A 57,671-nucleotide genomic window follows, 5' to 3' on the forward strand; every position below is an offset into this window, starting at 1 on the left:
CACGCAGGGGAAGGGGGTAGAGGCGGACCAGCAGTAGCGCGGCGATCACCCCCACCAGGACGGGCGCCGCTGAGATCAGTTGATCGCCGGACCCGCCGGACGTGCCCTGCCGGCGCAGCGTCACCACCGCGCCGGCGCCCACCGCCACCAGCGTCAGCTCCGCGACCGTACGTCGCCGGGACGGTCGTACGGACGTCACGTCCTGGCGGAGCGCGGGGATGCCGACGAGCCGGTGGGCGGCCGCCGCGCGCAGGGGGAGGGCGGCGCAGGCGACGACCGTGACCGCGAGGGCGGCCAGTACGGCGGGCAGGGCCCGGGCGCCGGGGAGGGCCCGCATCGCCACGGCCAGGCCGAGCGCCCCGGCCGGGACGGCGACCACCGCCGTCTCCGCGAGCAGGCGGGCGGCGAGGCCCGGCAGCGAGGCGCCGCGGGCGCGCAGCAGGGCCAGTTCGGTGCGGCGACGGTCGGCGGTGAGGCCGCCCGCCATCGCCAGGACGACGGCGGCGACCGTACCGCTGCCGAACGCTGCGACCGAGATCAGCGGGGAGACGCCGGAGTGCAGGCGGGAGTAGGAGGCGAGCACGTCGTCGAGGTCGGTTTGGGCGTCCGTGAAGGGGTCGATGGCCGTGCGCACCTGCTGGAGGCCGGGGCCCGACTCCAGGGCGGCGAGCGCGGACTTGAGCGCGCCCAGGTCACGGTGGTGCAGAGTGTTCGGGTCGGGGGCCAGCCGCCAGTAGCGGTAGGGCAGCCCCTCGGTGCCCAGGAGCGCGGGAGCGGCCTCGGACGGCAGCAGCAGGGCACCGAGCCAGTACCGGGGAGATTCCGGGTCGGCGGGCGTTACCCGCATCAGCGCGGGCGTGCGCAGCAGGGTGTCCGTCGCCCAGTAGGCTCCGTCCCGGTCGCGCGGGGCGACGATGCCGGTGACCCGGACGGCGAGCGCGTCCCGACCCGCGCCGGGGACGTGCAGGACCGACCCCACCTTGATGCGCAGGCTCTTGGCGGTGTCCGCGCTGACCGCCGCCTCCACCTCGGGCGTCGTCGCGGTGACCGTGCCGGACGCGCGTGGCAGACGGCCCTCGCTCAGCCGGGCGTGGTCGGCCAGGCCCGCCTGCGCGACGAGGGCGACCTGGGCGGGCAGCCCGCTCGGCCGGGGCAGCCAGGGTTCGGGCACCGCCTGGTTGACGGAAGTGGCCACGCCGTACGACGACTGGCCGGGGTCGGGGACGAAGGGGCGCCGGACCGTGCCGAGGATGCTGGCGTACTGGCGCTTCACGGTGGCGGGGAGCAGCGCCTGCTCGCGCTGGTCCTGCGGCAGGTCCGGCAGGGGCACCGGGGCGGACAGACCGACGACGCTCCGGGAGTGGGGCACCTGTTCGACGGAGCGGCGCAGGCCCGCGTCCTCGTACCGCTCCAGCGCGCGCGGGAACGCGGCGGCCAGGCAGGCGGTCACCGCCACCAGCAGTGCGAGGGCCAGAGCGGCACCGGGGGCCGACCGCAGACGGGTGCGGACCCAGGGGGCGGCGGCACGTTCCACACGCCTGAACGGGATTACCATGTCACTCCCCCTCCCGCAGTACCTGCACCGGATCGGCCTGTCGCGCCGCCAGCAGCGCCACGACGACGACCGGGACGGCGGTCACGGCCGCCAGCAGGGCGGCCACCCGAAGCGGTGGCAGTTCCACCAGCAGATCCGGCACCGGGCGGGTGGCCTCGCCGGTCAGGACGATGAGCGGCAGCACCGCTCGGGTCAGGGCGATGCCCAGGCCCGTGCCCACGGCCAGCGCCAGCGCGATCAGGACGCCGTGCTCGGCGGCGACGGCACGGGCCAGCCGGCGGCGTGGGGCGCCCAGGGCACGCAGGATCGCGAACTCGGCGTTCCGTTCCCGCAGTGCCCCGGTCGCGCTCACTGCGAACCCGAGCGCGGCCAGCACCGCCGCCGCCCCGGCCGCCGCGGTGAACGCGGCCTCCGGGCCCGCCCCGAACGGGTCGTCACGCAAGTCGGCGGCGATCTCGTCGCGCACGACGATCTGCCCGGGATCGAGGTCGGGCCGGGCGCGCAGAGCGGTGGCGACAGCCGCGCTGTTCGAGGGCGAGTCCGGCCGCAGCCACCACTCGGTGGGCGCGAGGGCGGCCCCGTAGCGCGCCTGGAGGACCCGGTTCACGGCGTGCAGATCGAGGAGCACGCCGCCGCCGTCGCCGTCTCCCTCCCCGCCCTGGGCCGTCGGCAGCTGCCGTACGGCGCGCACGATCCGCACAGGCACGTTCTGCCCCTGGAAGGCGATGTCCATCGTCTGACCGGGGCGGGCGCCGGCGGAGGCGAGGAAGCGGTCGGTGGCGAGGGCGGCCACCGCGGTGGTCTTGGGCTGTGTCACCTGCATGCGCAGCGTCAGTGACGGGCCGAGCCAGGGCTCGTAGGACGGGACGTAGCCCGTGCCGTACACCACGGTCGGGTGCGCGGCGGGGCGGACGCGCGCGCGGGTCGGCGAGGTTCTGGGGTTGCCCGAGTCCTGTCCGTCGGTGCCGGAGACCGCCGTCCAGGACGCCGGCAGGGGCACTCGCTGTGCCGTGCCGGCGGCGGTTGTCGCGGTCAGGGCGTCGAGGGTCAGGGTGTGCTGTTCGGCGTGGTAGGACGGCATGGGCAGCACGAGCTGTACCCCGGTGAGCTTCAACGGTCCGTGGATGCCCGGCAGTTCGACAGACAGTGTGTGCGGGCGCCCGTCGGCGGGGAGGTCGCCGGACGGCAACGTGTAGGGGACGCCGTGGTCGTCCTCCAGCGTCTGGGTCACGGTCGCCGCGCTCTTTGTGTCCCGCACCGAACTGAGCAGGGTCGCAGTCAGCGTCAGCCGGGTCGCCCCGGCGGGCACGCGCGCGCCCGCCGACTCACCCGACGGGCCCAGCCCCGCCAGCAGCTTCTTCATCGGGGCGGGCGCCAGGTCGGGGCGCAGCAGGACGGTGTCCGCCGCGTGCGTGGTGTCCAGCGCCAGCACCGTCGCCGTGCGTCCGGCGGGCAGCGTCAGGGTCGTCCGCATGGTGGGGACGGCCTCGCGCACGTGGGGCATGGCCGCGTAATCCTGCGTGCGGCCGAGCTCGCCGTCGCCGGCGCCCAGGACCCGCACCGGCGCGCCCGCCGCGAAGTCGGCCTGGTCGTCCTGCGAGCGCCCCCAGGAGGAACCCTGGCCGATCGCCAGTACGCCGAGTGCGACGGCCAGGACGAGCAGCAGTACGGGTCCGGCGCCGCGCCCCGGGCGGCGGCTGAGCTGCCAGCCGGCCAGCGCCCCGGCCAGCCCCCGCCCGCCCGTCGCCCGGCGCTCGGCGAGCCGGGCGGCCAACGGCAGCAGACGCAGCGTCAGGACCGCGCCGGCCAGCAGCGCGAGGGCGGGCGCGGCAACCAGCAGCGGGTCGATGCCCAGGGCGCCGGTCGTGTCCGCGCTCACCCCGCCCGACGTGCGGCGGTGCAGCTGCCAGTAGGCGACCCCGGCCACCGCCACCAGCCCCAGGTCCGCCCCGGCCCGCAGCGGAGCGGGCAGGGCGCGGGCGCGGGACGTGCGGAACCCGGCCGACGCGACCGCCGGCAGGGTCACCGCCAGCGCGCACCCCAGTGCCACGCCGGCCGCCGTCAGCCACACCCCGAGCCCTCCGCCGGCCGGCACCTCCAGCTCCAGTCCGAGCCGGGCCAGCGCCCCCTGACCGGCCAGCAGCCGGACCAGCGGGCCTGCCAGCAGCGGGGCGATCAGCAGCGCGGGCCCGGCCAGCAGCAGCGCCTCCCGGGCGGCAAGGCCGGCGAGGGTGGCGCGGGAGGCGCCGCGGGCGCGCAGCAGCTGGGTCTCGCCGGTGCGTTCGGCGGCGAGCAGCCGGGCCACGAGCAGCAGCGCGCAGGTCGCGAGCAGGGCGAGCTGGAGGGCGACGATCAGGAGGGTGGAGCGGGAGACGAGCAGGGAGCGCTCTACCCGGTCGAGGACCTCGGGGAGGGCGGTGTTCGCGGTCGTTTTGCCGGCCGTACCGCCTTTGCTGTCGTCTCCGGTGGACAGTTTGAGCAGGGCGGCAGGCCCGGTGCGCGCGGAGGTGCGCAGGGCGCCGATGCGGTCGGCGGTGAGGCGGGCGAAGTCGGCGGAGGCGAGCCACGCCGACCCTCCGGCGCTCACCCGGCCGCCGGTGACGACGGAGGGCGCCGTCAGCAGGGGGCCGTAGGTGGTGAAGGTGGACGTCCGTACGCCCCGACCGCCCAGTTCGTCCAGCAGCCAGTAGGGGGAGGCCGGCTCGGCGGGCCGGTACACGCCCGTGACGAGGATCCGCACGGGCGGTCCGTCGAGCCGGTCGGTGACGGTGAGGCGGGCGCCCGGCGCCAGCCGCAGCCGCCGCGCGGCGGTCTCGGGCAACGCCACCTCGACGTCCGGCGCGCCCGCGCGTGGCAGGCGCCCCTCGCTGAGCCGCACCTGCGTGGAGTCGAGCGCCGCGAAGTGTGTGAGGTCGGGCTTGTCGCCGGGCCGGGTGGCTGCGGCCCGGGTGGTCGCGGGCAGGGCGTACGGGCCGGAGCGCACCAGCGTCCGCACGGTCACCGGCAGCCCGTCGAAGGTACGGCGCGCTGCGTCGTGTACGGCGGTGTCGGTGGCCCGGCGACGATCGGGCGCCACCTCGGCCCTGACGACCAGTGCGGCATCAGCGGCATTGCGCGGCTCGGCCAGCGAGTGGCGCAGGGCCGCGTCGCCGATCGCGGTCGAGTAGGCGGCCAGGGCTGCCAGCACGGACGTGGTCAGCAGGACGGCGACGAGCGCAGCGGCGATCAGCGGGCGATGCGCCTGCGCCCTCGCCAGGACGAGCGTGGCACGCCCCGAACGCCCCCTGAAACGCCTCCCGTGCGTCGTCACTCGCTCCCCCCAAGCCTCAGTTGTCACCGTTGCCACACCTCCCGGTGATGTTGTCAGACCGGATGCGGTGGAGTAAGTGATGTTGAAGCGGGCTTGACCGGATCGTGACCGGAATTCGGCGTTCCATGAAGAGTCTTCACTATTTGACCGGTGACTTGTCATCTGACCGGTGACTTGTCAGACCTGATGCACGACGCCGTCTCCGAGGCGCAGGAGGCCACCTGCGTCGCGGCCCGGGACCTGAACAAGTGGGCCGCCGAGGCACGGGCCGGGAAGATGGAGACCAGCGAACTCACCGCCGTCGACAAGCTGATGCTCGCCGACACCGGCGTCGCGGGCGCCGACACCGAGCTGAACGAGATCCTCACCGCCGGCGACCTGGTGCGCGCGTCGACGCGTATGGACCCGCTGAGCCTCGACGACGAGACGGCCATGGAGCGGATGTTGGCGAAGTCGGACACCCCACAGGGGCAGGCCTGCCTGATGAAGGCCCTGGTCGCCGGCCACAGCGTCGCCGAGATCGGTACATTCCTGGACGAGATCCACGGCAAGGGCCCCGACTGGCTTCGCCGGCATCTCACTCCGGTGGCCACCGCCGCGGACAGCATGAACGACGAGGGCCTGGCGCCGGACGGCTCGAACAACAACAAGGACTACGTCACGATCGACGGCCAGCGGCGGATCCAGGGCGGGGACGGCTCCGAGGGCACCTGCGTGGCCTCGTCCACCGTTACGTCCTGCGCCATGGACGACCGCCTGTACGCGCTCGACCTCACTGGCGGGCCCGACGGGCAGCAGGACGACCCCGACGCCTTCAAACAGCGACTGGTGGCCGAACAGCGCCGGCTGCACAACGAAGGTGACGGCGGCGAGAACTGCGGCGGCATGGGGTCCGAGGGGCAGGAACGGATCAACGGCGCTGCCGTCGGCAGTGCCACCGGCAGTGCCACCGGCAGTGACGACGAACGCCAGGACCTGGGCAGCGCCGCCGACAGCAGGGCGGTCCTCACCGAAGTCGAGAAGTCGCTGGCGCAGGAGTGGCCGGTGCCGGTCGGCGTTTCGGGCAAGGAGTGCGCCCACGCGATGACCGTCATCGCCCAGGAGGGTGACATGCTTCAGGTGTACAACCTCTGGGGCTCGACCACCTGGGTCAGCGAGGACGACTTCATCAACGGCCACATGGGCAAGGCTTCCAACAGTGATCTTCCCAACGCGTACAGCGTCTGTCTTCCGCGGTAGCAGGGGCGGTGCCGCGATCGCGGCGGCCGCGCTTCTCGCTCTCGCCACGGGCTGCGGCTCGGGTACCGACGAACCGGCCGGCGGCTCCACGAGCCGCCCGACGAGCCACCCGGTGAAGGACACCAGCATCACCGCCGAGCCGGGCGAGCGCTTCACGCTCACCGTCGACCAGAACGCCTCCACCCGCGAGTACTGGTACCTGGTCGACCCCGAGCCCGACAGTTCGGTGCTCGTCAGCCGCGGCCAGGACTACGCGTCGGACTCCGGCGACGAGCCGGTGGCCGGTGCCGGCGGCCGGCTTACCTTCACCTTCGAGGCCAAGGGCAAGGGGACCACCCGGTTCACGCTGCTGCACTGCACCTTCACCACGTGCCAGGGCAACAACTCCACGCTGCCCCCCGAGACGACCGGACCCTCCGCCACCCCGACCACGGGGGCGGGGTCCCCCTCTCCGGCTCCCGAGCGCATCACCTACACCGTCACTGTCAACTGAGCCCCAGCGGACCAGTCGGACGAGACGAGACACCAGAGGTCCCGCCATGAACGACGACGCCCCGTACCTGCCGGACCGCACGGACGACGAGCCGGCCCCCCGCCGAGAGGCGGCCGTCGTGGTACGGGAGTGGCTGCGAGCCGGCACCGAACTCATGGGCGGGATCGCCGCCGGCGACACCGCGGCCACCTGGCTGCGCGCCGTCGCGACCATTGTCGGACTGAAGCAGCTGACCCGGGCGCGGGGCCGGAGTACGTGATCCGAGCTGAGTCATGAGCCGTCGGGTGGGTGCCGATCAAGGACCATGTCCTCAGGTCCCAGGCGGCGATGGCGTTGTCGCTGCCACCGGTGAGGAGCACCAGCCGACCGTGTAGGCGGGCGACGGCGAGGGCCTCGATGCCTTCCTGTGTGTCCGGCGAACGCCTGCCCATGGCCTGCCCCCGGGCCACGTCCCACACTCGGACCGTCCAGTCGGCACCGGCCGCCAGACTCGACGCCTCCCGGTCGGGCAGCAGGTCGACCGGGAAGCGGGTTTCGATGTTCACGAGGACAGTGCCGTAGTGCCGTCCCTTGCGGGTCGCGTACTCGTCGACACCCACCACCCGAGGTGCGGGCACTTCCCGTTCGGGCAGTGCGTCGACCAGGCGCAAGACCGTGCTTCGGCTGACGGAGACGCCGAACACCTCGGCCAGGCGGGCACCGGCCCGGCCTGCGAGGGCGAGACCGACGGCGGCCAGCGTTGAGCGAAGTCGCTCGGTGCGCTGACCGTGCCGACGGGTCAGCCCGGGCATCTGCTCGACGAACGTGCGCCGCCCGCACGACGCGTTCGGGCAGGCGAACCGCCGGACCTTCAGCCGGAGAACGACGCTTCTTCCGGCACTCGGCACATCGGCAGGAAACCGCAGGTAGGAGCCATGAACCCGGCTCGACCACGTTCCGCACGCCGGGCACGCCGCACCCGCCGCGGCACACCTGACGTCGACGCGCACTATCGCGATGTTCACCTCGACGGACAGCACCGCCACGTCCGTTACCGACGGGAACAACAGATCCTTCAGCTGAACAGAAGCTTCATCCACGGCCCCGAACTGTCAGCCCAACCACCCGACCGAGGACTCATTTTCGGGCAAGTTGCCAAGCCCCGCGCACGGATCCAGTTGTCACCCAGCGTGGCCCCAACAAGAACCTGAGCCAGAACCGGAAGTCGTGAATAAAGCCAACCCGCGGAAGATCACGTACTGTGGGGCTTCACGCCCTGAGATGGACGGAAGGAGGCGAGTGCCGTGCAGTTCACACCTTTCCAGCGCTCCCTCATCCGCTATCCCGGCGTGGTTCGTGAGTTCTGACCGGGAGCGCTCCAAGCAGCCTGTATCCCGGAGGAATCCATGACCGATCCGGTCATCCGCGCGCTCTCCGCGAGCGACGCTCATCTCTTCGACGCACTTCCCGACCCCCTGGGCGCCCGTGAAGGCCATCGGCGTACCCAGTTCCGCCCCGACTGGAAGCGCGTCGCCCTGCGCGACGGCGAGGTCGTCGCACGCGGCGCGTGGTGGGGCGGCCCCGACGACTCGGAGCCCGTCAACATCAACTGGTTCGACGTGGCCGAGGGCGAGGAGGAGGCCGGGGCCGAACTCCTGCGCTCCGCTCCCTGGCAGGTCGAACTCGAGATCAACCTGCCCGGCGGCTGGCGGGAAAAGACCGACCTGCGCACCGGCGCCGAGGCGCGCTTCGTCGCCGCACGAGCCGCAGGGTACGAACTCCTGGTGGAACGCTTCCTGTACCGCTGGACCTCGGAGCGAGGTCTGCCCGAGCGGCCCGGACGCCTGCGCTTCAGCGCCGAATCCGACGACACCGTGTTCTTCGACGCGTTGCGCCGCATCCACTCCGTCACCCTGGACGCGCACGCGCTCAGGGCCATCGAGGAGGGCGGTCTCGACCAGGCCGCCCAGGAGGAACTCGACTTCTTCCACTGGTGCCCCTCCCCGCGGGAGTGGTGGCAGATCGCCCACACGCCGGAGGGCGACCTGGCCGGCATCCACATCCCGGCCCACAATCCCTCCGGCCCGACCATCGGCTTCATCGGAGTCGTCCCGGAACAGCGCGGTCGCGGCTACGCCTACGACCTCCTCGCGGAGTGCACCCACCTCCTCGTCGAGCAGGGCGCGGAGTTCGTCAACGGAGCGACGGACCAGGGCAACTTCCCCATGGCCGCGAACTTTGCCAAGGCCGGCTTCCCCGTCATCAGGGAACGCATCAACTTCCACCCGGCGGGCCAAGTGGAGTAGCACGCGGTGAGTGGTCCGGTCCGAGGGCAGGCCCGGACCGCTTGCCAGTGCCCGGCGGCATGCCGGCCGACGGTGTGATCGACAGCGGGCGAGGGAGGCAGAGTTGGGGTTCGACGGAGAGGTATGGCACGTGCCGGGCGACGGCGAACCGATCGGGGAGATCCTGATCGACGACGCCGACTTCCCGTGGCTGTCGGGCCACTTCACACCAGGTCCGGGATACGACGCGGTCCAGGACCAGTTCAGCCCCTGAACTCGCCCTGCTGGGGCGGGACCACGAGGACGTCTGGGAGGAATGGGAGGCGGCCCACGATGAGATTCGAAGACCCGTGGGCGAGGTTCATAGCGGGCGAACCGGCCCGCGATGCGCCCCATGGCCACCTCAAACGCCTCCCGCTTCAACGTGCGGGATCTACGCTGTGGAGTGGCCACCGTCTCGTCGTCAGTCCACACACCCGCGATAATCAACGGCAGCCGCGCCCGTTCCCGTACCGGCCCCACCAGCAAGATCACGATCTACAGCTGGATTACCAGGGCGCCGGATTCGACGTGTCGGCCTTCCATGAAGCCGTGCTTGGGGGCGGGCTGCCGTTTCCCGCCCTGCGGCGGCGGGCGAATGCGAACTCGGCAGTAATCGGCACGTAGGAAAATCGGTCCAATGGAACGCTCGGTGAGTGTGCGTACGACAATCAATGTTGCTCGGGAAGATCAAGAGCACTCACATGAGTGAACCCGGTCGAAACCATTTGGCCTCGATGTACATGGCTCCACTACGGTGGCGGAAGAGCAGGTACTGGACCCCATCGACGAGGAATTCGACCCAGCAGGGAAAACGAATTCTGGAAATGGGTGCTTCCGTCCGCGCATCTGTGCACTGTTTCGGTGTGCGCAGTGCCCGAGGTCCCTGTCATACGTATGCGTAGCGAGGATGGAGCATCATGCCGCCCGTAGTACCGCCCTTCCTGTTCGGCCTCATCGCCGCTCCACTGGCCAGGCGTCTCCTCAAGCCACTGATGCGCGGCGTCGTCAAGGCGTCCGTCGGTCTCGCCGTTGAGGTGAAGAAGGCGACCCTTGAGGCCGGAGAGAACATCCACGACCTTGCGGCCGAGGTGGCCGCCGAGATGGTGGCGGCGCAGATCGCGGCCGGTGACGTCGAAGCCCGTTCGGGTGACGGTCAGCAGGCCTCCGAGAGCAGCGCCCCGAAGGGCGCGAAGGACGAGGCCGCCGCCAAGGCCGAGGGCGAGGCGAAGGCTCCGAAGATCCGCGCGAGCGTCGGCGCCGGCAAGCCGCGCTGACGGTTTGTCCGGCGGCCCGGCCGCCGCCCGGGCTCGGAGAAATGCGCCCGAGTGGCGGTCCGCCGCGGATCTGTCGGCCGCATCGATTTCCTCAGATATTCCGCTCTTTCGCATTGATCCGTCGTGCTGCTGACGATTATTGCGACCTTCACAAACAGGTGATCGTACACATGTCATCTCTGCTGGGTGCCGCAGCCGGATATCGCTCCGTGGATTTGGACGTGCGACCGCGTTCGGTCATTCCGGGCCGTCAGCGCTGGGACGTCAAGCTGGTTCTCGGACGGCCTCAGGCGGCCGAAGTCCTCGCCGCGACCCTGCGACGCCTTCCCGGCATCACCGAGGCGCAGGCCAGCCCGATCACCGGCGGGGTCCTCGTCCGGCACGACGCGCGGGTGAAAGCCGCGGACGTCGGCCGGCTCGTCCGCAGAGCCGTCACCCTGGTCGTGGAGGGCTCGGCCGGAGCGGGGCGTCCGGCCCCGGCACGGCCCGCCGCCGAGCCCGCCCCGCGCGCGGATCGCGGCGTTGTGCGCCCCGTGCTCGCCGTCGGGGGTGGAGTGGCGGCCGGTATCGCCCTGATCCGCGGGTCGGCGCTCAGCAAGCAGCTGGTGGCACTGGGCGGAGTGGCGGCGGCGACCGCGGCTGTTGTCCGGACGGCCTGGCGCAGAACGGCCGATGTGACCCGGGACCTGCCCGGAACAGGAGCCGAACGACACCCCCTGCTGGAGATCGTCGAGCCGCACCGCCGGCATCTCTACCGCGCCTCCGCGCTGTCGGTCGCCTGTCAGGTCTCGGAGATGGCGCTCGGTACCTTCCTCGGCTGGACCGCGCTGGTCCTCATCAAGGGCGAGGCCGCGCCGCTCGTCCGCTTCGGCCTGACGACCGCGTCCGCGCAACTATGGGGCTTGGCAGGGCTGGTGGCAGCAGCCTGTGCTGCCGTGGCAGTCCTCTCGTACTCCTCGAACCTCCAGTGGCGCCAGCTCGGCCAGGACATCGAGCACGACTGGCGCAACCGGACGTACGCTCACGTGCAGCACCTCGAACTGCGACACCTGGAGGGCGAACGGACCACCCGGATCGCCGGCGCGCTCACCGACGACGTCCGCCAGCTGGGCACCTTCTTCGCCACCTCGGCCAACGACCTGCTGCAACTCGGCACCAGCCTGGCCCTCCTGGTGCCGCTGTTCCTGCTGCTGGCACCGCAGATCGCCTGGATCGCGTTCCTGCCCATCCCGGTCATCGCCTGGCTGTCGGTCCGCTACCAGGACAAAGTCGCGGCCGACTACGCCGTCTCCGGCGAGCACCGCGCCAGGCTGCACAGCCAGCTGGTGAACACGCTGGAGGCCGGCGCCACCGTCAAGAGCTTCTGCACCGAGGACTACGAGGCCGAGCGCATCGACCGGCTGAGCGGGGAGGCTCAGGAGAGCAACCAGCAGACCGACCGGAGCACGATCCGCCACGCCGAGATCGTCCGGGTCTGCACGACCAGCTCGATGGCCGGCACCCTGCTGATCGGAGGCCGGTCGGTGCTCAACGGCAGCCTGTCGTTCGAGGTGTTCAGCCCACTGATCGGGCTGCCCCAGATGGTGCTGCTGCGGATGAACCGGCTCGGCGGCATCGTCGACCAGTACCAGCGCACGATCACCGCCTACGACCGGGTCCAGCGGCTGTGCGCCCTGCCCGCCGAGACCGACGGCACCGACGGCACCGACGGCACCGGCGAACCGCTCGACGTCGAGAAGGTGCACGGGGAGATCGTCCTCGACAACGTGACCTTCGCCTATCCCGGTCGGCCGCCGGCGCTGGAGGACCTCTCTCTGACCATCCCCGCCGGGCAGGTCACCGCCCTTGTCGGCCCCACCGGCTCCGGCAAGACGACGATCGCCAAGCTGCTGATGCGATTCCAGGACGCGGAGTTCGGCAGCGTGCTGCTCGACGGGCGTGACGTGCGCGACTTGCCACGGCACGATCTGCGCCACACGATCGGGTTCGTCGCCCAGGACGCCTTCCTCTTCGACGGCACCATTGCCGACAACATCCGCTACGGCAGCTTCGGCGCCCCGGAGAAGGCTGTGGTCGAGGCGGCCATGATGGCCGAGGCACACACCTTCATCGCGACGCTGCCGGACGGCTACGACACGGTGATCGGCGAACGCGGCGCCGCCCTCTCGGGCGGCCAGCGGCAGCGGATCGCGCTGGCGCGCGCGATCCTCAAGGACCCACCGGTCGTGATCCTCGACGAAGCCACCTCCGCCGTGGACAACGAGACCGAGGCCGCCATCCAGCGCACGCTCCGCGTCTTCGCGGCCGACCGGACCATGGTGATCATCGCCCATCGGCTCTCCACGGTCCGCCACGCCGACCGGATCTACGTCATGGACAAGGCCGGAGTCGTGGCCGAGCAGGGTACCCACGACGAACTCCTCGCCCAGCACGGACCCTACGCATCCCTCTGGCAGCTCCAGGCCGGCGAACTCGCCGCCTGACCACAGCTGCCGTGCCATCCGACCGCCGACCGCGTGACGTCACCGCGGTCGGTGCGTCTCGGCGCGCCCTGCGCACACGCCTGCTCACACTCCTGGAGGTACCCCATGTCCCGTCGCGATGGCGACTCCTATCCCCTGACGGCGGCCCAGCGTGAGATCTGGCTCGCCGAGCAGCGCGCGCGGACAACGCTCGACGCCTACCGCATCGGCGAATACCTGGAGGTCCACGGCCCGGTTGACGCCGAGCTCGTCGAGACCGCGCTGCGTCGGGTCGTCGACGAGATCGATGCGCTGCACGTGACCTTCGTCCACGACGGGCAGGAGCCACGCCAGGTCGTCCGTGCGGCATGGGACTGGGAACCGACCCGGCTCGACCTGAGCTCGGAGCCCGAACCCCGGGCGGCGGCCCTGGCATGGATGGCCCGGGACCGGATGCGTCCGCTGGACCTCACCCGCGATCCGCTCTTCAGCTTCGCACTGATCAGCCTCTCGCCGGTGCACCACCTCCTGTACCAGAACCACCACCACCTGGTGATGGACGGATTCGGCCTCTCCCTCGTCCGGCGGCGGGTCACGCGGATGTACACGGCGCTGGCCTCGGGCGGCCCGGTTCCGCCGTCGCCGCTCCGTTCGCTGGACGACCTGCTCCGCAGTGAGACCGACTACCGCGCCTCGGCGCAGTGCGCCTCCGATCGTTCGTACTGGACGGAGCGGTTCGCCGACCGGCCGGAACCCACTCAGTTCACCGGCCGAGCTTCGCGTGGCGGGAGCGGCCTGCGTGCCTCGGTGGAACCGGGGGTGCTCCGCGTGGACGCGCTGCGAGCGGCGGGAGCGCATACCGAAGTCCACTGGTCCCGCCTGCTGATCGCGGCGGCGGCTCTCTACGCGCACCGGCTCACCGGGGACAGGGACGTTCTGATCGGCCTTCCCGTCACCGGGCGCGAGGGGGCCGAACGCACCTTGCTGTCCACGCCCGGCACGATGGCGAACGTGGTGCCCCTGCGCCTGCCAATGCGACCGGACATGCGGTGGCACGACCTGGTCGCCGAGGCGGCATGGGAGGCCGACGCGGCCCTCGCGCACCAGCGCTACCGCAGCGAGGACCTGTTCCGGGACCTCGGTGTTCCCGGTCCCCCCGGGGCGGCGTTCCCACTCGTCGTCAACATCCTGGTCTTCGACTCCGCGCCGAGCTTCGCCGGGCACCCCGCCACGCTGCGCTACCTGCTCCCGGAACCGACCACCGGGCTGGCCCTCTGGGTCACGGGCCGACGGGGAGACAATGAACTCCGGGTCGAACTCAAGGGTGCGCCCCAGACCTGGAGCGAGGACGAACTCGCCGTCCACCAACGGCGGCTGATCGCGCTGCTGGACACCGTCGCGCACTGCGCCCCGCAAGAGCCGGTCGGCCGGATCGGCCTGCTCGCCGCGGACGAGGAGCGTGAACTGCTGGCGCTGGGCACCGGCCCGGTAGCCAAGGCATCCGCCGAGAACCTGCCGGAGGTCTTCCGGGCGCAGGTGCGGGCGACGCCGGACGCGGTGGCGGTGGTGGGGTCGGACACGTCGCTGACGTATGCGGAGCTGGACGCGCGGGCGAACCGGCTGGCGCATGCCCTGATCGCTTGCGGGGCCGGGCCGGAGCGGCTGGTCGCGGTGGCCCTGCCGCGCTCGGCGGAACTGGTGGTGGCCATCCTTGCGGTGCTCAAGGCCGGAGCCGCCTGTGTTCCGGTCGATCCGGAGTACCCCGCCGCCCGGATCGGGTACATGCTCGACGACGCCCGGCCGGTCCTGGTGGTGACCGACTCCCGCACCCGGGACCGGTTGCCCGAGGCCGGTTCCGCCGAGCGGCTGGTGGTCGACGCCCCGGAGACCGCGGCCATGGTGGCGGGTTGCCCGGCAGCGGATCCTGAGGTGGCCGTGGAACCGGAGCATGCGGCCTACATCATCTACACCTCCGGTTCCACCGGGCGGCCCAAGGGCGTGGTGCCGACGTACGGCGGCCTGCTCAACCTGTTCGCCGACCAGCAGCGGGCACTGTACCCGCCCCTGCTCTCGGAACGGCGCCGGCTCCGCGTCGCCCTCACCACATCGGTTTCGTTCGACGCGTCCTGGAACCAGTTGCTCAGTCTGTTCGCGGGCCACGAGTTGCATGTCCTGGATCAGGCGACCTGGACCGACCCGGACGCCTTCGTCGACTACGCCGGGCGCTGCCGCCTCGACTTCGTCGAGGCCACCCCGTCGTACCTCCAAGTTCTGGTAGCACAGGGGATGTTGGACGATCCGCGGTGTCCCGTGATGGTCGCAGCGGGCGGGGAGGCCGTCCCGGAGCAGCTGTGGGAGCGGCTGCGCGCGGCCGACGAAGTGTCCTGCGTGAACTTCTACGGGCCGTCCGAGTGCACGGTGAACTCGGTCGTCGCGCCGCTGGAATCGAGCCGGCGCCCGGTGATCGGCCGGCCGGTTGGCAACACCCGGCTCCATGTGCTGGACGGCGCGCTGCGGCCGATGCCCACGGGCGAGGCGGGTGAGCTGTACATCGCCGGCGCAGGCCTGGCACGGGGCTACCTGAACCGGCCGGGTCTGACCGCCGAGCGTTTCGTGGCCGACCCGTTCGGGCCGGCCGGCTCGCGGATGTACCGCACCGGCGACCTGGTGCGGTGGGGCCCGGACGGGAACCTGGAGTTCCTCGGCCGTACCGACGACCAGGTCAAGGTCCGGGGATTCCGGATCGAACTCGGCGAGATCGAGGCCGTGCTTGTCGAGCACCCGCAAGTCGCGCAGGCCGCCGTTGTGGTGCGTACCGAAGAGGACACCCGGCTGGTCGCCTACTTCGTTCCGGCACCCGGCGCCACGGTGGCCGTGCCCGCGCTGCGCGAGCACCTGCGCGAGCAGTTGCCGGAGTACATGGTGCCCACCGCGTTCGTGATGCTGGACGCACTGCCGCTGACGCCGAACCGGAAGCTCGACCGACGGGCCCTTCCAGCCCCCGAGCAAGCCTCGGCCGCCCCGGGCCGCGCACCGCGCACCGCGACCGAACACCTACTGGCCGGGCTGTTCGCCGAGGTGCTCGGGGTGGCCGTGGCCGGGCCGGACGACAGCTTCTTCGACCTCGGCGGGCATTCGCTGCTGGCCACCCGGCTGGTCGCCAGGGCACGGTCGGTGCTGGGCGTGGAGCTGAGGCTGAGTGACCTGTTCGACGCACCGACGGTGGCGGAACTGGCAGCGGCGGTGGACGGCGCGGGCCGGGCGCGGCCGGCGCCGGGGCGGCGCGAGCGGCCCGAGGTGATCCCGCTGTCCTTCGCGCAGCGCCGGTTGTGGTTCCTGCACCGCATGGAGGGCCCGAGCGCCACATACAACATCCCGCTGGCGCTGCGGCTGTCCGGCGACCTGGACCAGCGGGCCCTGGAAGCCGCTCTGGCGGACGTGGTCGAGCGGCACGAGAGCCTGCGCACCGCCTTCCCCGTGGTCGACGGGGTGCCGTGCCAGCGGGTGATGGACCTCGAGGCGGCACGGCCGCGACTGCGGGTGACCGAGGTCGGCGAGGGCGACCTGCCGGATCGGCTGGTGGCGGCGGCCCGGCACGGCTTCGAGCTCTCCGAGGGGCCGCCGCTGCACGCCGAACTGTTTCAACTGGGCACCGACGAGCACGTGCTGCTGCTGGTGGTGCATCACATCGCCGGTGACGGCTGGTCGATGGGACCACTCTCGCGGGACCTGGCGACCGCCTACGCGGCCCGGTCCGAGGGGGCGAAGCCGGAGTGGTCTCCGCTGCCGGTCCAGTACGCCGACTACGCCCTCTGGCAGCGGGAGCTGCTCGGGGAAGGCGCTGACCCGGACAGCCTGCTGAGCCGTCAACTGGCCTACTGGCGTGAGCAGTTGGCGGAACTGCCCGAGCAGGTCGAGCTGCCGTTCGACCGGCCCAGGCCGACGGCGATGTCCCACCGGGGCGCCCATCTGCCGGTGCGGATCGACGCCGAACTGCACCAGGGCCTGCGCGCGCTCGCCCGTGACGGCGGGGCCAGCCTCTTCATGGTGCTCCAGGCCGGGCTGGCCGCCCTGTTGGGCAAGCTCGGCGCGGGCACCGACGTCCCGATCGGCACGCCGATCGCAGGACGCACCGACGAGGCCGTGGACGAGCTGGTCGGCTTCTTCGTCAACACCCTGGTGCTGCGTACCGACCTCTCCGGCGACCCGTCGTTCACCGAACTGCTGGGCCGGGTGCGCGCCGACGCGCTGGCCGCGTACGCGCATCAGGACATGCCGTTCGAGCACCTCGTAGAGGCGCTGAACCCGACCCGGTCGCTGGCACACCACCCCCTGTTCCAGACCATGCTCGCGTTGCAGAACGCTCCGCTCGGCACGTTCGACCTGCCGCGGCTGCGGGTGGAAACAGACCTGGTGCACACCGGGACGGCCAAGTGCGACCTGACCTTCATGCTGGCCGAACAGCCCGACGAGGACGGGCTGTCGGGCCTGGTGGAGTACAGCACCGACCTGTTCGACGCGGCCACCGTGGAGGGGATCGTCGATCGGTGGCTGCGGCTGCTCCGCGCCGTGGTGGCCGCCCCCGGTCGGCGGATCGGCCAAGTGGACGTGCTGTCCGCCGACGAGCTCCGCGCGCTGCTGCCGGCCGTCGTCGGCCAGAGCGAAGAGTTGCCGGAGAGCGGCATCACCACGCTCTTCGAGCAGCAGGTACGGGCGAACCCGGCAGCAGTCGCAGTGGTGAGCAGCGAAGTCACGCTGACATATGGCGAGTTGAACGCCCGAGCCAACCAGCTTGCGCACGCCCTGATCGCCCGGGGCGTGGGACCGGAGCAGCTGGTGGCGCTGGCCCTGCCGCGCTCGGCCGAGCTGGTAGTGGCGGTCCTCGCGGTCCTCAAGGCGGGAGCCGCCTACGTTCCGGTGGACCCGCAGTACCCGGCCGCCCGGATCGCCTACCTGCTTCAGGACGCCCGGCCGTCGTTGCTCGTGACGACGGGTGGGATCGGTGAACTGCCGGGCGCAGACCCGGTGGAACGGCTCCTGCTGGACGCCGCCGACCTGGACGGACTGCCGGACACCGACCCGGAGATCCCCCTCGATCCAGGCCACCCTGCCTACGTCATCTACACCTCCGGGTCCACCGGCAACCCCAAGGGTGTCGTGGTCCCGCACCGGAACGTGGTGCGGCTGTTCGGCACCACCCAGGAGCTGTTCGACTTCTCCGCCAAGGACGTCTGGACCCTCTTCCACTCCTACGCCTTCGACTTCTCGGTGTGGGAGCTGTGGGGCCCGCTGCTGTACGGCGGCCGTCTGGTGGTCGTGGACCTCGAGACCAGCCGCTCGCCCCACCGGTTCCTGGAGCTCCTCGCACGTGAGCGGGTGACGGTGCTCAACCAGACGCCGTCCGCCTTCTACCAGCTGATGCAATCAGACGAGGAGGCACCGGAGACCGGCCGTTCGCTCGCCCTGCGCACCGTGGTGTTCGGTGGCGAGGCGCTGGAGCACACCCGGCTGACGAGCTGGTACGAGCGACACCCGGACGACGCGCCGCTGCTGGTCAACATGTACGGCATCACCGAGACCACCGTGCACGTGACCTACGCCGCGCTCGACCGGTCCGGCGCCGCCGGCCAGGTCGGCGCGGCCATCCCGGACCTGCGTACGTACGTGTTGGACGCCCACCTGCGGCCGGTGCCCCCGGGCGTGCCCGGCGAACTGTACGTCGCGGGTGCCGGGCTGGCCCGGGGGTACCTGAACCGGCCCGGTCTGACCGCCGGGCGCTTCGTGGCCGACCCGTTCGGGCCGGCCGGTACGCGCATGTACCGCAGCGGCGACGTCGTGCGCCGGTGTGCGGACGGCAGCCTGCGGTTCGTGGGCCGGGCCGACGACCAGGTGAAGGTCCGCGGCTTCCGGATCGAACTCGGCGAGATCGAGGCGGCGCTCGCCGCGCACCCCGGAGTCACCCAGGTCACCGTCCTGGCGCGGCAGGACCGGGCCGACGACACCCGGCTGGTCGCGTACCTGGTGGCCGCCCCGGGTGCCGCCCCGCGCTCGGCCGAACTGCGCGAGCACCTGCGGGAGCGGCTGCCGGAGTACATGGTGCCGGCCGCGTTCGTCACCCTGGAAAGCCTGCCGCTGACCGCCAACGGCAAGCTGGACCGACGTGCGCTGCCCGCACCCGACCTCGCTCCGACGAACACCGGCCGCGCGCCGCGTACGCCGCAGGAGCAGATCCTGTGCGAGCTGTTCGCCGAGGTCCTCGGGGTGGCCGAGACCGGTGTCGAGGACAGCTTCTTCGACCTGGGCGGGCACTCGCTGCTGGCGACCCGCCTGACCGCCCGGGTCCGCGCGACCCTGGGAGTGGAGCTGGAGCTGCGCACCCTGTTCGAGACCCCGACCCCGGCCGGCGTGGCCTCCGCGCTGGCGGGTGCCCGCCAGGCGCAGCCGGCCCTGGTGCCCCACCCGCGTCCCGAACGGATCCCGCTGTCGTTCGCGCAGCGGCGGCTCTGGTTCCTGCACCAGCTGGAGGGTGCCGACGCGAACTACCACATCTCCCTGGCATGGCGGCTGTCCGGGAACCTGGACCGGCGGGCCCTGGCAGCCGCCCTGGCGGACGTGGCGGCCCGGCACGAGAGCCTGCGCACCGTCTTCCCGGCGGTGGACGGCGTGCCGTACCAGCAGGTTCTGGACGTCGCGGCGGGCCGCCCGCGGCTGGATGTGAGCCGGACCACCGAGGCCGGGCTGCCGGACGTGCTGGCGACCGCGAAGGCCCGACCGTTCGACCTGGCGGTCGATCCGCCGCTGCGCGTCGGACTGTTCGAGCTCGCGCCGGACGAGCACGTGCTCCAGGTGGTGCTCCACCACATCGCGGGCGACGGCTGGTCGCTGGGCCCTTTCGCACAGGACCTGACCGCCGCCTACGCGGCGCGCCGCCGCGGCGAGGAGCCACAGTGGGCGGAGCTGCCGGTCCAGTACGCCGACTACACCCTGTGGCAGCACGAGCTGCTCGGCGACGCAACCGACCGGGAAAGCCTGTTCGCCCGCCAGATGGCCTATTGGACAAGGCAGTTGGCCGATCTGCCGGAGCAGCTCCGGCTGCCCGGCGACCGGCCCCGACCGGCAGTCGCCTCGCACCGGGGCGGCCTCGTGCACGCCGGGCTGGACGCGGAGCTGCACCGCGGTCTGCGCGAGCTCGCCCGTGTGCACGGGACCAGTCTGTTCATGGTGCTTCAAGCCGGGCTGGCGGCGCTGCTGAGCAAGCTCGGCGCGGGCGACGACATCCCGGTCGGCAGCCCGGTCGCCGGCCGGACCGACCAGGCACTCGACGAGCTGGTGGGCTACTTCGTCGACACCCTGGTGTTCCGTACGGACACCTCGGGCGATCCGACGTTCGCCGAGCTACTGGGCCGGGTGCGGGACACCGCGCTGGCCGGGTACGCCAACCAGGACCTGCCGTTCGAGTACCTCGTCGAGGCCCTCAATCCGGTGCGGTCGCTGGCGCATCACCCGCTGTTCCAGGTCATGCTGGTGCTGCAGAACGCGCCCAGGGCCGACTTCGCCCCGCCCGGGCTGCGCGTCGGCGAGGTGGAGCTGACCACGACCACGTCCAAGTTCGACCTGGTCTTCTCGCTGTCCGAGCGGCACGCCGGAGACGGCGCCCCGGACGGGATCGACGCGTTCGTACAGTTCGCGAGCGATCTGTACGATCCGGCCACCGTCGACACGATGGTCGCGCGCTGGATGCGGCTGCTGAGGGCGGCCGTCGCCGACCCGCAGCAGCGGCTCGGCCGCGTCGATCTGCTGTCCGTCGAGGAGCGCTGCGAGCTGCTGCCCGCCGTCGAGGGCGAGGCGGTCGCCGCGAGCCTGCCGGAGATGTTCGCGGCGCAGGTGGCGGCGACGCCCGAGGGCGTTGCTCTGGCCTCCAAAAGCATGGAGTTGACGTACCGTCAGCTGAATACGTGGGCGAACCGGTTCGCGCATGCGCTGATTGCGCGGGGTGTGGGTCCGGAGCAGATCGTGGCGGTGGCACTGCCGCGGTCGGTGGAGTTCGTGGTGGCCGTCCTGGGCATCCTGAAGACGGGAGCCGCCTATCTGCCGGTGGATCCGGCGTATCCGGAGTCGCGGATCGCGTTCATGCTGGAGGACGCGCGGCCGGCCGTGGTGGTCGACGACCCGGCGATGGTGGCCGACGTGTCCGAGCGCCCGGACACCGATCCCGCCGTTGCGGTGGACGCCCGGCACTCGGCGTACGTGATCTACACGTCCGGCTCGACCGGACGGCCCAAGGGCGTCGTGGTGAGCCATGCGGGCCTGCGGGGAATGGTCGCCGAGCAGGTCGAGCGGCTCGGCATCGACGCGGCCGGCCGGGTGCTCCAGTTCTCCTCGCCCAGCTTCGACGTCTCGCTGTGGGACCTGTGCGGCGCCCTGCTCACCGGTGCCGCCCTGGTGCCGGCGCCCGCGGACGAGCCGGTCGCCGCGCTGACCGACCCGAGCCTCGCTCTCACCCATGCGACGGTGCCGCCGTCCGTGCTGGCGGCGCTGTCGCCGGACGCGGTGACCGTGCCGACGCTGGCGGTCGCGGGTGAGGCCTGCCCGCCGGAACTGGTGGCGCGCTGGGCGCCGGGGCGCCGGATGATCAACGCGTACGGTCCGACCGAGACGACGGTGTGCGCGACGATGAGCGAGCCGCTGTCGCCGGGGACGGGCGTGCCGCCGATCGGCCGTGCCATCGCCGGGTTCCGGACGTACGTGCTGGACCAGCGGCTGGACCTGGTGCCGCCCGGTGTGACCGGGGAGCTGTACGTCGCCGGCCCGGGTCTCGCGCGCGGCTACCTGAACCGGCCCGGGCTCTCCGCCGGGCGGTTCGTGGCCTGCCCGTTCGGCACGGCAGGTGAACGCATGTACCGCACCGGCGACCTGGTGCGCCGACGCGCTGACGGCCAGTTGGAGTACCTCGGCCGTGCCGACGACCAGGTGAAGGTGCGCGGCTTCCGGATCGAACTCGGCGAGATCGAGACAGCGCTGGCCGAACACCCGCAGGTCGGCCAGGTCGCGGTGATCGCCCGGAAGGACCAGGCGGAGGACACCCGCCTGGTCGCCTACCTGGTGCCCGCCACCGGCGCCGAGCTTCAGCCGGAGGAACTGCGCACTCACCTCCGCGAGTGGCTGCCGGACTACATGCTGCCCGCCGCGTTCGTCGCCCTCGACGCCCTGCCGTTGACCGCCAACGGCAAGCTCGACCGGCGTGCCCTGCCCGAGCCGGAGTTCACCGGATCGCGGGTCGGCAGGGCGCCGCACACTCCGCAGGAGCAGGTGCTGGCCGAGCTGTTCGCCGAGGTCCTGGGCCTGACGCGGGTCGGCGTCGACGACAACTTCTTCGACCTGGGGGGACACTCCCTGCTGGCCACCCGGCTGGTGGCCCGGGTCCGGACGGCCCTGGGCGTCGAGCTGGCGCTGCACACCCTGTTCCGAACCCCGACGGTGGCCGGGCTGGCCGCCGTTCTGGGTGGCGCCGACCGAGCCAGGCCCGCCCTGGACCGGGCGGAGCGGCCCGAGCGGGTACCGCTGTCGTCCGCGCAGCGGCGGCTCTGGTTCCTGCACCAGTTGGAGGGCGCCGGACCGATCTACAACATGCCGCTGGCGTGGCGGCTCTCCGGACCGCTGGACCGGGTGGCTCTGGAGAAGGCGCTCGCCGACGTCGTCGACCGGCACGAGAGCCTGCGCACGGTCTTCCCGGCGGCGGACGGCGTGCCGTTCCAGCAGGTGCTGGGCCCCGGGGCGGTGCGGCCGAAGCTGCGGGTCACCCCGGCCGGCGAGACGGACCTGCCGGAGCTGCTGGCGGTCGCCGCGGCGCGCGGATTCGACCTCGCCACCGAACCACCGCTGCGCGCCGAGCTGTTCGCGGCGGCGCCGGACGAGCACCTGCTGCTGGTGGTGGTCCACCACATCGCCGGTGACGGCTGGTCGCTGGGCCCTTTGTCGGCCGACCTGGCCACCGCGTACGCGGCGCGCTGCCGGGGCGAGGAACCGCAGTGGGCGCCGCTGCCCGTCCAGTACGCCGACTACACCCTGTGGCAGCACCAGCTGCTCGGCGACGCGGGCGACCAGGACAGCCTGTTCGCCCGCCAGGCGGCCTACTGGACCAGGACATTGGCGGACCTGCCGGAACAGATCCGGCTTCCTGCCGATCGCCACCGCCCGTCCGCTCCCACCTACTCCGGCGGCCACCTCGCGATCGAGCTGGACGCCGAGCTGCACGCCGGGCTGGTCCGCCTGGGCCGGGAGCACGGGGCCAGCGCCTACATGGTGTTGCAGGCCGCGCTGGCGGCGCTGCTGGACAAACTCGGCGCGGGAACGGACATCCCGGTCGGCAGCCTGATCGCGGGCCGGACCGACCAGGCACTGGACGACCTCGTCGGGTTCTTCGTCAATACCCTGGTGCTGCGGACCGACACCTCGGGCGACCCGACCTTCGCCGAGCTGCTGGGCCGGGTCCGGGAGAACGCACTGGCCGCGTACGCGCACCAGGACCTGCCGTTCGAGCACCTCGTCGAGGCCCTCAACCCGGTCCGGTCGCTCGCCCGCCAGCCCCTTTTCCAGGTCATGCTGGCGCTGCAGAACGTGCCCCGCACCGAGTTCGCCCTGCCCGGCCTGAGCGCCGAGACCGTACTGGTGCGGACGCCCACGGCGATGTTCGACCTCTCCATCCACCTGCTGGAGCGCGGCGGCACCGGCGCGTCGGCCGAGGGCATCATCGGGCGGGTCGAGTACAGCACCGACCTGTTCGACCACGCCACGGTCGAGGCGCTGGTCGCCCGGTGGCTGCGCCTGCTGGCGTCGGTGGTCGCCGAGCCGCACCGGCCGCTGAGCCGGATCGACGTCCTTGCCGCCGAGGAACGTCACGAGCTGCTGGTCGTGCGCAACGACACCGCGTGCCCGGCTCCCGTCGCCGGCCTGCCGTCCCTGTTCGAGGCCTGGGTCCGGGCGACCCCGCAGGCCCCGGCGGTGGTGTTCGAGGACACCTCGCTGACCTACCACGAACTGAACAGCAGGGCCAACCGTCTGGCGCACGCGCTGATCGCGCGCGGGGTGGGACCGGAACAGGTCGTCGCCCTGCGACTGCCACGCTCCCCCGAGCTGGTGGTCGCAGTCCTCGCGGTCCTCAAGACGGGCGCGGCGTACCTGCCGATCGACCCGGACTACCCGGCCGCCCGCATCGCGTACATGCTGGAGGACGCGCGACCGGCTGTGGTGCTCGACGACCTCGCGGCCGTCACACCGGCCGAGGAGCAGCCGGAGCACGATCCGACCGTCGCCGTGGACATGCGGCACCCGGCCTACGTCATCTACACCTCGGGCTCCACAGGCCGGCCCAAGGCCGTGGTGATGCCCGCCGCCGGGCTGCTGAACCTGCTTGCGTGGCAGCACGGGGCCATCGGTGGTGAACCTGGCACGCGTACCGCGCAGTTCACCGCGATCAGCTTCGACGTCTCGGTGCAGGAGACGCTCTCCGCGCTGCTGTACGGCAAGACCCTCGTGGTGTCGACCGAGGAGCAGCGCCGCAGCGCCGAGTTGTTCGCCCGCTGGCTGGACCGGCACGGGGTGGAGGAGCTGTTCGCGCCCAATCTGGTGGTCGAGGCGCTGGCCGAAGCCGCCGAGGAGGCCGGGCTGGTACTGCCGAACCTGCGGCTGATCGCGCAGGCCGGCGAGGCGATGCGGCTGGTCGGTGCCGTACGCCGCTTCCAGACCCGGCGGCCGGGCCGGGCGCTGCACAACCACTACGGCCCCGCCGAAACCCACGTGATCACCGCCTACTCGCTGCCGGCCGACCCCGCCGACTGCCCGCTGCCGGTGCCGATCGGCCGACCGATCGCCAACTGCCAGGTGTACGTGCTGGATTCGGCCTTGCGTCCGGTTGCCCCCGGCGTGACGGGCGAGCTGTATCTCGCCGGGGCAGGACTCGCCCGCGGCTACCTGAACCGGCCCGGACTCACCGCCACGCGGTTCGTCGCCAACCCGTACGGTCCGGCCGGCGCGCGGATGTACCGCACCGGTGACCTGGTCCGCTGGCGCGCCGACGGAAAGCTGGAGTTCGCGGGCCGGGTGGACCACCAGGTGAAGGTCCGCGGGTTCCGGGTCGAGCCGGGTGAGATCGAGGCCGAGCTGGCCGCGCACCCGGGTGTCTCCCAGGTTGCGGTGCTCACCCGGGCGGACCGGCCGGGCGAGACCCGGATCGTCGCGTACGTGGTGCCCACGGCCGAGACCGGGGCGACGGCTGCGACGCTGGCGACGTATCTGCGTGACCGTGTGCCGGACTACCTGGTGCCGTCGGCGTTCGTGCTGCTGGGCGTGCTGCCGCTGACGGCGAACGGGAAGCTGGACCGTGCAGCGCTGCCCGCGCCCGAACCGGGGCCCGTCGGGAGCAGCCGCGCGCCGCGCACGCCGCAGGAGCAGATCCTGTGCGAGTTGTTCGCCGAGGTGCTGGGCGCGTCGCGGGTCGGGGTCGACGACGACTTCTTCGACCGGGGCGGGCACTCCCTGCTCGCCACCCGGCTGGTCTCGCGGGTCCGGGCGACCCTCGGCGTCGAGCTGGAACTGCGCAGCCTGTTCCGGACGCCGACGCCCGCCGGGCTCGCGGCCGGGCTGCCCGACGCCGGCACCGCGCGGCTGGCCCTGGTTCCCCAGCCCCGCCGCGAGCCCATGCCGCTGTCGTTCGCGCAGCGCCGGCTCTGGTTCCTCCAGCAGTTCGGGACGCCGAGCGCCACCTACCACATGCCGCTCGCCCTGCGGCTGTCCGGCGGCCTCGACCAGGCCGCGCTGAGTGCCGCGCTCGCCGATGTGGTGGCCCGGCACGAGACCCTGCGCACGGTCTTCCCGCTCACCGCCGACGTTCCGCACCAGCGGGTGCTCGACGCCGTCGAGGCCGCCGTCCCGCTGGCGGTGCGCGCGGTCGGCGAGGCGGAGGTTCCTGCCCTGCTGCGCGAGGCGGCGGTGCGGGCATTCGACCTTACGTCGGAACTGCCGTTGCGGGCGGAGCTGTTCGCGCTCGCACCGCAGGAGCACGTGCTGCTGGTGGTGATGCACCACATCGCCGGTGACGGCTGGTCCATGGGTCCGCTGGCCCGCGACCTCGCCGCGGCCTACGCCGCCCGTCGGGGCGGTGGGACGCCCGAATGGCCTCCGCTGCCAGTGACGTACGGCGACTACACCCTGTGGCAGCACGAGGTGCTCGGCGACGAGCACGACACGGACAGTGTGTTCGCGCGCCAGGTCGCCTACTGGACCGAGGCGCTGGCCGGGCTGCCCGACCAGCTGCATTTGCCGGTCGACCGGCCGCGTCCGGCCGCCATGTCGTACCGCGGCGACTTGCTGGACGTCCGGATCGACGCCGAACTGCATGCGGCTTTGGTGGAGTTGGCGCGGCGCACCGGCACCAGTCTGTTCATGGTGCTTCAGGCGGGCCTTGCCGCGTTGTACACACGGTTGGGTGCGGGGACGGACATTCCGATCGGCAGTCCGATCGCGGGGCGTACGGACGAGGCGCTGGACGATCTGGTCGGGTTCTTCGTGAACACGCTGGTGCTGCGCACGGACACGAGCGGTGATCCGAGTTTCGCCGAGTTGCTGGGGCGGGTGCGGGAGACGGCGCTGTCGGCGTTCGCGCATCAGGATGTGCCGTTCGAGCACCTGGTGGAGGTGCTGAACCCGTCCCGGTCGCTGTCCCACCACCCGCTGTTCCAGACCGGACTGGTCGTACAGAACGCGCCGGGGGGCGACTTCGACCTGCCCGGCTTGAGGGCCACCGGGATGGCCGTGCCCACCGGGACCTCCCGGCTCGACCTGACCTTCGGCCTGGCGGAGCAGCACGGGTCCGACGGCGCGCCGGCCGGCCTGAGCGGTGCGGTCGAGTACAGCGCCGACCTGTTCGACCGCTCGACGGTGGAGACCCTGTTCGCCCGGTGGACCCGGCTGCTGGCCGCGGTCGCGGCCGCTCCGGACCGGCCGATCGGCGGGGTCGACCTGCTGTCCGACGAGGAGCGTCGCGAGCTGCTGCCCGCCGCCGAGAGCGGGACTGCCGCCACGAGCCTGCCGGAGATGCTCGCGGCGCAGGTGGCGGCGATGCCGGATGCGGTCGCGCTCGTCTGTGGCGATGTGGAGCTGACGTACGGTCAGTTGAATGTGCGGGCGAATCGGTTGGCGCATGCGCTGATCGCTCGGGGTGTGGGTCCGGAGCGGATCGTGGCGGTGGCGTTGCCGCGGTCGCCGGAGTCGGTGGTGGCGGTCCTGGGCGTGTTGAAGGCCGGGGCCGCGTACCTTCCGGTGGATCTGTCGTACCCGCGGTCGCGGATCGCGTTCATGCTGGACGACGCTCGCCCGACGGTGGTGATCGACGATCCGGCGATGGTGGCCGAGGAAGGCTGGCCGGACACCGATCCGCAGATCGCGCTCGACGTCCGGCATCCGGCCTACGTGATCTACACGTCGGGCTCGACCGGCCGGCCCAAGGGCGTCGTGGTGAGCCACACCGGCGTGCCGGGCATGGTGGCGGCGCAGGTCGAAAGGCTCGGCGTGACGGCGGGCAGCCGGGTGCTCCAGTTCGCCTCGCCCAGCTTCGACGCATCGTTCTGGGACCTGTGCAGCGCCCTGCTCACCGGTGCCGCCCTAGCCCTGGCCCCGTCCGAGGCTCCGCTGGAGGCCCTGACGGACCGTCGGCTCGACGTCACCCATGTGACGCTGCCGCCCTCGGCCCTGGCGGCGCTGGACGGCGCCGACGTCACGGCCGCCACCCTGGTGGTGGCGGGTGAGGCCTGCCCGCCGGAGCTGGTGGCCCGGTGGGCGCCGGGGCGCCGGATGATCAACGCGTACGGTCCGACGGAGACGACGGTGTGCGCGACGATGAGCGACCCGCTGTCCCCGGGGTCGGATGTGCCACCGATCGGCAGACCGGTCGCGGGTTTCCGGGCATACGTGCTGGACGAGCGGATGCGCATCGTGCCGCCGGGTGTGGTGGCGGAGTTGTACGTCGCGGGGGCGGGCCTGGCGCGCGGGTACCTGAACCGGCCGGGGCTGACGGCCGGGCGGTTCGTCGCCTGCCCGTTCGGCACGGCAGGTGAACGCATGTACCGCACGGGCGACCTGGTGCGCCGGCGCGCCGACGGTGAGCTGGAGTACGTCGGCCGTGCCGACGACCAGGTGAAGGTGCGCGGCTTCCGCATCGAGCTCGGCGAGATCGAGGCAGCCCTGGCCGAGCACCCCGCAGTCGCCCAGGCCGCCGTCCTCGCACACGACGACCGGCTCGTCGGCTACGTGGCGGCGCGTCCCGACGCTGTCGTACGGCCGGCGGAGCTGACGGCGTATCTGCGTGACCGTGTGCCGGACTACCTGGTGCCGTCGGCGTTCGTGCTGCTGGACGTGCTGCCGCTGACGGCGAACGGGAAGCTGGACCGTGCAGCGCTGCCCGCGCCCGAACCGGGGCCCGTCGGGAGCAGCCGCGCGCCGCGCACGCCGCAGGAGCAGATCCTGTGCGAGTTGTTCGCCGAGGTGCTGGGCGCGTCGCGGGTCGGGGTCGACGACGACTTCTTCGACCTGGGCGGGCACTCCCTGCTCGCCACCCGGCTGGTCGCACGGATTCGCTCGGTGCTCGGCGTGGAGCTGGGGTTGCGCGCGCTCTTCCAGGCGCCCACTGCGGCGGGAGTGGCCGAAGCGTTGGCCGAGGCCGGGCGAGCCCGCCCGGCGCTGACGGCGCACGTGCGGCCGGAAGCGGTACCGCTTTCTTTCGCCCAGCGCCGGCTCTGGTTCCTGCACCGTATGGATGGCACCGCCGCGACCTACCACATTCCGCTGGCGCTTCGGCTGACCGGGACGCTGGACACGGCGGCGCTGAACGAGGCGCTCGCCGACGTGGTGGCCCGGCACGAGAGCCTGCGGACGGTGTTCCCGGAGGTCGACGGCGTACCGTGCCAGCGTGTCCTGGATCCAGGTGCGACCCGGCCCCGGGTGTGGTTGACCGAGGTGTCGGAGGCCGAACTGCCGCAGCGGCTCGCCGAGTCCGCCCGGCAGCCTTTCGACCTTTCGGTGGAACTTCCGTTGCGGGCGGAGCTGTTCGCGCTCGCACCGCAGGAGCACGTGCTGCTGGTGGTGATGCACCACATCGTCGGTGACGGCTGGTCCACCGGCCCGCTGGCCCGCGACCTTGCCGCGGCCTACGCCGCCCGGCACGAGGGTCGCACGCCGAGCTGGCCGGCCCTGCCGGTGCAATACGCCGACTACACGCTGTGGCAGCGCGACCTGCTCGGTGACGCCGCCGATCCGGAGAGTCGGTTCGCCGAACAACTCGGTTATTGGAAGCGGCAGTTGTCCGACCTGCCGGAGCTTCTCCAGCTGCCCGCCGACCGGTCGCGGCCGGCCGTCGCCCGCTGGCACGGAGACCAGGTCGGCCTGGAGCTGAGTCCCGAACTGCATGCGGCTCTGGTGGAGTTGGCGCGGCGCACCGGCACCAGTCTGTTCATGGTGCTTCAGGCGGGCCTTGCCGCGTTGTACACACGGTTGGGTGCGGGGACGGACATTCCGATCGGCAGTCCGATCGCGGGGCGTACGGACGAGGCGCTGGACGATCTGGTCGGGTTCTTCGTGAACACGCTGGTGCTGCGCACGGACACGAGCGGTGATCCGAGTTTCGCCGAGTTGCTGGGGCGGGTGCGGGAGACGGCGCTGTCGGCGTTCGCGCATCAGGATGTGCCGTTCGAGCACCTGGTGGAGGTGCTGAACCCGTCCCGGTCGCTGTCCCACCACCCGCTGTTCCAGACCGTCTTGGCCGTGCAGAACGCTCCGATGGGCCGCTTCTCGCTGCCCGGCCTGGACGTCGCCACCTACGCAGTGCCCACCGGAACCGCCAAGTTCGACCTCGGTGTGAACCTCGCCGAACGTTTCGGGCCGGATGGAAGGCCGGCCGGGATCGTCGGCGCTGTGGAGTACGCAACCGACCTGTTCGACCGGGATACGGTCGCCGCCCTCGCCCGGCGCTGGACGTTCCTGCTGGAGGCGGTCACCGCCGACCCGGAACAGCCGATCGGGGAGATCGACCTCCTCGATGCCGGTGAGCGTCGCCGACTCCTGGAGAGTGGCAACGCGACCGCCCGTGAGGTGGGCGCCTTCCCGGTGCCGCAGGCGTTCGCGGCGCAGGTGGCGGCGATGCCGGATGCGGTCGCGCTCGTCTGTGGCGATGTGGAGCTGACGTACGGTCAGTTGAATGTCCGGGCGAATCGGTTGGCGCATGCGCTGATCGCTCGGGGTGTGGGTCCGGAGCGGATCGTGGCGGTGGCGTTGCCGCGGTCGCCGGAGTCGGTGGTGGCGGTCCTGGGCGTGTTGAAGGCCGGGGCCGCGTACCTTCCGGTGGATCTGTCCTACCCGCGGTCGCGGATCGCGTTCATGCTGGACGACGCTCGCCCGACGGTGGTGATCGACGATCCGGCGATGGTGGCCGAGGAAGGCTGGCCGGACGCCGATCCGCAGATCGCGCTCGACGTCCGGCATCCGGCCTACGTGATCTACACATCGGGCTCGACCGGCCGGCCCAAGGGCGTCGTGGTGAGCCACACCGGCGTGGCGAGTCTGGTCACCGCCCAGATCGAGCGGTTCGCGATCGAACCCGACAGCCGGGTGCTCCAGTTCGCCTCGCCCAGCTTCGACGCTTCGGTGTCGGAAGTCTTCACCGCCCTGCTGTGCGGCGCGGCCCTGGTGCTTCCTCCTGCGGCCGATCCGGTCGCCGCGCTGACGGACCCGGGCATCGCGGTCACCCATGTGACCGTGCCCCCGTCCGTCCTGGCCGCCCTGTCGGAGGACACGGTGACCGTGTCGACGCTGGTGGTGGCGGGTGAGGCCTGCCCGCCGGAGCTGGTGGCCCGGTGGGCGCCGGGGCGCCGGATGATCAACGCGTACGGTCCGACGGAGACGACGGTGTGCGCGACGATGAGCGACCCGCTGTCCCCGGGGTCGGGCGTGCCGCCGATCGGCCGTCCGATCGCCAACGCTCGGGTGTACGTGCTGGACGAGCGGATGCGCATCGTGCCGCCGGGTGTGGTGGGGGAGTTGTATGTGGCGGGCGCCGGGCTGGCGCGCGGGTACCTGAACAGGCCGGGGCTGACGGCCGGGCGGTTCGTCGCCTGCCCGTTCGGCACGGCAGGTGAACGCATGTACCGCACGGGCGACCTGGTGCGCCGGTGCACCGACGGTGAGCTGGAGTACGTCGGCCGTGCCGACGACCAGGTGAAGGTGCGCGGCTTCCGTATCGAGCTCGGCGAGATCGAGGCAGCCCTGGCCGAGCACCCCGCAGTCGCCCAGGCCGCCGTCCTCGCACAGGACGACCGGCTCGTCGGCTACGTCGTCCCGCGCCAGGCGGCGGTGCGGGACGGCGGCCTCGAAGCGGAACACGTGGGCGAGTGGCGGGACATCTACGATGCCCTGCCCATCGTTCCCGAGGAAGCCGCCTTCGGTCAGAACTTCGTCGGCTGGAACAGCAGTTACGACGCGAGCCCGATTCCGATCGAGCAGATGCGGGAGTGGCGGGACGCCACCGTGGCGCGCGTCCTGGCCCTGCGCCCCCGCCGGGTGCTGGAGGTCGGCGTCGGCACCGGCCTTCTCCTCTCGCAGATCGCACCGCACTGCGAGGCCTATTGGGCGACCGACTTCTCCGCCACCGCGATCGACGCGCTGGCCGCCCAAGTGGCGCGGGAGAAGGGGCTGGCCGAGCGTGTGGTCCTGCAGACCCGCCCGGCGCACGACATCGACGGGCTGCCGGTCGGGCGGTTCGACACCATCGTGCTGAACTCGGTGGTGCAGTACTTCCCGTCCGCCGACTACCTCGCCGACGTGATCGACCGGCTGATGCGGCTGCTCACCCCCGGCGGCGTGCTCTTCGTCGGCGACATCCGCAACCTGCGGCTGCTGCGCCCGTTGGCCACGGCCGTCCAGCTCCACCGGGCCGCCGACGGCGCCGACCTGCCTTCAGTGCGCCGTGCCGTGGAGCAAGCCCTGCTGGTGGAGAAGGAACTCCTGGTCGATCCGGACTTCTTCACCGTCCTGCGCGACCGGGGCACCGTCGGTGCCGTGGCTGTGGAGGTCAAGCGCGGTCGGCACCACAACGAGCTCACTCGCTACCGCTACGACGTCACGCTGCACAAGCAGCCGGCCGTCCCGACGGCACCGGCCGCGCCGCAGGAGCTGGCGTGGGGCCGAGAGATCGCCGACCTCAAGGAGATGCGCGAACTGCTCGCCCTGCGCGGCGCGGACCCGGTGCGCATCACCGGGGTGCCGAACCGGCGCGTCGCCTGCGAGGCAGCGCTGGCCCGGGCAGTGCAGAACGGGGACGGCACGCTCGTCGAACTGCTCGACCGGCTACACGGCCCGGACAGCGGCGACTTGCCCGACCCGGAGGATTTCCGTGAGCTCGGCGACGAACTCGGCCGCCGGGTGGACGTCACCTGGTCGGTCGGCGCGCCCGACGCCCTGGACGTCGTCATCTCCGACGTACCGGGAGACGCCCCCGTCGAGGCCTACCGGCCGCTGCGGCCGTCCGGCACCGCGTTGTCCTCGCTCGCCAACCGCCCGACCGGAAGCCGCGCTACGGGCGCCCTCGTCGGCGAACTCCGCGACCGGCTGCGCGACCGCCTGCCCGACTACCTCGTGCCGTCGGTCTTCGTCGTCCTGGACGCACTGCCGCTGACCGCCAGCGGCAAGGTCGACCGCCGCGCACTGCCCGCCCCCGATCTGGGGACGGCCGCGACCGGGCGGGCGCCGCGCACCCCGCAGGAGCAACTGCTCGCCGATCTCTTCGCCGACGTGCTCGGGCTGCCCAGGGTTGGCGTCGAGGACAGCTTCTTCGACCTCGGCGGGCATTCCCTGCTGGCGACCCGCCTGGCCTCCCGGGTCCGGGCGACCTTCGGCGCGGAGCTGGAGGTTCGCACGCTTTTCGAGCACCCGACCGTGGCCGCCTTGGCGGCCCGCCTCGACGGCTCGGTCACGGAGCGGCCCGCGCTGACCGCCCGTCCGCGCCCCGAGCGGATCCCACTGTCCTTCGCCCAGCAACGCCTCTGGTTCCTGCACCGCATGGACGGGCCGAGTGCCACCTACAACATGCCACTCGCGCTGCGACTGGACGGCGAACTGGACCGGGCGGCGCTGCAGGCTGCGCTCGCCGACGTGATCGCCCGGCACGAGAGCCTGCGGACGGTCCTGCGCGAGGCGGACGGCGTGCCGTACCAGCTCGTGCTGAGCGCGGACGAGGCCCGCCCCGAGCTGCCGGTCATCGAGCTCGATGACGTACGGCTGCCCGGCCGGCTGGCGGAGGGGGCCCAACGCGGCTTCGACCTGGCCGCCGAACCGCCGATCCGCGCGGAGCTCTGCGCGCTCGCCTCCGACCGGCATGTGCTGCTGCTCGTGGTGCACCACATCGCGGCCGACGGCTGGTCGATGGGCCCGCTCTCCCGCGACCTGGCGACGGCCTACGCGTCCCGCTGCCGGGGCGAGGAACCGCAGTGGTCCCCGCTGCCGGTGCAGTACGCCGACTACACCCGGTGGCAACGCGATCTGCTTGGCGACGCCGCCGACCCGGACAGCCTGTTCGCCCGACAACTCGCCTATTGGAGCGAGGAGCTGACCGGGCTGCCGCAGCGGCTGCAACTGCCCGCAGACCGGCCCCGGCCGGCTGTGGCCTCCCAGCTGGGCGGCCGGCTCGCCGTCCGGCTGGACGCCGAACTGCACCAGGCATTGCGGGACCTGGCCACCTCGCGCGGCGCCAGCATGTTCATGGTGCTCCAGGCCGGCCTTGCCGCGCTGCTCACCCGGCTCGGCGCCGGCACCGACATCCCGATCGGCAGTCCCATCGCCGGGCGCACCGACCAAGCCCTGGACGACCTCGTCGGGTTCATGGTCAACACCCTGGTGTTGCGCACCGACACGAGCGGCGACCCCGGATTCGCCGAACTGCTCGGCCAGGTAAGGCAGAAGGCGCTGTCCGCGTACGCCCGCCAGGACGTGCCGTTCGAGTACCTGGTCGAGGTGGTCAACCCGGCCCGATCCCTGTCGCACCACCCGCTGTTCCAGATCATGCTGGCTCTGCAGAACGCGCCATGGAGCGAGTTCACGCTGCCGGGGCTGTCGACCGGCTACCTGGAGGCACCGACCGGCACCGCGCGGGTCGATCTGACGTTCAGTCTGGCCGAGCAGTACCGACCGGACGGCAGCCTCGACGGCATGGTCGGTGCGGTGGAGTACGCCACCGATCTGTTCGATCCAGCCACCGTGGAGCTGCTGTTCGCCCGCTGGGCGCGGTTGCTGCGCGCGGTGGTTGCCGACCCCGACCGGCCGATCAGCCGGATCGACATCATGTCCGGCGAGGAACGCCACCGGCTGCTGTCCGAGTTCAACGACACCGCCGCCGAGCTGCCCGAGGCCGGGCTGCCGGAGCTGTTTGCCCGTCAGGTGCGAGCCACCCCGGATGCGGTGGCCGTCGTGGCGAGCGGCACCGAGCTGACCTATCGGGAACTCGACCTGCGGGCCAATCGTCTCGCGCGGGCGCTGATCCGCCAGGGCGTGGCGCCGGAGGCGCCGGTCGCGGTACTGCTGGAGCGCTCGGCGGACCTGGTCGTGGCGATCTTGGCGATCATCAAGGCGGGCGGCTCCTACGTGCCCCTCGACTCGCGATTCCCGCCGTCCCGCATCGACCTGATCCTCCGGGAGGCCGGGACCACGCTGGTCCTCACCGAGGACGTGCTGACCGCACTGATCCAGGCCGAGTCCGACTCGTCCGACCCTGAAGTCTTCTGTGACCCGAAGCAGTTGGCGTACGTGATGTACACCTCCGGCTCGACCGGGCGACCGAAGGGCGTCGCCGTCACCCACCGCGACGTGGTGGCCCTCGCGATGGCCCCCGACTGGCACGGCGGCGGACACGAGCGGGTGCTGCTGCACTCCCCGACCGCGTTCGACCTGTCGACGTACGAGCAGTGGGTGCCACTGCTCGGCGGCGGCCGGGTCGTCGTCGCACCGCCCGGCCGGCTCGACCTCGACCGGCTGCACCAGGCGGTCAGCGAGCACCAGGTAACCGGACTGTGGCTGACGGCCGGCCTGTTCCGCCTGGTCGCAGAGGAGCGGCCGGGCCTGCTCGCGGGGGTCCGCGAGGTGTGGACCGGCGGTGACGTGGTCTCCCCGGCCGCCGTCGCCCGGGTGCTGGCAGCCTGCCCCGGTCTTGAGGTGGTCAACGGCTACGGGCCGACCGAGGCCACGACCTTGGCCACCTGCCATCCGGTCCGAACCCTCCCCGAGCACGCCGCGACCGTGCCGATCGGCCGGCCGATGGCGAACATGCGTGCCTACGTGCTCGACGCGGGGCTGCGGCCGGTGCCGCCGGGCGTGGTCGGTGAGCTGTACCTCGCGGGGGTGGGCGTGGCCCGGGGCTACGTCGGCCGGCCCGGCCTGACGGCACAGCGGTTCACCGCCGACCCGTACGGGCCGGCCGGGGGCCGGATGTACCGCACGGGCGACCTGGCGGCGTGGCTGGCCGACGGCACACTGGAGTTCGCCGGACGGGCCGACCACCAGGTCAAGCTGCGCGGCTTCAGGATCGAGCCCGGCGAGATCGAGGCGGTGCTCGCGAGTTGCCCGGGCGTCGCCCAGGTGGCCGTCGTCGCCCGGGAGGACCAGCCGGGCGACAAGCGGCTCGTCGCCTACCTGGTGCCCGCTCCCGAGGGTGCGCCCGAGGCGGGTGAGCTGTCCGACCGGCTGCGTCGCGAACTACCCGAGTACATGGTGCCGTCGGCGTTCGTCACCCTGGACATGCTGCCGTTGACCGCCAACGGCAAACTGGACCGGGCCGCCCTGCCGGCCCCCGACTACGGGGCGCCGGGCACCGGGCGCGGCCCGCGGACGCCGCAGGAGGAGCTGCTGTGCGACCTGTTCGCCGAGGTCCTCGGCCGGGAGCAGGTGCGCATCGACGAAAGCTTCTTCGACCTGGGCGGGCACTCGCTGCTGGCCGCCCGCCTGGTCTCCCGCGTCCGCGAGACCCTCGGCGTCGAGGTCGGACTGCGCATGCTGTTCGAAGCGCCGACCGTGGCCGGGCTTACGGAACGCCTGGTCATGAACGATCCCGGCGAAGCGTTGGACGTGCTGCTGCCGCTGCGTACGACCGGGAGCCGGACACCGTTGTTCTGCATCCACCCCGGCGGCGGCATCAGCTGGTCGTACAGCGGGCTTCTGAACCACATCGGTCCGGAGTACCCGGTCTACGCGATCCAGGCGCGCGGCCTCGGCCACCCCGAGCCCCGACCGACGTCCTTCGAGGAGATGGCGGCCGACTACGCCGACCAGATCCAGAAGATCCAGCCCGAGGGCCCGTACCTGCTGCTCGGCTGGTCTGCCGGTGGGCTGATCGCCCAGGCGATCGCCTGCGAGCTTCAGGCCCGTGGTGAGCGGACCGCGCTGCTGGCGATCCTCGACGCGTACCCGGTGAAGGACGTGCAGTTCGAGGAGTTGCCCGTGCCCACCGAGCGGGACGTGCTCGTCGGGGTGCTCGACTGCGACCTGGACGAGCTGGGTGACCGGCCGCTGACCTACGGCGAGGTCGCCGAGATCCTGAGCCGGCGGGGCAGCGCACTGGCCGGCCTGACGGAGCAGCAGATCGAGGTCATCGTCCACATCATGATCAACAACGCCAAGCTGGCGGTCGACTTCGTCCCCGGCAGGTTCGACGGAGACCTGCTGCTCTTCAACTCCACGATCGACCGGGGCGCCGACAACGCCGGGCCCGGGACCTGGCGCCCGTACATCGCCGGCCGGATCGAATCGCACGAGATCACCACCCGGCACGACCGGATGACCCAAGCCGGCTCGCTGGCCCAGATCGGCCCGATCCTGGCCGCCAAGCTCGCCGAGGCCACCGGTGACACCCCAACCCGCAACCAGGAGGACTGATTCCCATGACCAACCCCTTCGAGAACCAGGACGGCACCTTCCTTGTGCTCGTCAACCAGGAGAACCAGCACTCGCTGTGGCCGCAGTTCGCGGACGTCCCCGCCGGCTGGACCGTCGCCCACGGCCCCGACACCCACGCCGCCTGCCTGGAGTACGTCGAGCAGACCTGGACCGACATGCGGCCCAAGAGCCTCGTCGACGCCATGGACGACCAGCGGTAGCGCGCCGACATGACCTCCACCGATACCCTGGACGAGGCCCGCGGTACCGCGGGCCTCGTCCGGCCCGGCGACTTCGCCGCAGCGCTGCAAACGCCCGAGGCCCGCCGGGACCCATACCCGTTCTACGCCCGCATGCGGCGCGAGAGCCCGGTCCACCGCAGCACCCAGGGCATCTGGTACCTCACCCGGTACGCCGACGTCGAGGCGGCCCTGGGAAACCTTCGGCTGTCCAACGACCGGGACCGGATGACCCGCGCCTACGGCGCGCTCGGCGGCGACCTGAAGGCATTCAGCAGGCTCACCGACCGGCTCGGCCGGGTGATGAGCAACACCGACCCGCCGGACCACGCCCGGCTGCGCAAGCTGGCCAACCGTGCCTTCACCGCCCGGCGCGTCGAAGCCCTGCGCGACGGCGTCCAGCGGATCGTCGACCGGCTCGTCGACGAGGCGGTCGCGGCGGGATCGACCATGGACCTGATCGAGGCGGTCGCCTCCCCGCTGCCGCTGTCCGTCGTCAGCGAGCTGTTCGGCATCCCACCCGAGGACCGTCCGCAGGTCAACACATGGTTCCGCCGCCTCGGCCGACTGAGCGAGGACATCGACAAGTCCGAGGCGGCGATCGAGCAGTACGAGGAGTACCTCGCCCGACTCGTCCGCCGACGCCGGGCAGACCCGGGCGACGACCTGATCAGCGCCTTGGTCGCGACGCAGGCGCAGGACGACCGGCTCACCGACTCCGAACTGCTGTCCACCTGCTTCGTCCTGATCACCGCGGGCGACGAGACCACCACCCACCTGGTCGGCAACGGCATGCTCGCCCTGCTGCGCCACCCCGACCAGCTGGCTCGGCTGCGCGAGGACCCGGCGCTGATCCGCACCGCCGTGGAGGAACTGGCCCGCTACGACACGCCGACCCAGGCGATCGTCCGGGTCGTCGCCGAGGACGTCGGCATCGGCGGGCGGACGCTGCGCGAGGGCGAGCTGGTGTACCTGTTCCTCGCCGCCACCAACCGTGATCCCGAGCGCTTCGAGGACCCCGACCGGCTCGACCTGTCCCGCCCCGGCAACCGGCACCTGAGCTTCGGCAACGGCCCGCACTTCTGCCTCGGCGGTCCGCTGGCCAAGCTCCAGGCAGAGGTGGCCATCGGCACGCTGGTCCGTCGGCTCCCGCACCTGCGGCTGGCCGACGGGGCGGCCCTCGAATGGCGGCCCAACCCACTGCAACGGCGGCTGAGCGCCCTCCCGCTCAGCTACTGACACATGAACGATGACGAAGGAGAAGTGACCATGGCCCGAGAGTTCGAGGTCCGCCGGGAGCAGGACCTGCCCGCCACGCCCGAGCAGGTCTGGCACGCGGTCGCCACCGGCACCGGCAACCTCGGCTGGCTGTACCCCATGGAGGTCGAGCCGCACGTCGGCGGAAAGGTCACCCGGGCCGACGGCACCGTCGTGGCATGGGAGCCACCGCACCACTTCGCCGTGCGCGTGGCCCTGAACGACGGGTTCTCCAACACGCTCACCTACCGGATCGAGCCGCTCGACGGCGGAACGAGCCGCCTGCACATGGGAATCCACTGGGTGCACACGGGCGTCGTCGACGACACGTGGGACACCAAGGCGGACGCGGCCGAGAAGCACGTCGACTTCTACCAGCACGCCCTCGCCGAGTACCTGAGGCACTTCGCCGGCCGCCCCGTCGTCTACGTCAAGGCCGGCCGAGGCGAGCGCACCGACGACCCCGCCGACTTCGCCGCCCTGCGCCGACGCCTCGGCCTCGCCGACGACACGACCGTCGGCGACCGGCTGTCGCTCGACCTCCCGGGCGTGGACGGCGGCTCGGAGGAGGTCGTTGTGGACTGGCTGAGCCCCGACTTCGTCGGCCTGCGCGGCCCGGACGCGCTGTACCGGTTCTTCAACGGCAGCACCTGGAACTGGCCGATCTGGCTGGGCCACCACCTGTTCGCCGAGGACACGGACGAACAGCAAGCCACCAAGGCGTGGAACGCGTGGCTCAACGGGGCCTGACTCGTCGCACGACACAACCGAAGGATCTCTGGTGGAAACACTGCTCTACGCCGCCGAACTCGTCCAGGAAGGCGGTACCTACAAGCTCGTCGTGCAGGACGTGGTGCGGGACACGGTCCAGGTCACTCCTGTCCCCAAATCCGCAGTGGACAAGCTCCCGACCTTCTTGTCGATGCTGAGTTCCAAGCTCGGCTCCGCACCGGCACGCGGCCGCTGGTAGACCTTTTCCGTCGTCACGAGGCCGGTGCCGTCCGGCGCAGCAGCTCCCGGACGGCACCGGCCTCGTGACGACGCGGTCCAGGGCCTGGCGGCCCGCGCCTCCCCGCCGACCCGTCTGCTCGGTCACTCGTATGAATGGCGTTCACACCTGCGGCGACGGCCGGCTGGACGCCCTTGGTGCCGTGCGCGTGGACCGAGGTACGAGCGCCTGTCGCGACGAGCCGCTGCGGTTGCGTGACGGTCCGCTCTCGCGTGCGCGGTCCTGTGTGTCCGATCTGGCGCGCCGGATCCAGACCCGATGCCTCCAACAGGCGGCGCGGCCGCGGTCCCTCGAACCAGACTGCACCCTGCCTCCGAGGACCGGAGCGCGTTCCCCGGGAGACAGCTCGGAGTCGCCTGGCCGAAATAGGGGGCGCAAGCATTGTCCATCGGCATGCGCCCGAGAAGGCGGACTCGACCATCAGCGGTGCCATGGGGTTCAACGAGGCACACACGGTCACCCGACGCCGTTCCGCGGACCCGTGCCCATGCGGAACGTCAGCCCAGCACGGTTCGAGGGGCGACACCCTCCGCGATGGACCGTTTCCGGGAGAATGCACCTAGGTTGATGACAATGCCGGTGTGTTCACCTGTGTACCGAAGCGGATCACGGTCGTGGTCGTGGCCGGCCTCGACGCGGTCGACCAGGGCGGCGAGGAACCGGCCCGCCAGGGGAGCGTTCTTGAACTGGTTGCCGCTCGTTCCCATGGCGACATAGAAGCCGGCCAGATCGGTGCGGTCGTAGATGGGGGACCAGTCGTCGGCAGCGTCGTAGACACTGGCGATGCCGGTCGGCCGGTTCGGGACGCGGAGGAGCGGGAATCGGCGTGCGGCCCTGGTCACTTGGGCGTCGAACCGGGCGGCCGTCGGGTGCGGGTTGCACATGTCGGGATCGTCGAGCCACTCCATAGGGTCGCAGGCGGGCAGCGTGCTGCCGATGAGGAGGTGTCCGCCGAGGGGGCGCAGGTAGGTCCCAAGGTCGACATCGGCCACGATCAGGCCGAGCGTAGTCTTGGCGCCGCCCGGGCTCGACGAGGTCGTGTCGCCCTGGCGGACCGGTGTGGCTACCTGGTGGACTTCTTGGCGCAGCGGGCGCACTCCGACGGTGAACTCGGCCCCGACCTCGGCCATCCGGTTGAACCCGCCCGACCAGGGCCCGGCGGCGTTGACCACCACCGGTGCCGTGATCGCGGTGCCGTCGGCGAGCCGGATGCCCGCCACCCGGTCCTCGCGGCGCAGGACACCGACGACTGTGCGATGGAAGAGGAAGCGCGCCCCGATGCGGGCCGCCGCGTCCGCGAGATTCTGTGCCGCGAGCTGGGGATCGTCGACGAAGCCCGCATCGGGTGTGAACAGCGCGCCGAGTTCCCCGTCCGGGCCGGAGAAGAACGCCTCGTCGAGCAGGGACTTGGGGGGGCCGTAGCGTCCCGCGTCGATGCAGGGGATCCGGCTGCGCAGCGTTGCGGCATCCCAGCGCTCGTACGGCACGCCGGCACGCTCGAACAGTGCGATGACCTCCGACGTCCCGGAGCCCGGCGCGTCGAGGAGTACCGCTCCGGTCCGCCGGAACGCCGCCAGGCCAGGGCCGTGCATGGTGCCCAGGTGCTCCGCCCATCGTGCCCAGCAGTGCTGGGATTCCCAGGCGGTGGCGACACCGTCCCAGGTCGAGTAGTTGAAACGGATGACCGCGCTCGAGGCACTGGTGGATCCGTGGCCGACGCCGCCGGACTTGTCGACGACCACTACACGCCGACCGGTGCGCGCCAGTTCCAGTGCCACCGCGGCACCGATCACACCGGCGCCCACGACGACCGCGTCCGCGCCGGACGGGAGCATGTCCGGTTCCCTGTCCGTCATGACGGCAGGTCCCCCGGGGTTCGCGGAGCCCGGTCGCCGTTCGCGTCCGGGGGGATGCTGCCGGCGTGGGGCGGGCAGTCGCCGACGCGATACGGGAAGTGGCACGCGGCGCGGTGCGGCTGTCCGGCCGCATCCTGCTGGGGGTCCCGTGCGGCGCAGACGTCCCGTCCGGGATGCCGGCTCGGCCCGACGGGGCAACGCGGATGAAAGCGGCATCCGGTCGGTGGCGATGCGGGGTCGGGCACCTCTCCGGGAAGAAGCGGTTCCCCGACGGGTCGTCGTCCGGCGTGCAAGCTCGGCACGGCGGACAGCAGCGTTCGGGTGTAGGGGTGGCGTGGGCTGCGCAGCAGGTTCTCGGTGGAGGCGGTCTCGACGATCCGACCGAGATACATCACGGCGACGGCGTCCGACACATGGCGGACGGCGGCGAGGTCATGGCTGATGAACAGCATGGCGAAGCCCATGCGTCGTTGCAGATCCCGAAGCATGGTGAGGAGCGCCGCCCGGACCGACACGTCGAGAGCCGAGGTGATCTCGTCGGCGATGAGAACCGCCGGATCGACGGCGAGCGCGCGGGCGACGGCCACGCGTTGGCGCTGGCCGCCCGAGAGCTGCCGCGGCACACGGTCGGCGCAGCCGGCGTCGAGACCGACCAGTTCCAGCAGCCCGCTGATGCGCTGTTCGCGGCTGCGGCGGTCCAGCCGGACGAAGGCCCCGGCTGATTCGGCGATCGACTGACGGACCGTCATGCGCGGGTCCAATGCCGTGTCCGGGTCCTGGAACACCAGCTGGACCTGTTGCCCCAACCGACGTCGATCGGCCGCCCGGCGCCCACGGAACTCCCGTCCACCGACCGTGATCCGCCCGGCGCACGGGCTGTCCAGCCCGACAACCGCACGTGCCAGAGTGGACTTTCCCGAACCGGACTCGCCGACCAGGCCGACCGTCGTGCCCTGGGGAACCTCCAGTGACACTCCGTCCACTGCCGCGACCGGCCCGAACGGCCCGTGGTGGCGGACAGTGACGTCGTGAAGCGCCAACCCTGCACCTTCCCTCACTTCTCCACCTCTTCGGTCTCACGCTGTCCGCAGAACAGTGCCGGGGGCAGCGGTCGCCAGCAGGCGACCTCGTGCCCCGGTTCGAGCGGGGACAACACGGGGCTCTCCACGGCGCACCGGTCCAGTCGATGCGGACAGCGGTCATGGAACGGGCAGCCCGGGGCCGCACCGCACGGATCGGGGGGCCCTCCCTCGATGGTGCGCAGGGGGCGGTCGCGGTCCGCGGCCATGTCCGGGACCGAGGCGACGAGCATCCGCGTGTACGGATGCCGTGCGCCGGTCGCCAGCTCATGGGCAGGAAGGTTCTCCACGATCGTTCCCCCGTACATGACCAGAACCCGGTCGCAGGCGTCGGCCACCAGGGCGATGTCGTGGCTGATGAAGAGGACCGCGGTGGCGTCGTCGCGCCGGATACGACGGAGCAGGTCCATGATCTGCCGCTGCACGGTGACGTCCAGGGCTGTCGTCGGCTCGTCCGCGATGATGAGGTCGGGCCGCATCATCGAAGCGGCAGCGATCGCCACTCGCTGGCGCTGACCGCCGGAGAGCTGAAAGGGGCGGGACCGCAGCAACCGACGCCCGCCGGGCAGCGCGACCCGCTGAAGCTGCGCCAGGGCCTGCTCGACGGCCTGGGCACGAGGGGTGCCATGGTGCGCGCGCACGGCCTCCGTCATCTGCGTTTCGATGCGCAGCGACGGGTTGAAGGCCGAGGCCGGGTTCTGGAAGATCATCGCCATTCCCGTCGCCAGCTGTCTGCGTCGCTCTTTGCGTGTCGAAGACTCGGCGTCCGCTCCGAGGAACCGGTGGGTACCCCAGGTCGCGCAGGCGCCGTCCGGCAGCAGGTCGGCGATGGCAAGCGCCGTCAGCGACTTGCCGGAGCCGGACTCGCCGACCAGGCCGACCATCTCACCGCGCCGCAGAGCGAGGGTGACACCGCGGACGGGCCGGACCACCCGGTCCGCCGAGGGAAGGGTGACCCGCAGATCCTCCACCTCCAGCACGTGGTCCACGGATGCCGGTCGGTTGGCGCGTGCCGGGTGTACCGCGGGTTCTTCCAGCTGCCGTGTGCGGGCGCGTCGCGCGGCGGCTCCGGCCAGCACCTCGCCGAGCAGTTGGAAGCCCACACCGGCGTAGACGATGGCGATGCCGGGTGCCACGGCGGGCAGAGGTTCGGTGTAGATGCGGTCCAGCCCCTGGCTCAGCAGGAGCCCCCAGTCGTACGAAGGGGACTGCACCCCCAGTCCGAGGAAGCTCAGCCCCGACAGGGCCACGAGTGCCGAGCCCGCGGCGACTGTGGTGTTGAGCATCAGCGGTTCGGCGATGTGGGGCAGGACATGGCGCAGGAGGAGCCGGTGGCGACGCAGGCCCAGCACACGTGCCGCCGCCATGAAGTCGGTTCCGGCCACTCCGGCAGCAAGGGTCTGCGTGATCCGCGCGAAGCCCGGTGCACAGGCGACGGCGAGTGCGAACACCGCCCCACCCGCCCCCGCACCGAAGAGGGCTGCGAAGAACATCGCGACGAGAAGCGCGGGAAATGCCAGTAGGAGGTTGATCAGGGCTCCCAGCAGGCGGCGGGCACGCCCGCCCACGACAGCGGTGAGCGCGCCCAGCGTGATCCCGGCCACCGCCCCGAGGAGCGTGGCCGCGACTGCCAGCAGCAGGGAGAGCCAAGTCGCCGAGAGCAGCCGGGCGAGCAGGTCACGCCCGAGGTGGTCCGTGCCGAGCAGATGACTTGCAGTGGGCCCGCGCAGCACCGCCGACGGGTCCGGACGGTCGGCGGCCTGCCCCCACAGCACCGCCCCTGCGACGGCCAGTACGGCGAGTGATCCGAGCATCGCCAGGGTGATCACGCCCATGGGCGAGGCCCAGCCCGACCGGGACGCGCGAGACCTGCCGGTGGCGGCACCCGGCGTGGAAGGGGAAGGGGGAAACAGCGCCATCGGATCACGTCTTCCGGATGACCGATCGGGGGTCGAGCAGCGCGAGGGCCAGATCGACCAGGAAGTTCGCCACGAGGACGGCCGAGCCCAGCACCAGAACCGACGCCTCGACGACCGCGTAGTCCTGCGCGGCCACGGACTGTGCCATCGCCGAACCGATGCCCGGCCAGGCGAACACCTTCTCGACCAATACGGTCCCCGCGATCAGGGCCGGCAGGAGATTCCCGGCGAGCGTCAGCGACGCGGTCAGTGTGTTCGGTGCCACGTGGCGCAGATAGAGCGGGACGGCGGGCAGCCGTTTCGCGCGGGCGGCACGCAGATAGTCCGTCGCGAGAACCTTGAGCGTCTCCACCCGTACGATCCGCAGTAGAACCGCGGTCGGAGCGAGCGCCAGCGCGAGCACGGGCAGCACGTAGGACTGAGGACCGAGGTCACCGGCTACCGGAAAGATGCGCAGGGCGACCGCCAGTCCCGCGGTGAGACCCGCCGCGAGCACGAAGTCCGGCATGCCCGCCATGGCGGAGGTGGTCGCGGTGAGCGCCAGCTCCGCCCGGGGCCGCCGCCCTCCGCGTGTCCACACCGCGGCGAGCAGTCCTCCGGGGAGGGCTACGACGAGTACGCAGGCGAACGCCAGGACAGCCAGCAGCAAGGTGGCCGGCAGACGTGCCCTGATCAGGTCGGCCACCGGCTCGCCGGTCACCAGAGAGACCCCGAGGTCCCCGTGGGCCAGATGACGCAGATACCGCCAGTACTGTTCCAACAGGCCATGCTCCAGACCGAGTTCGTGTCGTTTGGCCGCTACGAGGTCCTGCGGGGCATCCACCCCCAGCGCGGCCCGGACGGGGTCACCGGGTACCAGCCGGATCATCGCGAAGGAAGCGGCGACGACCACGAAGAGGGAGACCGTCAGCCGCACCGCACGCCGGCAGCAGAACACCACCCACGGGTGGCACCGGGCCAGGGCGCCGAGCCGTGCGGACACGGTCGTCATGGGAGACCTCCTCGACTGGTGGTGCGCGGTCGTGTGCGGCGTCGCCGCCGCTATCTGTGCAGGCGGATGCTGGTCGGTACGATCTGGCCGCCGGGCGCGACGGCGAAGGTCGTCCGGTAGCCGTATACCGTGCTCGTGCCGTCGGCGATGGGCAGCGCATCGGCCGAGCGGAACAGCGCCGCGGCGGCCCTGTTCCAGTCCGCACAGCTGGCCGTGCCCGGTGCGCGCAGGGCGAGGGCGACGAAGCGGTCGTAGGCGCGGTTGGCGACGTACGCGAAGTTGAGTCCCCCGGACGACTGCGAGCCGGAGAAGTACGGGACGAGCTGCGCGGGCAGCGGCGGACCCGGCGAGCTGCCGACCACGACGTCGAAGTCGCCGCTTTGGTACATGGCCTGTACGACCGCGTTGCGGCTCTCGCTGACGAGGTCGACGTCCGCGCCCAGCGCCCGCCAGGAGGCGGCCATCAGTTCCGCGACCGAGGGAAGGGTGGAGCCGAAATCGGCGCTGCTGAGCAGCCGCAGCCGCAGCGGCCTGCCGTGCTTCACCAGCCTGCCCTGTGCGTTCTTCGTCCAGCCCGCGGCGTCCAAGGCTCCCACGGCGCTGCGCGAGGGCAGGTTCCCGGCGGCCACGTCGGCGTGGCAGACGGAGTCCGCGGCGGTCAGATGGCCGGCGGGCGTTCCGTCGCCGCCGATCGCCACATTGGCGAGGCCCTTGCGGTCCAGGGCACCCACCAGTGCCTGACGCAGCACAGGATCGCTCAAGGGGCGGCCGGTCCGTTCGTTGAAGAAGGTCAGCCCCACCACGGTCGGCACCTGGGCGGTGGCCAGGCCGTGGCCGGTCAGCCGCGCGCGGTCCGGACCGGTCACCATCGCGATGTTCACGCCGCCCGTGAGCAGCAGATTCGCCACCGTGGACTCCTGCGGCACCACCGACACCACGATCCGCTCAGGCTGGCCCGCAGCTGCGTTGGTCGCTCCCCGCGGCCCCCACGCATACCCCTTGCGCCGTGTGAAGAGGTACGGACCGCCCGAGGCGTAACCGCTCAGCACGTACGGCCCGGTGCCCTCCGTTCTCCTGTCCAGCGCGCCGGGATCCGCCAGCCCGGCGGGGCAGACGACGGGCACCAGACCGATCGTCCGCACGATGAAGCTGTACGGTGACGCCATCCGCACCGACACTGTCCGTGCCGCGTCGTCGGCCGACACCGTGAACGGCACACCGGGCAGTGCCGCCCGGGCGCCGACGAGCCGATTGCGGGGATCGCTCGCATATCTCAGTGACCGGGCCACCCCGGAGGCCGTGAGGATCGCGCCGTCGGAGCAGGTCACTCCCCTGCGCAGGGTGAAACTCGCCGAAGTGGCTCCGGCCTGCCACTTCTCGGCCAGGCCCGACGCCACACGCCCGTCCGGCGCCATATTGACCAACGAGTCGTAGGCATAAGGAGCCAGGGCAGAGCCGAACTGCGAGTACGGATGGAAACTCGGGGTCTCGGAGGCGGTGGCGATCGTGACGGTGCCCCCCACGACGACAGGGGTGTGTGTCGATGACACGTCGCCGCCGCCACAACCGGCCATCACGGCTGACGCGACAGCGGCGGATGCCACCGCGGCCGACCGAGCCCTGGGAAACGACACGGTTCGGCGGTACATGGTGTTCATCGTGTCACCGAGGTCGACGGCGTCGGGCCGCCTCTCCCGGGCCGGACACGAACGGGCCGGATGATTTCCCCCGTTCGAGTGAGGCCGCCCGACTCGCGGTTCATCTCCATTCCCGACGTGGCGTCATTCGGCGCGCACACTGGCGGCATGGCGAACCATCCATCCCACTCCCCGGACGGCTCGGCGGCGCAGGAGGTCGACCGACTCGCGGCCTCGTACTGGGAGTTCCTGCTCGTACGTGAGCCGTCGTTGCGGACACGCCGCGGGCTGCCGGTCGAGTCGCTGCCGGGAGTGTCTGCCGCGGAGGCCGACGAGCGCGCCGGGTTCGCGGCAGGGGTGCTGAACCGGCTGGGCACACCGCAGCCCGCGGAGCTGTCCGGTTCCGCCGCCGACACCGCGGGCTTCCTTCGGGCGCTGGCCGAACAGGAAGCGGAGGCGGGACGTTTCCACTGGCTCACCCCCACCGCCACGCCGTACCAGCTCTTCCGCCTCCAGCAGTACGGTGACACGGTCTTCCGCCCGTTCCGCTTCGAGCACCGGGCTGACGTGGGCCGGTATGTGTCCCTCGTACGGGATCTGGCCCGCTGCGTCGCGACGATCGGTGACAAGGTCGCCGGGCAGGCGGCACGGGGCTTCCGCATCCCCGTCCCGGCGCTGGCCGGGGTCCACACCACCCTCGCCCGTCTGCGGGCATCGGTGACACGGTACGTCCAAGCGGACACCGAGCGGCTCACTCCACTCGACGTTGCGAGCCGGGGCCACCTGCGCGACGCGGTGGCGCGGCTCGTGGCCGCTGAGCTGGAGCCGGCGTTCGACCGCCTTCTCGCCCTCGTGGGCGACCCGGACTACCTCAGGCGGGCACCGGAGGCCGTCGGATGGGCCCACTACCCGGGAGGCGAAGCGGCATACCGGGCTTTCGTCAGGACCTACACATCCGGCGACACACCACCCGAACGCCTCCACGAACTCGGCCGGGAGCACTGCCGCGAACTCAGCGAGCGGATGCGGGAGATGCGAGGCACGCTCGGCTTCGCGGGGACGGAAGCGGAGTTCCATGAACGGCTCGCGACCGAGCCCCGCCTGTACGCCGTCACCCCGGAGGAGGTCGAGGCTCGCTACCGCGGACACCTCGACCGCCTCACGCCTCTGCTGTCGCGCTGGTTCGCGGTCCTGCCTTGCGCCCCCTATGGCGTGGCCCGCCTCGACCCGGCGCTGGAGGCGTCGATGACGTTCGGCTACTACGAACCGCCCACCGCCACGCAACCGGTGGGACGCTACCGCTACAACGCCTCGGACCTGGCGCATCGGTCACTTCTCGGTGCAGCCGCGCTGATCTACCATGAGCTGGCGCCCGGACATCATTTCCACCTCGCCCGTCAGGCTGAGAACACCACGCTGCCCGACCTGCGACGCGAACTGGCGCCCTTCAGCGGGTTCGAGGAGGGCTGGGCGGAGTACGCGGCAGGGCTCGCCTTGGAGATGGGGCTGTACGACGACCCGTGGGACGCGTACGGGCGCCTGGCCCACGAACGGTTCACCGCGCAGCGCCTCGTCATCGACACCGGCCTCAACCTCGGGATGATGACGCTGGAGCAGGCGCGCACCTTCATGCACGTCCACGCGGCAGCCGAGTCCGAGAAACAGATCACGACCGAGTTGCTGCGCTACGCGACCGATCTGCCGGGACAGGCGCTGACGTACCGGGCGGGTCATGCGGAGTTCATGGCATTGCGGGCGGCGTGCGAACGTGACGCCGGCGCCGCGTTCGACGTGCGCGCCTTTCACGAGGCTGTGCTGGCCGGCGGCACACTGCCGTTTCCCGTCCTGCGCCGCCGGGTGGCGAGAGAACTGCACGGTACGTGCGGCCGTCAGCAGAGGTACCAGCGGCCACCCGAAGGAGGCGGGTGACGTCGGGTTCCGGCCGTCGAGTGGCCTGAACAGACCGTCAAGGGAAAGTCGTTCTACTCGAATGAGTGAAGGCCACGCCGGAATTCGGAACCGCCTTCTCGGCCTCGAATATTCTCCATGACGAGGGGTGCGGGTTCGGCGATGCGGGAAGCCATGCGTGTCATTACATTTTCCTGTTCGCCTCCCGCTGTCTTCTCGATCATCGTTTTCTCGACAAGAAGAGAAGGATGTCGCGCCATGCCGCCTGTAGTACCTCCTTTCCTGATCGGCTTGATCGCCGCATCCCTGGTCAAAAGGCTGGGTAAACCTCTCATGCAAGGGATCGTCAAAACATCGGTGGGACTGGGGATCGAAGCCAAGAGGGCCGTCCACGTAGCCAGCGTGGGAATCCAGGATCTTGCGGCCGAGGCGACCGCCGAAATGCTCGCCGCCCAGATGACGCACGGAGCCGAGCACGGCACCGACACCGGCGCCCCGGAGGGCGGCACCGCAGGCCGAACCGGAGCGGGCACCGGCTCGGCTCCCGCGGCCGCAGCGGCCCACGCTGCGCAGGCCGGCAGCGAGAGCAAGGCCGCCGACAAGGCCCGCGGCGCCGGTTCGGCGGCTGCCACGGTGCGCTGAGTCTGCTGACTGGATTTTCGCGTTGTCCCCGGCGCGCCCGATATCACGGCCCGACGCAAGCTCTGGGGACATCTCCGCGCCGCACTTTCGTCTGCGCACGCCGTAGAGGCTTCCAATTCCCAGCAGGGTACGCCCGTCCTTTTCTGGATGCGCCCCTGTGACCGGATCCACTGGGTGCACACGGGTACCGCCGTGTACCTGCGCCACTTCGAAGGGCGCCGTGGCGCCTACATCAAGGCGGACAGGCCGACGGGCTCTACCGCTTCTTCAACGGGCATACCTGGAACTGGCCGATCCGGCTCGGCCACCACCTGTTCACCGACACCCTCGACGAGAAGCAGGCGACGGAAGCGTGGAAGGCATGGCTGGAGAAGGAGGCACCCTGATGGAGGCAGGTCAGATGTCCGCGACCGGAACACCCCTGTATTCCGCCGAACTCATTCAGGAAGGCGGCGCCTACAAACTCGTCGTGACCGATCACCTGCGCCGCACGGTGCAGACCGCATACGTGTCCAGGAGGGCGGTGGAGCAGCTTCCCACCTTCCTCTCCAAGCTCAACTCCTTGCAGCTGGGCGGTCTCCGACAGCGATGACGGCGCACGACGCGAAGAAATGGTTCCGTGTCCACCGGCGCGCGGCGGACCCCAGGCTCCGACTGTTGTGTTTCCCGCACGCCGGCGGTACGGCACAACTGTTCCACAGCTGGCCCGCTCTGCTGCCGCAGGACATCGAGGTGCTCGCCGTGCGGTACCCCGGCCGCCAGGACCGGCTCGCGGAAGCCTGCATCGAGGACATGGCCACCCTGGCCGACACGATCGAGAACGCACTGCGGCCCTGGCTCGACCGGCCGCTGGCGCTCTTCGGACACAGCATGGGCGCCTGCGTCGCCTACGAACTGGCCCTGCGGCTGGAGGTCCGCGGCATCGTCCCCGAGCACCTGCTGGTCTCCGCACACGCAGCCCCCCAGCGGGCCGAACACACCGCACTGCACAGTGCCGACGACGAAAGCCTGATCACCCGCGTCCGGCACCTCGGAGACCTGCACTCGGATGCCTACGACATCCCGGAGCTGCGTGACCTGCTGCTGCCCGCCCTCCGCGCGGACTACCGGCTCATCGAGGGCTACCACCCCCCGCATCCGGCTCCGGTCAAGGCACCGATCACCGCGTACGTCGGCCAGGACGATCCGAGTTGCGTGCTCGACCGAGTCCTCGCCTGGTCCGACCTCGCCGCCCCGGGCTCCTTCGAGCTGTGCTCGTTCCCCGGGGACCACTTCTACCTCGTGGCTCGGGAGGCCGAAGTGGTCGCGGACGTGGCAGCGCGCCTCGCACGCGGGTGCGGCGCGGGCCAGGTCTGACGGTGGTACGCACAAGGGCCAGGTGCCGTGTGTGGTCAGTCCCCGGCCAGGTTTGCACCTCGGCCCCGGCTGCTGTCCGTACGGCGGTGACGGACGGCGGGCCCGACACCGCGCATGGCGCCCGCGGGGCTTCCAGGGGACGATGCTTGTGCCGGGCGCCGAGGCGCGCGGTGTCCCCGGCCGCGACCACGAATGCTGTGACGGAGAGGGAATCATGCGACCGGGCACACGTGTCGCCGACGCGATACTCCGGCTGCTCAGCCGGGACTGGGCCGGGCTGGCCATCGCCCTGCTGCTGGCGGCCGCGGGCGCGTGCTGCGTCACCCTGGGAACCGGCTGGCGGATTCTTGGCGGTGTGCTCTGCGCCGTGGCCCTCGTGCTCGCTCTCGGGTCTCTCCGCCATCTGATGCATGTGGCCCGGGTACGGGTGAGGTATCCGCCACCCGGGCGAATGGTCGATGTGGGCGGCTACCGCATGCACATCCTCGCCGAGGGAGACGCCGGGCCGAGGCCCACCGTGGTCTGGATGCCGGGCGGCCATGCCGGCGGGTACGCCATGTACCAACTACACGCGCTGGCGCGGGAACGGGCGCGTTCGGTCCTGGTGGACCGTCCGGGTTCAGGCTGGAGCGACCCGGGCCCGTTCCCGCGTACGACGGCAGCCGAAGCCGTCGAACTGCTCACGGCGCTGGAGCGGGCCGGCGAAAAGGGGCCCTATGTTTTCGTGGGGCACTCCTTCGGGGGGCTGCTCATGGCCAACGCCGCCAGGCGCCGCCCCGACCTGGTGGCCGGTCTGGTGCTGCTCGATCCCACCCCGCCCGATGTCGTCGCCTTCGGCCCGTCGCTTCCGGCCCTGCGGCATGCCGTGAGGGACCAGACCGCCCTCGCGCTGCGCCACCTCTTCGGCCTCCACGCCCTCGTGCCCAAGAACGAGGCACGCTCTCTCGAGGACCCGACGCAGGTTCTCGCCGTAATCGAGACCAGGACCAAGGCGAACTGCGCCGCCGCATCGATCCTGCGAGAGCTGTCGCCGGACGGCATCACCCGAGACGGTTGGCAAACGGTCGTACACGATGGCGAGCTCGGCTCGCTCCCTCTCTTCCTCGTGGCGCCGCGCGATCTGACGGGCGGTGACAAGATCTTCGACGCGGTCGACGATCCGGAGGAGAGCGCCCGGGTACGGCACTTCTTCCTCACCGTGAGAGAACGCTTTCTCGCAGCCTCCAGTGCGGCCCGGAGGGTCTATACCCCGGAGGGAACCGGCCACGATTTTCCGGACCGCGTACCCGAGTTCGTTGTGCAGGTGGTGGAGTCACTGCTGGACGAACGCGGGCCGGGCGCACCGGACCCGTTCTGATTCCTTTCCGCAGCCACGGTCTGCTCCGGCGCACCTCCGCTCGAACGAATGAAAGGCGTCGGCGTCCCCGGGCGCGTCGGCCGAAGGTCGACTACGGTGTTTTTCGGTGGGGGTGAAATGCCTGCTCAGCACCGCCGACCAGGCGGTATTGGCACTTGCGGCGGCGGCAGCAGCCGTGCCGTGTACACAAGAGAGGGTTCACACATGCCCCCTGTAGTTCCTCCCTTCCTCATTGGCCTGATCACGGCCCCTCTGATCAAGAGAGTGGTGAAACCGCTGGCGCGGGGCATCATCAAGACGTCGGTCGGCCTGACCCTCGAAGTCAGGCGTGCAGCCATCGAGGCGGGCGAGGAGATCCAGGACCTCACCGCCGAAGTGGCTGCCGAGAAGCTGGCGAGTTCGGCTCGTACACGTCGTGTGAAAGCCGACGGTGAGGTAGCGGTGCAGGGTGCCACGGCCGGCTGAAGACTGACGGTCCGCGAGAAGCTGGGTACGGATGGGAGCAGCCTGCGTGACCACGGAGGAGCCGGGGGCCGAGGTTCCCCTGGTGGCGGGGCAGGTGGTCGAGGTCCTGGCGTACCCGGTCGGCGGGCGAGGCCCGGATCGCGTCCCGCACTTCCGCCGGGGTGGGGGCCGGTCTGGTGGGGACCGGGTTGAGGAAGTCGGAGAGTTCTCGATCGTCCAGCGCAAGATCGTCTCACCCAGCGATTTGCCGGACCTGACCCAGGTCCGGGACCGGCTCCGAGCATGCGAGGACAGCTACAACGCCGCGGCACAGCCGTTCCATGGGAGTTTCACCACCTCCGACCTGGACGATCTGCCGATCCGGCTCGCCGACACACATCCGCCGACCGACACCAAGAATCCTCCATCGCCCTGGCAGCCTGATCAGCCCCCGAAGGATTTTCGGAGCCGACCGCTGAGGACCAGGTTCGAGCGGGGCCAGACGCAGTGAAGGCCCGGTATCCACCGGGCCTTCACGTTTGAGTAGCGGGGACAGGATTTGAACCTGCGACCTCTGGGTTATGAGCCCAGCGAGCTACCGAGCTGCTCCACCCCGCGTCGGTACGTTGAACTGTACGGCATCGACCCGGCTCGGCCGAATCGGCTTTCGCTTGGAGGTGGTGCCGGCGCATCTGCGGTGGCTGTCGGCGCCGGATTCACCGAGTTGATCCGGCGCCCGGAGAGCTGGCGTGACGGTCAGGCCCTTGACGCCTACGCGCGATTCGCCGGTTGGCGCTCCTCGTCGTACCGGAACAGGACGCGGTCATTCCCGACGGTGTGACCGAGCTTCTTCGCACCGTGCCGGCCACCCGCGTGGACTGGCCGACCACGATCGATCACGTTCCGAAAGCGAACGACTACTCTTCGCGGTGAAGGCTGATCATTCTCAGGGGAACAGGCGGTGCGTGATGTCCCAGGAAATCTTGCCGGGAATGCGGTCTGGAGATGCCGACATCATCTTCTCCGGCGGTTCCATCGTGACGGTTACCGACGAGAGGTCGGCGGCGCCCGAGGCGGTGGCAGTCAAGGACGGCCGGGTCGTCTTCGTCGGCAACCTGTCCCAGGCGCAGGCCGAGTGGCGGGGGCCGGACACGCGGCTGTACGACCTGCTGCCGGACCAGGCCCTGCTGCCGGGGTTCATCGATGCGCACGGCCACGTGGTCGGCACCGGCCTGCAGGCCACGATCGCCAACCTCCTGGCCGCTCCCGACGGCAACGTCACCAACATCGCGTCCCTCCAGGGCAAGCTGTGCGAGTTCGCCGAAAGTGCGGTGGGGAAACGCTCGGATTGGATCGTCGGTTTCGGTTACGACGACTCCATGCTCACCGAGGGCGAGCACCCCACCCGCCACGACTTGGACGTGGTATCCACCGAGAAGCCTGTCCTGGCGATCCACCAGTCCTTCCATCTGGGAGTGGTCAACAGCCTGGGACTCGAACGGCTCCAGTACACCGCCATGACACCGGACCCGGAGGGCGGGGTGATCCGGCGGAGGCTGGAGCGCGGGACCGAATCCGGGCCCGTGTACGGGGAGCCGAACGGGGTGCTGGAGGAGACTGCGTTCAACCCCGCCGCCGACCTGGCCGTCGCCGGAATGGACCCCGTCGACAGCGGGCAGTTCCTGCCCTTGGGCCTCCTGTCGGCGGCGAGTTTCGGCTTCACGACCGTGCAGGAGGGGGCAGCGAGCTTGGAGGTCCTGGGCCTCCTGCGACAGGTCGCGGACGCCCACCCCGCCGGCCTGCCCACCGATGTGGTCGTCTACGTAAAGGCTGACCAGGCCATGAAATCCCCTGACAAGGTCCAGGTGAGCCGGGAGTACACCAAGGGCCTGCGCGCGGCCGGGGTGAAGTTGGTCCTGGATGGCTCACCGCAGGGGCGCACCGCCTGGCTCACCGATCCCTACCTCACACCGCCCAACGGTCAGGACGAGGACTACCGCGGCTATGCGACCCTGCCGGACGAGGACGTCCTGGCCCAGGTCCGGGCGGGTTTCGCCAACAACTGGCACGTCATCGCGCACGTGAACGGCGACGCCGCCATCGACCAACTCCTCCAGTGCGTGCGCGCGGCCACCAAGGAAGCCGGGCAGGACCGGCGTACGACGGCCATCCACTGCCAGACCGCCCGCGAGGACCAGGTCGAGGCGTTTCGGGAACTCGGCATCATCCCGTCGTTCTTCTCCATGCACACCTACTACTGGGGCGACTGGTACCGCAAGACCGTGCTCGGCCCCGAACGGGCTGTCAACATCTCGCCGGCCCGGTGGGCGGTGGACCGCGGCATGGCCTACACCTCACACCACGACGCCCCCGTCGCCCTGCCCAACTCGATCGCCATCCTGTCCAGCCAGGTCACCCGTGTCACCCGGACATCAGGAAGCGTCCTGGGCCCGGACCAGTGCGTGTCGGCCCTGGACGCGGTGAAGTCCATCACCATCAACGCCGCCCGCCAGTACTTCGAAGAGGACACCAAGGGCAGCATCGAGGTCGGCAAGCTCGCCGACTTCGTGATCCTCAGCCACAACCCGCTGACGATTCCCGAGCACAAGATCAAGGACATCACCGTCGTGGAGACCATCAAGGAGGGCAGGACCGTCTACCCGCCCTCTCCTGCACGCCCGGAGCTCGCCCCCGTCCTGCATAAGGCAATGTCCGCAGCCTTTGCCAACCACTGCTGACGCCCCGGGAATGTCACCCCGTTGAGGGGCTGAGCACCAGCAGACCAGATCGACTGAGCTGGTTCTTCAACCTCGCCTGCGTTCCTGCTGGTTGAGGGCGTGCTCTTGATCGGACAGCAAGAAGGACTGACGTCTGACACAAGATCTTGGTCCTTCGCCAAGCGATCTTGATGGCCAACGGAGCAGGTCTGCCGCATGTGGGCGATTCGGTGCATAAATCCATTCGTGCTTCCGTGCGCCCCGCCGTATGGCCTCACTGCGCGGCCGTTCCGGGGAAGTAGTGGAGGCAGTGGGGCCGATCGGTCGGGTCGGCCCGGCGGCACCACCCCGCCCGGTGGGCCAAACGGAAGCGAGGAGTTGGACATGAGCGATCCATCGGCCCGGGATGTCGGCGAATGGTACGACCGCTTCGGAGGCCTGTATGGCCTGACCATGGGCGACAGCATGCACCTGGGCATGTGGACCGACGGCGTACGGACGCAGACGGGGGAGCCGACAGCCGACGAGATGTGGGAGGAACTGACCCGGGCCCAGGACTCCTGGACCGGCAGCCTCATCAACGAGGTCGGGCTGCTGCCGGGACAGCGGATGCTGGACGTCGGCTGCGGCACCGGCCGGCCCACCGTGCGAATCGGTGCCGAGTCGGGCGCGAGCGTGCTCGGCGTGACGGTCAGCGCCGCGCAGGTCCGGGCCGGCCGCGACCGCGCCTTGAAGGCGGGACTGTCCGACCGCGTCGCCTTCGAACAGGCGGACGCCATGGCCCTGCCCCAGGAGTCCGAGATCTTCGACGCCGCGTGGGCCATCGAGTCGTTCGCACACTTCTCCGACCGCCCCGCCGCGATCCGCGAGGTTCGGCGGGTGCTGCGGCCCGGGGGCCGCTTCGTTCTCGCGGACTGCTACGAAGCCGAGCCCTTCACGCCTGAGGAAGTCCAGCTCTTCCAGGCCGCGTTCGCCCTCTCCCGACTTCCCGCCGGACCCGAGGACTACTCCCGCATGCTCGTCGAGGCCGGCTTCACCATCCACGGCATCCGCGACATGTCCCGAGAGTTCAAGCCCACCTACGGGCTGATCCCGCGCCTGTTCGCCGCAAGGCGCGCCCAGATCGCGGAGCTGGTGGGCCCCGCCGCGATGGCGCAGCTCGACACCGTCTACCCGAGCATCCTCGCCCTGTGCCGTGACAAGATGGGATACACCATGATCAACGCCGTGAAGTCCCCCTGACAGGGCCGGGCCCGCCCAGACTTTCGGGTTTCCGTCGCCGGTAGGCCAGTCACCAAACCGTCCGGCACAGCACCCCATCGCCAGCTGGCACCCCGGACAGGCTTGCGCGGCCTGCGCGGTAGGTCGCCTGGCAGGTAGGCCCACTGACAGCCCGTCCGGGACTGGCCAACCACCTCGGCCTGGAGGGCCTCGAAGAAGCCGGCGCCCTGATGGAGGCCCTGAACTTCCTGCCCAAGCTGGAACGGACCCCAGCCGCCAGAGCGAACTATTCCCCTCCGTCCTCGTCGACCACCTCGGACCCACCTGGCAGACCCGCGTGTTCCCCACCGAGGGCGAGCACGCAGGCGGCGTCGACAAGCACGCCTGGATCGTCGGCACCGCCGAAGCCCTGACCGACCGAGGCGAGTGTCGATCGCAGTCGTTCCGTCCGCCGGCCGAACCGGCGGGTGGGCCCCGGCACCTGCTCGGCGAAGGTCTTGCGCGGACATGAGTCCTGCGCGCAGACGAACCGATGCACCCTCAACGCCACGACGACGAACTTTTCTGCCGCTGGCAGGTCTCGGGGAAATCGCAGGTAGGAGCCGTGTATTCGACCCGACCAGCATCCGCGGCCCGGGCATGGCGCCTGCCTGGCAGCGCTCAGGGCCTCGACCCGGACGGCCATGTCGGTCACGTCGACCGACTCCACAGACACGCCCTCCGCCGAGGAGAACAACAACTCTTCGAGCCGCGACCCTACCGAGTGTGACCTATCGCTGTTCCTCGGTGGCCGACGTGGTTCCGGCCCGCACTGATCACCACGAACCCGGTCTCCGCCGGGCTTGACGTTGGACTGCACTCCCAGGTTTACGGTCGAAGCATGAGCCAGAGCATCGCTACCGGTCGTGGCCTGCGGGTCGCGGAGCTGGCCGCGTTGTGCGCCGAGCTCGCCGTGATGGCCGACGCCGTCCGAGAACTGCCCGGACCCGCTACGGGGTACCTGGCGCCCACCGGTACCAGGCCAGGGGAAGTGACGGACGTGAAGGGCCTGTTCGAGCTGTCGTGCTGCTGCGACGACCCCGGCTGCCCACCCGATCTGTGCGGCTGCGGCTGCTGAGTACCCCGACGGCCAATGTCCCCGAGCGAGCCGAGAAGGTCGGCATCAGTACCAGGAACGGCCACCGGCCGGGCCTCTTAGCCTTGGGCTAGCCATGTGTCGTACACGGTCAACTTCAAGAACGGCCCGAGCCCGATGCCGGTTGTGGAGTACGACAGTGGCATACCGTCCACCGCGACGCCCAGCCCCAGCCCGGAGTGGTCCCGGCCGATCCGCACCGAGTCTGCCACCAGCGCGGCGGCGCGGTCGGCGGCAGTGGCAGCATCGCGGCCCGGTCGGCCTCCCACCGATCGGCCGGACGGGCCTCCAGGGTGCGGTGCAC

33 protein-coding genes, 1 tRNA gene and 1 pseudogene (1 of these 35 running past the window's edge) are annotated in these 57,671 nt (G+C 71.2%); 24 read left to right on the plus strand and 11 right to left on the minus strand.

Annotated features, from left to right (window positions below; genetic code table 11):
* On the minus strand, positions 1 to 1,555 hold the 5' portion of the coding sequence (locus tag OG936_RS32615) for an FtsX-like permease family protein (RefSeq protein ID WP_406499527.1). The gene continues 1,205 nt to the left of window position 1, outside the view; 1,555 of the gene's 2,760 nt are visible here — the first part of the coding sequence; the start codon lies at positions 1,553 to 1,555; its stop codon lies off the left edge, out of view.
* 1 nt (position 1,556) lies between these two features.
* Entirely contained in the window at positions 1,557 to 4,865 is a 3,309-nt protein-coding gene (locus OG936_RS32620; RefSeq protein ID WP_406499528.1) for an FtsX-like permease family protein, read from the minus strand.
* A gap of 150 nt (positions 4,866 to 5,015) precedes the next feature.
* On the opposite strand from OG936_RS32620, the gene OG936_RS32625 reads away from it, so the two are divergent.
* From OG936_RS32625 to OG936_RS32640, 4 genes are all read left to right on the plus strand, one after another.
* Complete coding sequence (locus tag OG936_RS32625) at positions 5,016 to 6,104, plus strand: hypothetical protein (protein WP_406499529.1); 1,089 nt, start codon at positions 5,016 to 5,018, stop codon at positions 6,102 to 6,104.
* A gap of 112 nt (positions 6,105 to 6,216) precedes the next feature.
* A complete protein-coding gene (locus tag OG936_RS32630) occupies positions 6,217 to 6,597 on the plus strand; it encodes a protease inhibitor I42 family protein (protein ID WP_406499530.1) in 381 nt (126 codons plus the stop codon).
* 46 nt (positions 6,598 to 6,643) lie between these two features.
* Entirely contained in the window at positions 6,644 to 6,856 is a 213-nt protein-coding gene (locus OG936_RS32635; protein ID WP_406500792.1) for a hypothetical protein, read from the plus strand.
* Positions 6,857 to 7,157: 301 nt separating this feature from the next.
* On the plus strand, positions 7,158 to 7,340 hold the full coding sequence (locus OG936_RS32640; protein ID WP_406500793.1) for a hypothetical protein: 183 nt from the start codon (positions 7,158 to 7,160) through the stop codon (positions 7,338 to 7,340).
* A 93-nt stretch (positions 7,341 to 7,433) separates the two neighbouring features.
* On the opposite strand, the pseudogene OG936_RS32645 reads toward OG936_RS32640, so the two are convergent.
* Positions 7,434 to 7,676 (minus strand): annotated as a pseudogene (locus OG936_RS32645) (transposase family protein); the annotation flags it as partial.
* Positions 7,677 to 7,982: 306 nt separating this feature from the next.
* Between OG936_RS32645 and OG936_RS32650 the strand changes: the two are divergent.
* From OG936_RS32650 to OG936_RS32690, 9 genes are all read left to right on the plus strand, one after another.
* Complete coding sequence (locus OG936_RS32650) at positions 7,983 to 8,882, plus strand: GNAT family N-acetyltransferase (protein WP_406499531.1); 900 nt, start codon at positions 7,983 to 7,985, stop codon at positions 8,880 to 8,882.
* Between the two features lie 103 nt (positions 8,883 to 8,985).
* Positions 8,986 to 9,135: a hypothetical protein gene (locus OG936_RS32655; protein ID WP_406499532.1), complete on the plus strand. Its 150-nt coding sequence runs from the start codon at positions 8,986 to 8,988 to the stop codon at positions 9,133 to 9,135.
* A 685-nt stretch (positions 9,136 to 9,820) separates the two neighbouring features.
* Positions 9,821 to 10,177: a DUF5132 domain-containing protein gene (locus tag OG936_RS32660; RefSeq protein ID WP_406499533.1), complete on the plus strand. Its 357-nt coding sequence runs from the start codon at positions 9,821 to 9,823 to the stop codon at positions 10,175 to 10,177.
* 221 nt (positions 10,178 to 10,398) lie between these two features.
* Positions 10,399 to 12,660: an ATP-binding cassette domain-containing protein gene (locus tag OG936_RS32665; protein WP_406499534.1), complete on the plus strand. Its 2,262-nt coding sequence runs from the start codon at positions 10,399 to 10,401 to the stop codon at positions 12,658 to 12,660.
* Between the two features lie 105 nt (positions 12,661 to 12,765).
* Complete coding sequence (locus OG936_RS32670) at positions 12,766 to 36,600, plus strand: non-ribosomal peptide synthase/polyketide synthase (RefSeq protein ID WP_406499535.1); 23,835 nt, start codon at positions 12,766 to 12,768, stop codon at positions 36,598 to 36,600.
* A gap of 5 nt (positions 36,601 to 36,605) precedes the next feature.
* Positions 36,606 to 36,821: an MbtH family protein gene (locus OG936_RS32675; RefSeq protein ID WP_406499536.1), complete on the plus strand. Its 216-nt coding sequence runs from the start codon at positions 36,606 to 36,608 to the stop codon at positions 36,819 to 36,821.
* A gap of 9 nt (positions 36,822 to 36,830) precedes the next feature.
* Positions 36,831 to 38,078 carry a cytochrome P450 gene (locus OG936_RS32680; RefSeq protein WP_406499537.1) on the plus strand — a complete coding sequence of 416 codons (1,248 nt, stop codon included), beginning with the start codon at positions 36,831 to 36,833 and terminating at the stop codon, positions 38,076 to 38,078.
* Between the two features lie 30 nt (positions 38,079 to 38,108).
* Positions 38,109 to 38,846: an SRPBCC domain-containing protein gene (locus OG936_RS32685; protein ID WP_406499538.1), complete on the plus strand. Its 738-nt coding sequence runs from the start codon at positions 38,109 to 38,111 to the stop codon at positions 38,844 to 38,846.
* A 31-nt stretch (positions 38,847 to 38,877) separates the two neighbouring features.
* Positions 38,878 to 39,066, plus strand: coding sequence for a hypothetical protein (locus OG936_RS32690; protein WP_406499539.1), 189 nt, complete (start codon positions 38,878 to 38,880; stop codon positions 39,064 to 39,066).
* Between the two features lie 536 nt (positions 39,067 to 39,602).
* Here OG936_RS32690 and OG936_RS32695 read toward each other — a convergent pair.
* From OG936_RS32695 to OG936_RS32715, 5 genes are all read right to left on the minus strand, one after another.
* On the minus strand, positions 39,603 to 40,961 hold the full coding sequence (locus tag OG936_RS32695; protein ID WP_406499540.1) for an NAD(P)/FAD-dependent oxidoreductase: 1,359 nt from the start codon (positions 40,959 to 40,961) through the stop codon (positions 39,603 to 39,605).
* Positions 40,958 to 42,001: an oligopeptide/dipeptide ABC transporter ATP-binding protein gene (locus OG936_RS32700; protein ID WP_406499541.1), complete on the minus strand. Its 1,044-nt coding sequence runs from the start codon at positions 41,999 to 42,001 to the stop codon at positions 40,958 to 40,960. The genes OG936_RS32695 and OG936_RS32700 overlap by 4 nt, the downstream gene beginning before the upstream one ends.
* A 14-nt stretch (positions 42,002 to 42,015) precedes the next feature.
* Positions 42,016 to 43,875 carry a dipeptide/oligopeptide/nickel ABC transporter permease/ATP-binding protein gene (locus OG936_RS32705; RefSeq protein WP_406499542.1) on the minus strand — a complete coding sequence of 620 codons (1,860 nt, stop codon included), beginning with the start codon at positions 43,873 to 43,875 and terminating at the stop codon, positions 42,016 to 42,018.
* A gap of 88 nt (positions 43,876 to 43,963) precedes the next feature.
* Positions 43,964 to 44,950 carry an ABC transporter permease gene (locus OG936_RS32710; protein ID WP_406499543.1) on the minus strand — a complete coding sequence of 329 codons (987 nt, stop codon included), beginning with the start codon at positions 44,948 to 44,950 and terminating at the stop codon, positions 43,964 to 43,966.
* A gap of 50 nt (positions 44,951 to 45,000) precedes the next feature.
* Positions 45,001 to 46,473 carry an ABC transporter substrate-binding protein gene (locus OG936_RS32715; protein WP_406499544.1) on the minus strand — a complete coding sequence of 491 codons (1,473 nt, stop codon included), beginning with the start codon at positions 46,471 to 46,473 and terminating at the stop codon, positions 45,001 to 45,003.
* Positions 46,474 to 46,755: 282 nt separating this feature from the next.
* Here OG936_RS32715 and OG936_RS32720 point away from each other — a divergent pair, with 282 nt between their 5' ends.
* The 7 genes from OG936_RS32720 (at position 46,756) to OG936_RS32750 (ending at position 52,805) form a co-directional block, all read left to right on the plus strand.
* Positions 46,756 to 48,516, plus strand: coding sequence for a DUF885 domain-containing protein (locus tag OG936_RS32720; protein ID WP_406499545.1), 1,761 nt, complete (start codon positions 46,756 to 46,758; stop codon positions 48,514 to 48,516).
* Between the two features lie 237 nt (positions 48,517 to 48,753).
* Positions 48,754 to 49,137 (plus strand): DUF5132 domain-containing protein, encoded by a 384-nt coding sequence (locus OG936_RS32725; RefSeq protein WP_406500696.1) that lies wholly within the window; start codon positions 48,754 to 48,756, stop codon positions 49,135 to 49,137.
* Positions 49,138 to 49,522: 385 nt separating this feature from the next.
* Positions 49,523 to 49,729, plus strand: coding sequence for a hypothetical protein (locus OG936_RS32730; protein WP_406499546.1), 207 nt, complete (start codon positions 49,523 to 49,525; stop codon positions 49,727 to 49,729).
* Entirely contained in the window at positions 49,726 to 50,493 is a 768-nt protein-coding gene (locus tag OG936_RS32735) for a thioesterase II family protein (protein ID WP_406499547.1), read from the plus strand. The genes OG936_RS32730 and OG936_RS32735 overlap by 4 nt, the downstream gene beginning before the upstream one ends.
* 214 nt (positions 50,494 to 50,707) lie before the next feature.
* A complete protein-coding gene (locus tag OG936_RS32740; protein WP_406499548.1) occupies positions 50,708 to 51,850 on the plus strand; it encodes an alpha/beta fold hydrolase in 1,143 nt (380 codons plus the stop codon).
* A 204-nt stretch (positions 51,851 to 52,054) separates the two neighbouring features.
* On the plus strand, positions 52,055 to 52,315 hold the full coding sequence (locus OG936_RS32745) for a DUF5132 domain-containing protein (protein ID WP_406499549.1): 261 nt from the start codon (positions 52,055 to 52,057) through the stop codon (positions 52,313 to 52,315).
* Between the two features lie 46 nt (positions 52,316 to 52,361).
* Complete coding sequence (locus OG936_RS32750) at positions 52,362 to 52,805, plus strand: hypothetical protein (protein WP_406499550.1); 444 nt, start codon at positions 52,362 to 52,364, stop codon at positions 52,803 to 52,805.
* A 33-nt stretch (positions 52,806 to 52,838) separates the two neighbouring features.
* Here the strand turns inward: OG936_RS32750 and OG936_RS32755 are convergent.
* Positions 52,839 to 52,912 (minus strand) — tRNA-Met (locus tag OG936_RS32755).
* Positions 52,913 to 53,083: 171 nt separating this feature from the next.
* Between OG936_RS32755 and OG936_RS32760 the strand changes: the two genes are divergently transcribed.
* From OG936_RS32760 to OG936_RS32770, 3 genes are all read left to right on the plus strand, one after another.
* Positions 53,084 to 53,227 carry a hypothetical protein gene (locus OG936_RS32760; RefSeq protein ID WP_406499551.1) on the plus strand — a complete coding sequence of 48 codons (144 nt, stop codon included), beginning with the start codon at positions 53,084 to 53,086 and terminating at the stop codon, positions 53,225 to 53,227.
* A gap of 59 nt (positions 53,228 to 53,286) precedes the next feature.
* Positions 53,287 to 55,032 carry an amidohydrolase gene (locus tag OG936_RS32765; protein ID WP_406499552.1) on the plus strand — a complete coding sequence of 582 codons (1,746 nt, stop codon included), beginning with the start codon at positions 53,287 to 53,289 and terminating at the stop codon, positions 55,030 to 55,032.
* Positions 55,033 to 55,395: 363 nt separating this feature from the next.
* Complete coding sequence (locus OG936_RS32770; RefSeq protein WP_406499553.1) at positions 55,396 to 56,253, plus strand: methyltransferase domain-containing protein; 858 nt, start codon at positions 55,396 to 55,398, stop codon at positions 56,251 to 56,253.
* Between the two features lie 265 nt (positions 56,254 to 56,518).
* Here OG936_RS32770 and OG936_RS32775 read toward each other — a convergent pair whose 3' ends face one another.
* The gene (locus OG936_RS32775) at positions 56,519 to 56,782 is read right to left on the minus strand and encodes a hypothetical protein (protein ID WP_406499554.1); all 264 of its coding nucleotides are present in this window, start codon (positions 56,780 to 56,782) and stop codon (positions 56,519 to 56,521) included.
* 330 nt (positions 56,783 to 57,112) lie between these two features.
* Here OG936_RS32775 and OG936_RS32780 point away from each other — a divergent pair, with 330 nt between their 5' ends.
* Positions 57,113 to 57,349: a hypothetical protein gene (locus tag OG936_RS32780; RefSeq protein WP_406499555.1), complete on the plus strand. Its 237-nt coding sequence runs from the start codon at positions 57,113 to 57,115 to the stop codon at positions 57,347 to 57,349.
* 77 nt (positions 57,350 to 57,426) lie between these two features.
* Here the strand turns inward: OG936_RS32780 and OG936_RS32785 are convergent, their stop codons facing one another.
* Positions 57,427 to 57,636, minus strand: coding sequence for a hypothetical protein (locus tag OG936_RS32785; protein WP_406499556.1), 210 nt, complete (start codon positions 57,634 to 57,636; stop codon positions 57,427 to 57,429).
* Positions 57,637 to 57,671 lie beyond the last annotated feature (35 nt).

The organism is Streptomyces sp. NBC_00846 (assembly GCF_045207325.1).
In the GTDB taxonomy this organism is placed as follows: domain Bacteria; phylum Actinomycetota; class Actinomycetes; order Streptomycetales; family Streptomycetaceae; genus Streptomyces.

Coding starts and splice junctions, on each gene's coding strand:
- OG936_RS32705 (WP_406499542.1), bottom strand. CDS start 43,875: ATGGGCGTGATCACCCTGGCGATGCTCGGATCACTCGCCGTACTGGCC.
- OG936_RS32710 (WP_406499543.1), bottom strand. CDS start 44,950: ATGACGACCGTGTCCGCACGGCTCGGCGCCCTGGCCCGGTGCCACCCG.
- OG936_RS32720 (WP_406499545.1), top strand. CDS start 46,756: ATGGCGAACCATCCATCCCACTCCCCGGACGGCTCGGCGGCGCAGGAG.
- OG936_RS32730 (WP_406499546.1), top strand. CDS start 49,523: ATGGAGGCAGGTCAGATGTCCGCGACCGGAACACCCCTGTATTCCGCC.
- OG936_RS32680 (WP_406499537.1), top strand. CDS start 36,831: ATGACCTCCACCGATACCCTGGACGAGGCCCGCGGTACCGCGGGCCTC.
- OG936_RS32745 (WP_406499549.1), top strand. CDS start 52,055: ATGCCCCCTGTAGTTCCTCCCTTCCTCATTGGCCTGATCACGGCCCCT.
- OG936_RS32740 (WP_406499548.1), top strand. CDS start 50,708: ATGCGACCGGGCACACGTGTCGCCGACGCGATACTCCGGCTGCTCAGC.
- OG936_RS32650 (WP_406499531.1), top strand. CDS start 7,983: ATGACCGATCCGGTCATCCGCGCGCTCTCCGCGAGCGACGCTCATCTC.
- OG936_RS32765 (WP_406499552.1), top strand. CDS start 53,287: ATGCGGTCTGGAGATGCCGACATCATCTTCTCCGGCGGTTCCATCGTG.
- OG936_RS32725 (WP_406500696.1), top strand. CDS start 48,754: ATGCCGCCTGTAGTACCTCCTTTCCTGATCGGCTTGATCGCCGCATCC.
- OG936_RS32675 (WP_406499536.1), top strand. CDS start 36,606: ATGACCAACCCCTTCGAGAACCAGGACGGCACCTTCCTTGTGCTCGTC.
- OG936_RS32670 (WP_406499535.1), top strand. CDS start 12,766: ATGTCCCGTCGCGATGGCGACTCCTATCCCCTGACGGCGGCCCAGCGT.
- OG936_RS32660 (WP_406499533.1), top strand. CDS start 9,821: ATGCCGCCCGTAGTACCGCCCTTCCTGTTCGGCCTCATCGCCGCTCCA.
- OG936_RS32735 (WP_406499547.1), top strand. CDS start 49,726: ATGACGGCGCACGACGCGAAGAAATGGTTCCGTGTCCACCGGCGCGCG.
- OG936_RS32695 (WP_406499540.1), bottom strand. CDS start 40,961: ATGACGGACAGGGAACCGGACATGCTCCCGTCCGGCGCGGACGCGGTC.
- OG936_RS32780 (WP_406499555.1), top strand. CDS start 57,113: ATGAGCCAGAGCATCGCTACCGGTCGTGGCCTGCGGGTCGCGGAGCTG.
- OG936_RS32685 (WP_406499538.1), top strand. CDS start 38,109: ATGGCCCGAGAGTTCGAGGTCCGCCGGGAGCAGGACCTGCCCGCCACG.
- OG936_RS32770 (WP_406499553.1), top strand. CDS start 55,396: ATGAGCGATCCATCGGCCCGGGATGTCGGCGAATGGTACGACCGCTTC.
- OG936_RS32635 (WP_406500792.1), top strand. CDS start 6,644: ATGAACGACGACGCCCCGTACCTGCCGGACCGCACGGACGACGAGCCG.